General features: G+C 71.3%; 55 protein-coding genes, 4 tRNA genes and 1 pseudogene. 18 read left to right on the forward strand and 42 right to left on the reverse strand.

The annotated features are described in order from the left end of the window. Positions 1–156 precede the first annotated feature (156 nt). From IH54_RS0122610 to IH54_RS0122625, 4 genes are all read left to right on the forward strand, one after another. On the forward strand, positions 157–744 hold the full coding sequence (locus IH54_RS0122610; RefSeq protein WP_031519704.1) for a Uma2 family endonuclease: 588 nt from the start codon (positions 157–159) through the stop codon (positions 742–744). Positions 745–785: 41 nt separating this feature from the next. Then, entirely contained in the window at positions 786–1,253 is a 468-nt protein-coding gene (locus IH54_RS0122615) for an SAM-dependent methyltransferase (protein ID WP_031519706.1), read from the forward strand. 10 nt (positions 1,254–1,263) lie between these two features. Continuing rightward, a complete protein-coding gene (locus IH54_RS0122620; RefSeq protein ID WP_031519708.1) occupies positions 1,264–2,094 on the forward strand; it encodes a phosphotransferase enzyme family protein in 831 nt (276 codons plus the stop codon). Between the two features lie 122 nt (positions 2,095–2,216). Next, positions 2,217–4,268, forward strand: a complete 2,052-nt coding sequence (locus IH54_RS0122625) for a hypothetical protein (protein ID WP_031519710.1) — start codon at positions 2,217–2,219, stop codon at positions 4,266–4,268. Here the strand turns inward: IH54_RS0122625 and IH54_RS0122630 are convergent. The 5 genes from IH54_RS0122630 to IH54_RS0122650 all read right to left on the reverse strand — a co-directional run bounded on the left by IH54_RS0122630 (position 4,261) and on the right by IH54_RS0122650 (position 7,233). Then, on the reverse strand, positions 4,261–4,440 hold the full coding sequence (locus IH54_RS0122630; RefSeq protein WP_031519711.1) for a hypothetical protein: 180 nt from the start codon (positions 4,438–4,440) through the stop codon (positions 4,261–4,263). The two genes, IH54_RS0122625 and IH54_RS0122630, sit on opposite strands and share 8 nt — an antisense overlap. An 86-nt stretch (positions 4,441–4,526) precedes the next feature. Further along, positions 4,527–5,636 (reverse strand): tetratricopeptide repeat protein, encoded by a 1,110-nt coding sequence (locus IH54_RS0122635; protein ID WP_159011999.1) that lies wholly within the window; start codon positions 5,634–5,636, stop codon positions 4,527–4,529. A gap of 110 nt (positions 5,637–5,746) precedes the next feature. Continuing rightward, entirely contained in the window at positions 5,747–6,574 is an 828-nt protein-coding gene (locus IH54_RS0122640) for an alpha/beta fold hydrolase (protein ID WP_031519715.1), read from the reverse strand. 69 nt (positions 6,575–6,643) lie between these two features. Next, positions 6,644–6,880, reverse strand: a complete 237-nt coding sequence (locus IH54_RS0122645) for a hypothetical protein (RefSeq protein WP_199923445.1) — start codon at positions 6,878–6,880, stop codon at positions 6,644–6,646. Positions 6,881–6,885: 5 nt separating this feature from the next. Next, entirely contained in the window at positions 6,886–7,233 is a 348-nt protein-coding gene (locus tag IH54_RS0122650) for an ArsR/SmtB family transcription factor (RefSeq protein WP_031519719.1), read from the reverse strand. A gap of 127 nt (positions 7,234–7,360) precedes the next feature. Here IH54_RS0122650 and IH54_RS40100 point away from each other — a divergent pair, with 127 nt between their 5' ends. Next, on the forward strand, positions 7,361–7,597 hold the full coding sequence (locus tag IH54_RS40100; RefSeq protein ID WP_031519721.1) for a hypothetical protein: 237 nt from the start codon (positions 7,361–7,363) through the stop codon (positions 7,595–7,597). Between the two features lie 202 nt (positions 7,598–7,799). On the opposite strand, the gene IH54_RS0122660 is transcribed toward IH54_RS40100, so the two are convergent. Continuing rightward, positions 7,800–8,207: a hypothetical protein gene (locus IH54_RS0122660; protein ID WP_031519724.1), complete on the reverse strand. Its 408-nt coding sequence runs from the start codon at positions 8,205–8,207 to the stop codon at positions 7,800–7,802. Positions 8,208–8,420: 213 nt separating this feature from the next. Then, a complete protein-coding gene (locus IH54_RS0122665; RefSeq protein ID WP_063762350.1) occupies positions 8,421–9,668 on the reverse strand; it encodes a GDSL-type esterase/lipase family protein in 1,248 nt (415 codons plus the stop codon). Positions 9,669–9,926: 258 nt separating this feature from the next. Here IH54_RS0122665 and IH54_RS0122670 point away from each other — a divergent pair, with 258 nt between their 5' ends. Further along, positions 9,927–10,634: an ABC transporter ATP-binding protein gene (locus IH54_RS0122670; protein ID WP_031519729.1), complete on the forward strand. Its 708-nt coding sequence runs from the start codon at positions 9,927–9,929 to the stop codon at positions 10,632–10,634. Then, a complete protein-coding gene (locus IH54_RS0122675) occupies positions 10,631–12,661 on the forward strand; it encodes a hypothetical protein (protein ID WP_052397753.1) in 2,031 nt (676 codons plus the stop codon). The genes IH54_RS0122670 and IH54_RS0122675 overlap by 4 nt, the downstream gene beginning before the upstream one ends. 94 nt (positions 12,662–12,755) lie before the next feature. Here the strand turns inward: IH54_RS0122675 and tuf are convergent, their stop codons facing one another. From tuf to rplK, 11 genes are all read right to left on the reverse strand, one after another. Then, entirely contained in the window at positions 12,756–13,949 is a 1,194-nt protein-coding gene (gene tuf / locus IH54_RS0122680; RefSeq protein ID WP_031519734.1) for an elongation factor Tu, read from the reverse strand. Between the two features lie 82 nt (positions 13,950–14,031). Then, entirely contained in the window at positions 14,032–16,158 is a 2,127-nt protein-coding gene (gene fusA / locus IH54_RS0122685; protein ID WP_031519736.1) for an elongation factor G, read from the reverse strand. 38 nt (positions 16,159–16,196) lie between these two features. Further along, positions 16,197–16,667: a 30S ribosomal protein S7 gene (gene rpsG / locus IH54_RS0122690; RefSeq protein ID WP_031519738.1), complete on the reverse strand. Its 471-nt coding sequence runs from the start codon at positions 16,665–16,667 to the stop codon at positions 16,197–16,199. A gap of 2 nt (positions 16,668–16,669) precedes the next feature. Then, on the reverse strand, positions 16,670–17,041 hold the full coding sequence (gene rpsL, locus IH54_RS0122695) for a 30S ribosomal protein S12 (RefSeq protein ID WP_031519741.1): 372 nt from the start codon (positions 17,039–17,041) through the stop codon (positions 16,670–16,672). A 336-nt stretch (positions 17,042–17,377) separates the two neighbouring features. Then, complete coding sequence (locus tag IH54_RS0122700; RefSeq protein ID WP_031519743.1) at positions 17,378–21,277, reverse strand: DNA-directed RNA polymerase subunit beta'; 3,900 nt, start codon at positions 21,275–21,277, stop codon at positions 17,378–17,380. A 108-nt stretch (positions 21,278–21,385) separates the two neighbouring features. Then, positions 21,386–24,871, reverse strand: coding sequence for a DNA-directed RNA polymerase subunit beta (gene rpoB / locus IH54_RS0122705; protein ID WP_031519745.1), 3,486 nt, complete (start codon positions 24,869–24,871; stop codon positions 21,386–21,388). A 637-nt stretch (positions 24,872–25,508) separates the two neighbouring features. Further along, positions 25,509–25,895 (reverse strand): 50S ribosomal protein L7/L12, encoded by a 387-nt coding sequence (gene rplL, locus IH54_RS0122710; protein WP_031519747.1) that lies wholly within the window; start codon positions 25,893–25,895, stop codon positions 25,509–25,511. Between the two features lie 155 nt (positions 25,896–26,050). Then, complete coding sequence (rplJ, locus tag IH54_RS0122715; RefSeq protein ID WP_031519750.1) at positions 26,051–26,587, reverse strand: 50S ribosomal protein L10; 537 nt, start codon at positions 26,585–26,587, stop codon at positions 26,051–26,053. A gap of 328 nt (positions 26,588–26,915) precedes the next feature. Further along, on the reverse strand, positions 26,916–27,734 hold the full coding sequence (locus IH54_RS0122720; protein ID WP_031519753.1) for a hypothetical protein: 819 nt from the start codon (positions 27,732–27,734) through the stop codon (positions 26,916–26,918). Between the two features lie 115 nt (positions 27,735–27,849). After that, positions 27,850–28,575 (reverse strand): 50S ribosomal protein L1, encoded by a 726-nt coding sequence (gene rplA / locus IH54_RS0122725; RefSeq protein ID WP_031519755.1) that lies wholly within the window; start codon positions 28,573–28,575, stop codon positions 27,850–27,852. 91 nt (positions 28,576–28,666) lie between these two features. Next, positions 28,667–29,101, reverse strand: a complete 435-nt coding sequence (gene rplK / locus IH54_RS0122730) for a 50S ribosomal protein L11 (protein WP_031519757.1) — start codon at positions 29,099–29,101, stop codon at positions 28,667–28,669. A gap of 390 nt (positions 29,102–29,491) precedes the next feature. Between rplK and IH54_RS0122735 the strand changes: the two genes are divergently transcribed. After that, a complete protein-coding gene (locus IH54_RS0122735) occupies positions 29,492–30,289 on the forward strand; it encodes an SGNH/GDSL hydrolase family protein (RefSeq protein WP_031519759.1) in 798 nt (265 codons plus the stop codon). A 74-nt stretch (positions 30,290–30,363) separates the two neighbouring features. Here the strand turns inward: IH54_RS0122735 and nusG are convergent, their stop codons facing one another. From nusG to IH54_RS0122750, 3 genes are all read right to left on the reverse strand, one after another. Next, the gene (gene nusG, locus IH54_RS0122740; protein ID WP_031519761.1) at positions 30,364–31,227 is read right to left on the reverse strand and encodes a transcription termination/antitermination protein NusG; all 864 of its coding nucleotides are present in this window, start codon (positions 31,225–31,227) and stop codon (positions 30,364–30,366) included. 125 nt (positions 31,228–31,352) lie between these two features. Then, positions 31,353–31,637 carry a preprotein translocase subunit SecE gene (gene secE, locus IH54_RS0122745; protein WP_043181932.1) on the reverse strand — a complete coding sequence of 95 codons (285 nt, stop codon included), beginning with the start codon at positions 31,635–31,637 and terminating at the stop codon, positions 31,353–31,355. A gap of 117 nt (positions 31,638–31,754) precedes the next feature. After that, positions 31,755–31,827: transfer RNA gene (locus tag IH54_RS0122750), tRNA-Trp, on the reverse strand. Between the two features lie 218 nt (positions 31,828–32,045). Here IH54_RS0122750 and IH54_RS0122755 point away from each other — a divergent pair. Beyond that, positions 32,046–33,239, forward strand: coding sequence for a pyridoxal phosphate-dependent aminotransferase (locus IH54_RS0122755; protein ID WP_159012001.1), 1,194 nt, complete (start codon positions 32,046–32,048; stop codon positions 33,237–33,239). Positions 33,240–33,342: 103 nt separating this feature from the next. Then, on the forward strand, positions 33,343–34,404 hold the full coding sequence (locus tag IH54_RS0122760) for an adenosine deaminase (RefSeq protein WP_052397754.1): 1,062 nt from the start codon (positions 33,343–33,345) through the stop codon (positions 34,402–34,404). A 52-nt stretch (positions 34,405–34,456) separates the two neighbouring features. Here IH54_RS0122760 and IH54_RS0122765 read toward each other — a convergent pair whose 3' ends face one another. The 9 genes and pseudogenes from IH54_RS0122765 to IH54_RS0122805 all read right to left on the reverse strand — a co-directional run bounded on the left by IH54_RS0122765 (position 34,457) and on the right by IH54_RS0122805 (position 41,463). After that, positions 34,457–35,500 carry a UDP-N-acetylmuramate dehydrogenase gene (locus IH54_RS0122765; protein WP_031519770.1) on the reverse strand — a complete coding sequence of 348 codons (1,044 nt, stop codon included), beginning with the start codon at positions 35,498–35,500 and terminating at the stop codon, positions 34,457–34,459. 44 nt (positions 35,501–35,544) lie between these two features. Continuing rightward, the gene (locus IH54_RS0122770; protein WP_043181918.1) at positions 35,545–37,146 is read right to left on the reverse strand and encodes a M48 family metallopeptidase; all 1,602 of its coding nucleotides are present in this window, start codon (positions 37,144–37,146) and stop codon (positions 35,545–35,547) included. A 156-nt stretch (positions 37,147–37,302) separates the two neighbouring features. Beyond that, a complete protein-coding gene (locus IH54_RS0122775; protein ID WP_052397755.1) occupies positions 37,303–38,790 on the reverse strand; it encodes an MFS transporter in 1,488 nt (495 codons plus the stop codon). Positions 38,791–39,094: 304 nt separating this feature from the next. After that, positions 39,095–39,643: pseudogene (locus tag IH54_RS0122780) on the reverse strand (TetR/AcrR family transcriptional regulator); the annotation flags it as partial. A 191-nt stretch (positions 39,644–39,834) separates the two neighbouring features. Next, complete coding sequence (locus IH54_RS0122785) at positions 39,835–40,263, reverse strand: MaoC family dehydratase (protein WP_031519777.1); 429 nt, start codon at positions 40,261–40,263, stop codon at positions 39,835–39,837. Next, a complete protein-coding gene (locus IH54_RS0122790; RefSeq protein ID WP_031519778.1) occupies positions 40,263–40,742 on the reverse strand; it encodes a MaoC family dehydratase N-terminal domain-containing protein in 480 nt (159 codons plus the stop codon). Before IH54_RS0122790 ends, IH54_RS0122785 begins: the two co-directional genes overlap by 1 nt. Before the next feature lie 281 nt (positions 40,743–41,023). Next, entirely contained in the window at positions 41,024–41,188 is a 165-nt protein-coding gene (rpmG, locus tag IH54_RS0122795) for a 50S ribosomal protein L33 (RefSeq protein WP_004571794.1), read from the reverse strand. Between the two features lie 83 nt (positions 41,189–41,271). After that, a tRNA-Met gene (locus IH54_RS0122800) sits at positions 41,272–41,344 on the reverse strand. 46 nt (positions 41,345–41,390) lie between these two features. Beyond that, positions 41,391–41,463 (reverse strand) — tRNA-Thr (locus IH54_RS0122805). A 780-nt stretch (positions 41,464–42,243) separates the two neighbouring features. Between IH54_RS0122805 and IH54_RS0122810 the strand changes: the two genes are divergently transcribed. The 4 genes from IH54_RS0122810 to IH54_RS0122825 all read left to right on the forward strand — a co-directional run bounded on the left by IH54_RS0122810 (position 42,244) and on the right by IH54_RS0122825 (position 46,365). Continuing rightward, a complete protein-coding gene (locus tag IH54_RS0122810) occupies positions 42,244–43,515 on the forward strand; it encodes an amidohydrolase family protein (RefSeq protein WP_031519779.1) in 1,272 nt (423 codons plus the stop codon). A gap of 579 nt (positions 43,516–44,094) precedes the next feature. Continuing rightward, the gene (locus tag IH54_RS0122815) at positions 44,095–44,748 is read left to right on the forward strand and encodes an NAD(P)H-binding protein (RefSeq protein ID WP_031519780.1); all 654 of its coding nucleotides are present in this window, start codon (positions 44,095–44,097) and stop codon (positions 44,746–44,748) included. A 208-nt stretch (positions 44,749–44,956) separates the two neighbouring features. Further along, on the forward strand, positions 44,957–45,643 hold the full coding sequence (locus IH54_RS0122820) for an SDR family oxidoreductase (RefSeq protein ID WP_031519781.1): 687 nt from the start codon (positions 44,957–44,959) through the stop codon (positions 45,641–45,643). Positions 45,644–45,834: 191 nt separating this feature from the next. Continuing rightward, the gene (locus IH54_RS0122825; RefSeq protein WP_199923446.1) at positions 45,835–46,365 is read left to right on the forward strand and encodes a hypothetical protein; all 531 of its coding nucleotides are present in this window, start codon (positions 45,835–45,837) and stop codon (positions 46,363–46,365) included. Positions 46,366–46,372: 7 nt separating this feature from the next. On the opposite strand, the gene IH54_RS0122830 is transcribed toward IH54_RS0122825, so the two are convergent. After that, the gene (locus tag IH54_RS0122830; RefSeq protein WP_031519785.1) at positions 46,373–47,224 is read right to left on the reverse strand and encodes a helix-turn-helix transcriptional regulator; all 852 of its coding nucleotides are present in this window, start codon (positions 47,222–47,224) and stop codon (positions 46,373–46,375) included. 90 nt (positions 47,225–47,314) lie between these two features. Between IH54_RS0122830 and IH54_RS0122835 the strand changes: the two genes are divergently transcribed. Continuing rightward, positions 47,315–47,950 carry an HD domain-containing protein gene (locus IH54_RS0122835; protein ID WP_031519787.1) on the forward strand — a complete coding sequence of 212 codons (636 nt, stop codon included), beginning with the start codon at positions 47,315–47,317 and terminating at the stop codon, positions 47,948–47,950. A gap of 25 nt (positions 47,951–47,975) precedes the next feature. On the opposite strand, the gene IH54_RS0122840 is transcribed toward IH54_RS0122835, so the two are convergent. The 6 genes from IH54_RS0122840 to IH54_RS0122855 all read right to left on the reverse strand — a co-directional run bounded on the left by IH54_RS0122840 (position 47,976) and on the right by IH54_RS0122855 (position 51,678). Beyond that, positions 47,976–48,161, reverse strand: coding sequence for a hypothetical protein (locus tag IH54_RS0122840; RefSeq protein ID WP_031519789.1), 186 nt, complete (start codon positions 48,159–48,161; stop codon positions 47,976–47,978). A 52-nt stretch (positions 48,162–48,213) separates the two neighbouring features. Then, entirely contained in the window at positions 48,214–48,804 is a 591-nt protein-coding gene (locus tag IH54_RS45630) for a hypothetical protein (protein ID WP_159012003.1), read from the reverse strand. A 478-nt stretch (positions 48,805–49,282) separates the two neighbouring features. After that, positions 49,283–49,392: transfer RNA gene (locus IH54_RS45635), tRNA-Tyr, on the reverse strand. Between the two features lie 173 nt (positions 49,393–49,565). Next, positions 49,566–50,084 carry a hypothetical protein gene (locus IH54_RS0122850; RefSeq protein WP_031519795.1) on the reverse strand — a complete coding sequence of 173 codons (519 nt, stop codon included), beginning with the start codon at positions 50,082–50,084 and terminating at the stop codon, positions 49,566–49,568. 191 nt (positions 50,085–50,275) lie between these two features. Further along, on the reverse strand, positions 50,276–50,908 hold the full coding sequence (locus tag IH54_RS45640; RefSeq protein ID WP_159012005.1) for a hypothetical protein: 633 nt from the start codon (positions 50,906–50,908) through the stop codon (positions 50,276–50,278). Between the two features lie 200 nt (positions 50,909–51,108). Then, positions 51,109–51,678 carry a hypothetical protein gene (locus tag IH54_RS0122855; protein ID WP_031519797.1) on the reverse strand — a complete coding sequence of 190 codons (570 nt, stop codon included), beginning with the start codon at positions 51,676–51,678 and terminating at the stop codon, positions 51,109–51,111. Between the two features lie 105 nt (positions 51,679–51,783). On the opposite strand from IH54_RS0122855, the gene IH54_RS0122860 reads away from it, so the two are divergent. Then, on the forward strand, positions 51,784–52,707 hold the full coding sequence (locus tag IH54_RS0122860; protein WP_031519800.1) for an FkbM family methyltransferase: 924 nt from the start codon (positions 51,784–51,786) through the stop codon (positions 52,705–52,707). A 245-nt stretch (positions 52,708–52,952) separates the two neighbouring features. On the opposite strand, the gene IH54_RS40105 is transcribed toward IH54_RS0122860, so the two are convergent. The 5 genes from IH54_RS40105 to IH54_RS0122885 are packed head-to-tail and all read right to left on the reverse strand — an operon-like array spanning position 52,953 to position 54,877. Next, the gene (locus IH54_RS40105) at positions 52,953–53,276 is read right to left on the reverse strand and encodes an ATP-binding protein (protein WP_043181921.1); all 324 of its coding nucleotides are present in this window, start codon (positions 53,274–53,276) and stop codon (positions 52,953–52,955) included. Between the two features lie 3 nt (positions 53,277–53,279). Beyond that, a complete protein-coding gene (locus tag IH54_RS43515) occupies positions 53,280–53,693 on the reverse strand; it encodes a hypothetical protein (RefSeq protein WP_199923447.1) in 414 nt (137 codons plus the stop codon). Beyond that, the gene (locus IH54_RS0122875) at positions 53,690–54,376 is read right to left on the reverse strand and encodes a GntR family transcriptional regulator (protein WP_031519802.1); all 687 of its coding nucleotides are present in this window, start codon (positions 54,374–54,376) and stop codon (positions 53,690–53,692) included. Before IH54_RS0122875 ends, IH54_RS43515 begins: the two co-directional genes overlap by 4 nt. Beyond that, positions 54,373–54,624: a hypothetical protein gene (locus IH54_RS0122880; RefSeq protein ID WP_031519804.1), complete on the reverse strand. Its 252-nt coding sequence runs from the start codon at positions 54,622–54,624 to the stop codon at positions 54,373–54,375. Before IH54_RS0122880 ends, IH54_RS0122875 begins: the two co-directional genes overlap by 4 nt. 10 nt (positions 54,625–54,634) lie before the next feature. Beyond that, the gene (locus IH54_RS0122885; RefSeq protein WP_031519807.1) at positions 54,635–54,877 is read right to left on the reverse strand and encodes a hypothetical protein; all 243 of its coding nucleotides are present in this window, start codon (positions 54,875–54,877) and stop codon (positions 54,635–54,637) included. A gap of 79 nt (positions 54,878–54,956) precedes the next feature. Between IH54_RS0122885 and IH54_RS0122890 the strand changes: the two genes are divergently transcribed. After that, a complete protein-coding gene (locus tag IH54_RS0122890; protein ID WP_031519809.1) occupies positions 54,957–55,712 on the forward strand; it encodes a GntR family transcriptional regulator in 756 nt (251 codons plus the stop codon). Between the two features lie 115 nt (positions 55,713–55,827). Beyond that, entirely contained in the window at positions 55,828–56,133 is a 306-nt protein-coding gene (locus tag IH54_RS43520) for a hypothetical protein (protein WP_078862447.1), read from the forward strand. Positions 56,134–56,198: the final 65 nt, after the last annotated feature.

Raw genomic sequence — 56,198 nt, forward strand, 5'->3', positions numbered from 1 at the left:
CCGCCGCCCCGCCCATGCCCTCCACGCCGCCCCAGCCACCCGCCCCGCCGGAGGAGCCCGCGGCGGAGGAGTGAGGCAGCCGCGAACGCCAGGTCGGCCTCGGGAGTGCCCGTCAGCAGGAAAAGCACGAGCCCACGGAGCGGAAGGAGCGGGCACCTGACCACCGCCCCCGGCGACGCACAGCGTGCCGCGCTCCCCTACCTGGCCATGCGGGACATCGTCGAGCAGAAGCGGCACGCCGTACCCGGCAAGCTGGAGATCACCAGGGAGGGGATCGTCCACGACGCAGCCTCTCCCGGCGGCCCCCACGAGCTGACCGCCGCCCGGGTCAGCCGCAGGCTGGAGAAGGTCATGCCGGAGGGCCTGCTCGCGCACACCGGCACGCCGGACGTGGAGGACGTCCACGAGGGCGTCATGCGCCACCCGGACGTCATGGTGATCGCCGAGGCGGACATGGAGGTCGAGGGCTCCTTCGACCCCGGCACCCTGCTCGCGGCGATCGAGGTGGTCTCGCGGTCGAACCCGGACAACGACTGGGTCGGCAAGATGCGCGACTACCCGCTTCTCGGCATCCCCGTCTACGTCCTCTTCGACCCGCGCACCGGCGAGGGCGCCGTGCTGAGCGACATCCATCCGACGCCGAACGGCCCGCGCTACGCGACACGTACGGACTTCGTCTACGGCGAGGACGTGACGATCGGGGAGTGGACGATATCCACGGACAATCTCCCCCGCTACACGTGACGCATCCGCGCGGCACGTCGCCGAAGAGGTACAACGTTGCCATGACCAGCTTCGAGATCACACCGATCGGCACGGTCCGGAACGACCGGACGGACGTCCAGGACACGGACAACTGGGGGGCCGTCCGGAGCGTCATCACCGTCGACGAGCGGTTCGGGGAGGCGTGCCTGCAAGGGCTGGAGAGCTTCTCCCACGTCGAAGTCCTCTTCGTCTTCGACCAGTTCGCGGAGAAGGACGACTACCGCGAGCCGCACCCGTACCGCGGGCGCGCGGATCTGCCGCCGATGGGGGTCTTCGCCGGGCGCGGACCGCGCAGGCCGAACCGGATCGGGGTGACGTGCTGCGCCGTCGAGTCCGTCCAGGGGCGGGAGTTGACGGTCGTGGGGCTCGACGCGGTGTCCGGCACTCCGGTGATCGACCTCAAGCCGGTGATGGAGGAGTTCCGCGTCATGGACGTCACGCAGCCGGAGTGGGTGAGCCGCATGATGGCGGACTACTTCACGCCGTAGCCTGGCCGCCATGACGACGGAGCGCGCGGACGGCGGCGGGACGGCGGAAGTGCTGGCCGGAGGGCTGGCCAACGCGGGCGCGGTCTTCCGGCGGGGGGACGTCGTCGACCGCCCCGCGCCGCCGACCGCCCGCGCGCTGCACGCGCACCTGCGGGAGTTGGCCGAGCGCGGCTTCACGGGGGCGCCGGCTCCCGTACGGCTCGCGGGAGACGGCCGCGAGCAGCTCACCTTCGTTCCCGGCGAGGTCGCGCTGCCGCCCTTTCCCGCGTGGGTGATGACGGACGACGCGCTCGCGTCCGTGGGGCGGCTGCTGCGCCGACTCCACGACACGGCGGCCCTGATCCCCGTCGACCGCGCCGCCGACTGGCCGCGCGAACTCGCCGACCCCGAGGGCGGCACGCTCCTGTGCCACAACGACATCTGCCCGGAGAACGTCGTCTTCCGCTCCGGCCGCGCCGCCGCCTTCATCGACTTCGACCTCGCCGCCCCCGGCCGCCCCCTCTGGGACGTCGCCATGACCGCCCGCTACTGGGTCCCCGTGCTCGACCCCGCCACGGCCGCCGTCCACTACCCCACCGCTCCCGACCCGTTCCCCCGCCTCCGCGTCCTCGCCGACGCCTACGGCCTCTCCCCGGAAGACCGCGCCGCCCTCCCCGCCCTCGTCGAGCAGGCCACCGCCGCGGGCCGCGCCTTCGTCACCGCCCGCCTCGCCGCAGGCGACCCCGTCTACACCGCCGCCCACGCGAAACTGGGCGGCTGGCAGCGCTGGGACCGCCTCCAGTCCTGGCAGACCGCGAACCGCGAGCGCTTCGTCGCGGCGCTGCTGACGGAGATGCCGTGAGCGAAGTGCCCGCGTCCCGCGGCCGGTTGGGGCCGCCGGAGGCACGTTGCAGGAGGGGCGCGGGGCGTAGTCGCGGGCGCTAGGGTCGGTGGGGCCGGGGAGTCCACGAGAGGAGCCGTGCCATGCGCCCGCCGCACGAGTTGGACCGCGTCCGGTGGCGGAAGCTCACCCACGCGTACGGCTCCGCCGAGGATCTGCCGGGGATGCTCAGGGGGTTGTACGGGGACGAGGAGGCCGTGGGCGAGGCGCTGTTCGAGCTGAACGGGGCCTTCCAGGGAGACACCCCCGGATACGCGTCGTCCGCCGTCCAGGCCGTGCCCTTCCTCGCGCACGCCGCACTGCACTCGCCGAGCCGCCAGCGGGACGGCGCGCTGATGCTGCTGGCCCTCTTCGCCGAGCCCCACGAGGACGCCGCGGTGCGGGCGGCGGTCGCGCGCGAGGTCGAGGGGCTGCTCCCCTGCCTGCGCGACCCCGCCCCCGCCGTCCGCCGCGCGGCCCTGCGCCTGCCCGCGGCGGCGGCCGATCTACTGGCCCCGCAGGTACGGGAGTCGGCCCTCGCGGAGGCCGACGCGCTCTACGCCGCCGACCCGGTGGTGCCGATACGCGCCGACGCGCTCGCGCTGCGCGTGCTGCTGGGCCGCACCGGCGCCCTCCCCCTGGACAGCCCGCAGCCGCCGATACGCCTGGCGGCGGCCATCCTCACGGCCATGACCTCGGGCCCCCCGTACGCACCGGAGGTGGTGCGGATCTTCGCGGAGGCCGAGCCGGAGCAGGGGTACGAGGACGACGGGGAGTACGGGGAGTACGGGGAGGGCGACTCCGCCGCCGCCGACCTCGCGGACCTGTGGGCGGAGGCGACGGAGGGGCCGTACGACCCCTCGTACGCGGAAGAGGAGGCGGAGGAGCAGGCGGAGGACGCCGACGGCGCGCCCGGCTCGTACGAGGCCGACGACGCCCCCGGGGCCTCCCGCGGTGACCGGCTGGTGGCGGACTTCCCCTGGCCCGGCACCGACCTGCCCGGGACGCAGGTCAGCGCCCTCGGCGACGTCCTCGCGGCGGACCCGGACGCCACCTTCGAGGTCGCGGCCCGCTGGATCGCGGACGGCGACGAGGAGCGGCGCGGCAGCAACCTCGCCGAGAACGTCCTCCACGAGTGGCGGGACCGCGAGCCCGCCTTCCTCGCGCTCGCCCTCGACGCGCTGCCGCACGCGCGGCACCCCGGTGAGCTGGCGAACCGGATCGGCGCCGTCACCCGGTGGGTCGCCCTGGACCCCGCGCCCGGCGTACGGCTGCGCGACACGCTTCACGCGCACGCGTCCGGCGCGGAGGACCAGCCCGCGAGGGAGGCGCTGCTCGCCCTCGTCCGCGCCCGCGACCCGCGCGCCCTCGACCTGCTCCCGGAGCGGCCCGGCCCGGCGGCGCTGCGGGCGGCGGCCGTGCACTTCCCGGCGCAGTCCGCGCGGCTCGTGCCGGTGCTGCGCCGCGAGTTGGCGGCGCCGAAGCTCTGGGGCGGCGACGCCGTCATCCTCGTCGAGGCGCTGGCCGCGCTCGGCCCGGCGGCGGTGCGCGAGGCCCAGGAGGAGCTGACCGGGTGCCTGCGCGAGGACCGCGCCGGGCTCACGGCGGCGCGAACGCTGGGCGATGCGGGCGCGGGCTCGCCGGAGGTCCTGGGCCTGCTGCGGATGGCGCTGCACCACCGAGACACCCGCATGCGGGCAACCGCGGCCGTGGCCTACTCCCGGCTCACCGGCGAGCCGGCCGCCGCCGTGAACGTCCTCGCCCCGCTGCTGGCCTCCCCCGGCGAAGCCCCCCTGCACCTGCCCCTCATCGAAGCCCTGGGCCCGGCGGCCTCCCGACTCCTCCCCCGCGTCGAGTCGCTGCTGCGGGAGCCCTACGAGCCGACGCGTGTCGCCGCGGCCGCGGCCACGTTCTGGCTCACCGGCGACCCGGCCCGCGCGACCCCCGTCCTGACCGCGGCCGTGGCCCCCACCCCGACCGGCCTGAAGGCCCTCAAGGCCCTCGCCGCGATGGGCCCCGCCCCGGCCGAACTCCACCCCGCCCTCACGGAGTTCGCCACCTCCCCCCGCCGCCAACTGGGCCCGTCCACGGCGGAGGAACCGCACCCGGACGTCCAACTCCGCGACCTGGCCCGCCGGCTGCTCGCGGCTAGCTGACCGGAACGGTCTGCCGGATCTCGGCGCCGGCGAGGCCGTTCGGGGCGAACGTTGCTGCTGCGACGCGCAGTTCGGGCGTCAGGGCGGACCAGATGTCGTCGAGGAGTTCGGTGCGGTCCCCGGCGGTGGTGCGGATCTGGGTGAAGGGCCCGCCGGTCGCGACGACGGTCACCCGCGGGGTGAGGATCGGCGGGCCCGGCTCGTAGTCCAGCCCGTCCAGCGCCTCACCGGGTGCGGCACCCGAGCGGGCGGGCGCCGCTAGTGGTCCGCGGCGGCGCGGGTGCGGGGGTGGTCGGGGCCGTAGTGGGTGAGCCAGTCGGCGGTGACGGGGGCCCACTCCTCGGGGGTGTCGCGGATACGGGCCAGGACCGTGCGGATCTCCAGGACGGCGATGTGGGCGGGCGCCAGGGCGGCGCGGGCGGCCACGAGTGCCTCCTCGGCCGCGGCCTCGGCCTCCGTGCGGCGGCCGAGGCCGTGCAGGGCCGTTGCCCGCTGGAAACAGTGTCTGCCCGGGGCGTCCAGCGCCCTCGTCGGCGCGGCCTCGACGAGTGCCAGCGCCTCCTCGTAACGGCCCTGCCGCGACAGCGCGTTGGCCAGCTCGCGGCGCAGGGTCGTCGTGACGGGGCCGGTCGGGTGGTCGCGCTCGGACGGGGCCAGCAGGTCGCGCAGGACCGTTTCCGCCTCGGCGGCGCGGCCGGTCTCGACGAGGCAGTAGGCCAGGCCGCAGGCGCTTCCGGCGCGCTCCACCTCCGGGACCGAACCGGGCCGCACCGCCAGCAGGGCCCGGCATTCCGACTCCGCCTGCTCGTAGCGGCCGAGCACGGCCAGGACATCGGCACGGAGCAGCAGGGTGCGGTAGACCAGCTTGTGCTGGGCGCCCAGCACCATGACCAGCCTCGGTACGAGGTCGTCCACGAATGCGACGGCCTCGCCGAAGCGGGCCTGGGCGCTCAGCAGCCGGGAGTACACGATCCGGCTGGCGAAATACGCCTTCACGGTCGACGGGGTCGGCGCGGAGCACGCGCCGTAGAGCTTCGCCACGTCCGCCAGCTCGGCTTCGGCCAGGGCGAACCGGCCGCACAGCAGATGCGTGGTCGCGGCCATGCTGCGCAGGCCCAGCACCCTGTTGAGCGGCGGCCGCCGGTCCGACTCGACCAGGGACCGCGCCGCGTCGACAAGCCGCAGTGCCTCCTCGGGCCGGTCCAAGGCCATCTCGACCATCCAGAGCACCGTCTGGACCGCCACCACCCTGCCGGGATCCGGCTTCCGCGCGCTTTCCCGCACGGCCAGCAGATCACGCAACCGCTGCTCCGCGGCGACCAGATCCTTGCCGAACAGCGCCGTGGCGTCCTTCAACTCGGCGTCCACGCCCACCTGCTGCCGCGATCGTCGACCGCGCCACGACAGTGTTCCCACCCCGGCCCCCCAGCCCATTCCCCAGTGGCGGCCATCGTAGCGGCGCGGTCCGACAGCGCCCCCTAGAAACCCACGCCGCGCAGTGCCGCGACGACGGCGGCAGGGGCCTCCAGCGGGATGAGGTGACCCGCGGTCGGAAAGGGGACGAGGGTCGCGGTCGGGATCGCGGTGGCGTAGTGGTGGGCCATCGACACGAAGTCGGGGGTGTCGAGGGCTCCGGCGCCGATCAGGGTGGGGCTGGTCAGGGCCGTCGCGGGGAGGGCGGTGCCCGGCTGGGAGTGGGCCTCCACCGTGGGCTGGTTGGCCAGGGCCGTCCGCAGGGGGGCGCGGACGCGCGAGATCAGGGCGGGCGGGACCGCTGACCAGGGGCGGGCGGGGCCGCGCAGCCACATGTCGAGGTTGACCTCGACCGCAGCGTCCAGGTCGCCCGCCGCCAGCGCCGTCCCTTCCGCCGCGTCGTAGGCGCGCAGTTCGGGCGAGCGGTCGAAGCCGGGCCAGGGCGGCGAGAAGGCGGCGAGGGCGCTCACCCGCTCCGGGTGGGTCAGCGCGAACTCCACCGCGATCCGCCCGCCCCACGACAGACCCGCGAGGTTCACCCGGGCGAGCCCCAGGTGGTCGAGCAGCGCGGCGAGGTCGGCGACCTCCTCGAAGGGGCCGTCCGGCGGCGGCGACTGGCCGAAGCCGCGCAGGTCGTAGCGGACGACCGTACGGTCCGCGGCCAGCACGGGCGCGACCTCGTCCCACACGTGGTGATCGGTCAGGCCGTCGTGGACGAGGACGACGGGCGGGGCGGCGGACACGGAGGAGGAGGGAGCGGAGGAGGCGGCGGACAGCGGCCGGCCCTCGACGACGTAGCGGAGAGCACCCTTCCCGGGCGGCAGGCTGAGCATGCCGGGATGCTCGCAGCCGCCCGGCGCGCCCGCCACCGATAATCGGGCCGCCCGCTCCCCCCGCGCCGCCTACTCCACCTCCTGGAGGACGCGCTCGATCTTCGCCATCCGCACCGAGATCTCCGCGAGGCTGCGCTGCGTCGCCTCCTGCGACGCGACCGACCGCTCGCTGATCGTGCGGAACTCCGCCTCCCGCGTCAGCTGCGCCCGCGCGCGAAGGTGCGCGCCGACCTGCCGGATGACCGTGACCAGCACGGCGCCGAATATCGCGAGGACGACGACTTCTTCGATGAGCCAGTTGGGCATGTGCGTCACGACTCCTTCTGCGCGGCCTCGCCGCGCTCTGCGATCTCCGGGAGCGTCCGGGCCGCGGCGGTCAGCGTCCGCGGGGTGAGGTGCAGGTCGAACGGCGCGACCTCGTAGAACTTCATCGCCTTGCCGTCGTCGGACACCTCGATCCGCGCCGCGACCAGTCCGGCCGTCTCCAGACGCTTGAGGTGCACCTGCAGCAGCGCCCTGCTGATCCCCAGGTCGCGGGCCAGCTGGCTCACGTAGGTGGGACCGGACGACAGGGCCGCGAGGACGCGCATCCGGTGCGGGCTGGCGAGCGTCGCCAGCACCTTCACCAGACCCTCGCCCGTCAGATCCGTGGTTTCCATAAGCTCCTCCTGCACGTGCAAGGAATTATTTGCACGTGCCGACTGTCACTGTCAACCGCGCGTACGCCTTGCCGGAGCAGCGGGCCGTCCGCCACGCTCAGGCGTCATGGACAGCTACTCGGGGGAAATGCCGGCCGCAGGCCGGTCCGCGAAGTGCAGCAGCTGCGGCGGGACCGCGCTGGAACCCGGCTTCATCGAGGACTCCGGCGAAGGCTCGAAGGGCTACGCCCGCTGGATCGCCGGGCCGCTGCAGCGCGGCATATTCGGCGGGGCGCGGCGGATGGGCAAGCAGCGCTGGCAGATCGAGGCCTTCCGCTGCACGTCGTGCGGCCATCTGGACCTGTTCGCCCACAAGCCGGTCTGAGCGCGGGGCGGCAGGGCGGCAGGGGCGCCAGGGGCGGTACGGCCCGGATTTCGTACGGCCCAGGTCCGTACGAGGCACGCGTCCGTACCCGGCCGAGCACGGCAATGGGCCGCGGCGAATGGTCAGTTCGCCGCGGCCCGTCACGCATTCCACCGCCGCACCACCGCGACGGGCAGTCCGCGCCGCCCCGGTGGTGGTCCGGCTACCACCAGGACGAGCAGCGCGCCGTCCCGTCGTTGTTCGCCTGGATGCACACCCGCGTCAGGGCGGGGCTGTTGTCGGGCACGTAGCCGCTCTCCAGGGACCGGCCGGGGCCGACCCAGATGCGGTTCTGGAGGCCGTAGAAGTGGCTGGTGTTGCCCTCGGGCGCCCAGTCCATCCAGCCGGAGCAGTCCACGCTGCCGTAGTTGTCGACCAGGTTGCGGACCTGCCAGCCGGTGAGGGAGTTGTTCTCGGTCATCATCGTCGCGTGGCAGTTGCCGCTCCAGACGGTGTACCGCGCCGTCTCCGCGGACGCGACCCCGCTGGTGCCCAGCACCAGCGCGCCCGCACCGGCCATCGCACCCGCCACCACGGCGGCTCTGCGCACTACGCTCATCTTCTTCGTCATGTCTCCCCGCTTTCCGAATCCGGCCGCCGGTCCGTGACCGGCGTCGGACCCGATCCTGTGCGAGGCCGCCAACGCGCCGCCAACAGCCCGCCAACGCGCGCACGGAGCCCTGCCGTTGGCCCGCCTCCGGCACCTGGCGCCCGGCGGTGGGCAGAGGCGGACGCGGAGGCGGGTCCGTAACGCTGACGGCGTGCTGACGGCGCGCTGACCGCGTCAGGGCGTGGAGCAGGTGACGGTCGGTGCCGGGCTCGGGCTGCTCGTCGCGAGGAAGCCGAAGGTGGTGGACGCCCCCGCGCCGAGGGTGCCGTTCCACGGCTCGCTGTGGACGGTCACCGAGCCGTCGGGGTTGGTCGTGAAGACCCCGCCCCAGCCCTGGCTGACGGTGACGCCGGTGAGCGTGACCGTCCAACTGGTGATCGCGTGCAGCGCGGTGACGGTGACGGACGCCTGGTAGCCGCCCTGCCAGGAATTGCTGACGGTGAGCACGGCAGAGCAGTCCCTGCCACCGGTGCCCCCGGTGGAGCCGGTGGAGCCGGTGGAGCCGGTGGAGGTTCCGCTCGACGTGCCCGTGGACGTACCCGCCGAGGTGCCGGTCGACGTACCGGTGGACGTACCCGTGGACGTACCCGCCGAGGTGCCGGTCGACGTACCCGCCGACGTCCCGCCCGACGTCCCCCCGTCCTTCGCCAGCAGCGCCGCCAGCGGCGGGTACCAGCGTGCGGCCATCTTCGCGATGCCCGCGTCGTTCGGGTGGACGCCGTCCCCCGTGTCCGTCGCGTCGTCGAAGCCGGTCCACTGGTCGACGACCGTCACCGGCGACTGCGCAGTGCTGATGGACTGCGCCCAAGCCGGGATCGCCGCGTCGAAGGCGATGACGCGCTGCGCGCACTCCGCGCAGTTGCCGGGGTTCATCGGCAGGATCTGCGCGACGAGCACCTGCATCGCGGGGTTGCTCTGGCGCATCTGGCCGACCATCGTCGTGAAGGCGGCGAGGATCTTTGCGGGCGGGATGTTGCTCCAGACGTCGTTGGTGCCGAGGTGCATGAGGACGACGTCCGGGGTGGTGGCGGCGAGCCACGCCGGGAGCTGGTTCTGGCTGGCGATGTTGGTGGCGAGGATGCCGCCGCGGCCCTCGTTGTCGCCGTCGTACGCGACCCCGCAGCCCTGCGGCGGGAGGGTGCCGACGAAGTCGATGTCGGTGTAGCCCGCGGCCTGGAGCTGGTTCCAGAGCAGGGCCCGCCAGCAGCCGGGCGAGCCGGTGATCGAGTCGCCGAGCGGCATGACCTTGACGGGGGCCGCCGCGGCGGCCGGGACGGCGGCGCGCGCGGCGGTGGGCGCGGAGGCCGACGCCGAGCGGGCGCCGCCCACCGCGGCGACCGCGCCGAGGGCGAGCAGGAGCAGCGCGAGCAGTAATCTCGGCGCCCGCCGGGCGGGCCTGGTGAGGAGGAGTTCGCGGGACATGTCCGGTGTCCTTCCGGGAGGGGGGATCGCGCGCACCCATAGATATGGGAGCGCTCCCATTGACGAAACGACGCCGCTGCCCACACGTCAAGACACGTGCGTGAACAGGCACGCCGCCGGTGACGGGCCCGCTCCGGAGGGGAAGGTGTCGAGCCGCGTCGAACGGCCGGCGTGCGCACGGGGTGCGGGCCGCGGCCGCTCGGCGGACCCGTATTAAGGTCGGGCGGACACGAATCACTTCACCCGTACGGAGGCGTCATGCGCGCGACGGGCGGTGGCGGCGGAGCGCTGCTGCGGCTGCGGAAGGTCGGCCGGACGTACGGGGAGCGGCGGGCGCTGGAGCCGCTGGACCTGGACGTCGGGCGCGGGGAGTGCGTGGCGCTCTACGGGCGCAACGGCTCCGGCAAGTCGACGCTGCTGCGGATCGCGGCCGGGCGGGACACCCCCACCGCCGGTGACGCGCTCTTCGCGGGGCGGACGGTACGGGAGGACGACCCGGAGGTACGGGCCAGGGTCGCGGTCGTCGGGGACGCCGCCGCGTGCTACCCGGACCTCACCGTGCGCGAGCACCTGGAGCTGGTCACGATCGCGCACGCCGTGGACGACGCCGACGCCTGGATCGACCAGGTGCTGGCCGACCGCCGCCTCGCCGACCACGCCCGCGCGCTGCCCGGCTCCCTCTCCTCCGGGCAGCTCCAGTCCCTCATGCTGGCCGCCGCCCTCGTACGGCCGCGGGAGCTGCTCATCCTGGACGAACCCGAGCAGCGGCTCGACCCCACCGCGCGCACCCGGCTCGCGGAGCTGCTGGTCGCGGAGAAGGAGGACGGGACCGCCGTCCTGCTCGCGACGCACCAGCCCGACCTCGCCGAGGCCGTCGCCGACCGGCTCGTCGCCCTGGAGGACGGCCGCGTCATCGCCGACGGCCCGCCCGCGGACGTACTGCGCGAGCTGGGCGTACGGGCATGACCGAGGAAGCGCCCCCCGGCGCGGAAGAGGCCCGGCCCCCGTCGCCGGGCACCCCGGCGGGCGCGACCCCGGCTGCCGCCGGAACGCCGCGGGCACCGACGAAGGCCGACCCGGCCGCCGCAGGCCCGGCCACCCGGCCGGACGCGCCGCACTCTGGCACGGACGAAGCCCGGCCTCCCACGCCCGGCACCCCGGCGGGCGCGACCCCGGCGAACGGCGAGAACCCGCGCCCGGCCACCCCGCCGGGCGAGCCCGACCACCACCCCCGCACCACCCCACCGGACGAGACCCGCACCACCCCACCGGGCGAGCCCGACCACCACCCCCGCGCCGACCCGCCGGACGAGACCCGCACCACCCCACCGGGCGAGCCCGACGACTCCGACGACGGCCTCGACGACGCCCCCTGGTCCGAGGACGAGGACGACCGGACCGACGAGGTCATGACGTGGCTGCGGGGCAAGCGGCGGGCGCGGCGGCGGGCCAAGGGGCGGGAGATGGCGGTCGCCGCGTACACCGTGGTCATCGCGCTCGCCGGATACGGCAGCAGCTTCGTCGTGAGCTTCCTGCGCGGGCTCGACGACGGGAGTGCGCACGGGGCGCTCGCCCGGGAGCTGCGGGCGGCGATGCCCGCAGCTGCCGCCTTCGGGGCCGTCGCGCTCGGGGTGCTCGCCGCGCGGGACGCGCTGTGGCGCGGGCCCGTCGTCGTGCCGGGGCCGACCGCCGGGTGGCTGCTGGCGCAGCCGGTCCGGCGCGAACGCGTACTGCGCCCGTGGTTCTGGCTCACCGCGGGGCTCGCCCCGCTCGCGGGGCTGCTCGCCGGGCTCGGGTGCGCGGCCGTCCTGGACGTCACGCGGCTCGCCTCGCTCGGCGGCGCGCTGCTCGCCGTCCTGCCCGGCGCCGTGTGCCTGCCGCTGCTCGCGGTCGCGCTGGGGATGGCGGTGGAGCGGAGGCCCGTGTGGGGCCGGGCCGTACGGCGCTGGACCGCGCCCGCGGTGCTGGTGCTCGCCGCGCTCGCCGGGCAGGCCGCACTCGCCGCCAAGGGGCACCGCTCCCCCGCGGTCGAGCAGGCCGAGCTGTGGAGCGGGCCTTGGGGCTGGGCCGGGCAGCCGGTCGTGCACGCGGTCGGGGGGCGGGCGCCGGGCTGGCCCGCCGCCGTCGCGCTGCTCGCGGCCGCGACCGCCGCGGCGCTGCTCGCCGCCCACCGGGACGCCGGGCGCGTGCCCACCGCCCGGCTCCGGGAGCGGGCCGCGACCGCTGCGGCCGTCTCCGCGGTGGCCTGGTCCCTCGAACTGCGCGCCGCCAAGCTCGCGATCATGGCCGCGGACGGGGGCGGCCCAGCCGTCCGCACGCTGCGCTTCCGCCCGCCGCGCGGTCGGCTCGGGCGGCACCTCCTGGTGCCCTGGCGCGACCTGCTGACGCTGCTCCGCACGCCGGGACGGCTCGGCAAGGCCGCCGTCTGGACGGCGGGCGGGGCGCTCGCCGCGGGCGCCGGTGCGGACCTGGGCGGCGAGCGGCGCTGGGTCGGGCTCGTGCTCGGGCTGCTCGCCGGGTATCTGGCCGTCGGGACGCTCGCGGAGCCCGCACGGCTGGAGACCGACGACGTACGGCGGGCCGCCTGGGCGCCCTACCGCTTCCGCCGGCTGATGCTGCTGCACGGCGTGGTGCCGGCGGTCCTCGGGGCGGCGCTGGGGCTGCTCGCGGCCGTACCGTACGCCGCCGCCGGGCACCCTTCCGCCCTGGTGCTGCTGCCCGCGTGCGCGCCTGCCCTGGCCGCGGGGGCGCTCGTTTCGGCGGCTCGCGGTCCGGCCCGCACGCAGCTGCTCTTCCTGGGGCTCGCGACGCCCGCGGGCGATCCGGGCCCGCTCGTCTATCTGGCCTGGTACGCCGCGGGGCCCCTCCTGGCGTGCGGCGGCCTTGCCCTGGCCCTCGCCGGGCCGCCGGCCCAGATGGTGGTCGTCGCCCTGGCCCTCGCGGCGGGCCTCGCGCTCCTCGCCGGGCGGGCGGCGGACCGCCTCTTCCGCTGAGGCCCCGCCCCGCACATGCGGAAGGTCCCGCACCCCCGAGGGGGTGCGGGACCTTCACGGTGTGAGCGGGCAGCTCACGAAGTCACGTCGGAGACTACTTGACGATCTTCGTGACCTGGCCGGCGCCGACCGTCCGGCCACCCTCGCGGATGGCGAACTTCAGGCCCTCCTCCATGGCGATCGGCTGGATCAGCTGAACGCTCATGGAGGTGTTGTCGCCCGGCATGACCATCTCGGTGCCCTCGGGGAGGGTCACGACGCCGGTCACGTCGGTCGTCCGGAAGTAGAACTGCGGACGGTAGTTGTTGAAGAACGGGGTGTGACGACCACCCTCGTCCTTCGACAGGATGTAGGCCTGGGCCTCGAAGTCGGTGTGCGGCGTGACCGAACCCGGCTTGATGATGACCTGGCCGCGCTCGACGTCCTCGCGCTTGATGCCGCGGAGCAGCAGACCGACGTTCTCACCGGCCTGGCCCTCGTCGAGCAGCTTGCGGAACATCTCGATGCCGGTGACCGTGGTGGTGGTCTTCTCGGTCTTGATACCGATGATGTCCACGGTCTCGTTGACCTTGAGGATACCGCGCTCGATACGACCGGTGACGACGGTGCCACGACCGGTGATCGTGAAGACGTCCTCGATCGGCATCAGGAACGGCTTGTCGACGTCACGCTCGGGGGTCGGGATCGCCTCGTCGACGGCCGCCATCAGGCCGAGAAGCTTCTCGCCCCACTCCTTGTCGCCCTCGAGGGCCTTGAGCGCGGAGACGCGGACGACCGGCAGGTCGTCGCCCGGGAACTCGTACTCGGAGAGCAGCTCACGGACCTCGAGCTCGACGAGCTCGAGGATCTCCTCGTCGTCCACCATGTCGGCCTTGTTCAGGGCGACGACGATGTACGGAACGCCGACCTGGCGGGCCAGGAGCACGTGCTCCTTGGTCTGCGGCATCGGGCCGTCGGTCGCGGCGACCACCAGGATCGCGCCGTCCATCTGGGCGGCACCGGTGATCATGTTCTTGATGTAGTCCGCGTGACCCGGGCAGTCGACGTGGGCGTAGTGGCGCGACTCGGTCTGGTACTCGACGTGCGCGATGGAGATGGTGATACCGCGCTGGCGCTCCTCGGGAGCCTTGTCGATCTGGTCGAACGCCGAGGCCTCGTTCAGGTTCGGGTACGCGTCGTGCAGCACCTTGGTGATCGCCGCGGTAAGGGTCGTCTTACCGTGGTCGATGTGACCGATGGTGCCGATGTTGACGTGCGGCTTAGTCCGCTCGAACTTCGCCTTCGCCACTGGGTTCCTCCTGGGGATGGATCTGTACGCCTTGCTTCATCGGCGCCAGGTGATCTTTGCTGGATTTCAAGCCTAAGGCGAGTTATTCGCCCTTGGCCTTCGCGATGATCTCCTCGGCGACGTTCCGCGGAACCTCGGCGTAGGAGTCGAACTGCATGGAGTAGCTGGCCCGGCCCGAGGTCTTCGACCGCAGGTCACCGACGTAGCCGAACATCTCCGACAGCGGAACCAGGCCCTTGACGACCCGGGCGCCGCTGCGCTCCTCCATGGCCTGGATCTGGCCACGGCGGGAGTTGAGGTCGCCGATCACGTCGCCCATGTAGTCCTCGGGGGTGGTGACCTCGACGGCCATCATCGGTTCGAGGAGAACAGGGCTCGCCTTGCGCGCGGCCTCCTTGAAGGCCTGCGAACCGGCGATCTTGAACGCGAGCTCGGAGGAGTCGACCTCGTGGTAGCCGCCGTCGATCAGGATGACGCGGACGCCCACCATCTCGTAGCCGGCGAGGATGCCGAACTTCATGGCCTCCTGCGCACCCGCGTCCACCGACGGGATGTACTCCCGGGGGATGCGGCCACCGGTGACCTTGTTGACGAACTCGTACGACGCGTCGCCGCCCTCGATCGGCTCGATGCCGATCTGCACCTTCGCGAACTGACCGGTACCACCGGTCTGCTTCTTGTGGGTGTAGTCGACCCGCTCGACCGCCTTGCGGATGGTCTCGCGGTAGGCGACCTGCGGCTTGCCGACGTTGGCCTCGACGCGGAACTCGCGCCGCATACGGTCGACCAGCACCTCGAGGTGCAGCTCGCCCATACCGCCGATGATCGTCTGGCCGGTCTCCTCGTCCGAGTGGACCTGGAAGGAGGGGTCCTCCTCCGCGAGACGCTGGATGGCGACACCCAGCTTCTCCTGGTCGCCCTTGGACTTGGGCTCGATCGCGACCTGGATGACCGGCGCGGGGAAGTCCATGGACTCCAGGATCACCGGCGACTTGTCGTCGCACAGCGTCTCACCGGTGGTGGTCTGCTTCAGACCCATGACGGCGACGATGTCGCCGGCGCCCACCGACTCGATCTCCTCACGCTTGTTCGCGTGCATCCGGTAGATCTTGCCGATCCGCTCCTTCTTGCCCTTCACCGGGTTCAGCACTGCCGAACCGGACTCCAGGCGGCCCGAGTAGACCCGGACGAAGGTGAGCTTGCCCAGGTGCGGGTCGCTCATGATCTTGAACGCCAGGGCGGCCAGCGGCTCGTCGTCGGACGGCTTGCGCTTGACGACGACCTCGGCGTCCTTGACGTCGTGGCCCTCGATGGCCTCGACGTCCAGCGGGGAGGGCAGGTAGCGCACGACGGCGTCGAGCAGCGGCTGCACACCCTTGTTCTTGAACGCGGTACCGCAGAACACCGGGGTGACGGTGGTGTCGCCGCCCTTGCCGGAGTTGATGGTGATACGGCGGATCGCCGCGTACAGCTGCTCCACGGTGGGCTCGTTGCCCTCCAGGTACAGCTCCATCATCTCTTCGTCGTTCTCGGCGACGGTCTCCAGCAGCTTGCCGTGCCACTCGTCGGCGGCCTCGGTGTGCGTGGCCGGGATGTCGACGACGTCGTACATCTCGCCCTTGGTCGCCTCGGCGGACCACACCAGGGCCTTCATCTGGACGAGGTCGATCACGCCCTTGAAGTCGGCCTCGGCGCCGATCGGCAGCTGCATCACGATCGGGGTCGCACCGAGGCGGTCCACGATCATGTCGACGCAGCGGTGGAACTCCGCGCCGGTGCGGTCGAGCTTGTTGACGAAGCAGATGCGGGGAACGCCGTAGCGGTCGGCCTGCCGCCACACCGTCTCGGACTGGGGCTCCACACCGGCGACACCGTCGAACACGGTGACGGCACCGTCGAGGACGCGGAGCGAACGCTCCACCTCGACCGTGAAGTCGACGTGCCCGGGGGTGTCGATGATGTTGATGGTGTGGTCGACGTCCTCGAGCGGCCAGTGACAGGTCGTCGCGGCGGACGTGATGGTGATGCCGCGCTCCTGCTCCTGCTCCATCCAGTCCATCGTGGCAGCGCCGTCGTGGACCTCACCGATCTTGTAGGAGACACCGGTGTAGAACAGGATCCGCTCGGTGGTGGTCGTCTTGCCCGCGTCGATGTGGGCCATGATCCCAATGTTGCGGACCCTGGCCAGGTCAAGTGAAGTGGTGGCCATGTGGCTCAGTCTTCTCTCGGTCTCGATGGGGGTAGCGACTACCAGCGGTAGTGCGCGAAGGCCTTGTTGGACTCGGCCATCTTGTGCGTGTCCTCACGGCGCTTCACGGAAGCCCCGAGGCCGTTGCTGGCGTCGAGGATCTCGTTCATGAGCCGCTCGGTCATGGTCTTCTCGCGGCGGGCGCGGGAGTACCCGACCAGCCAGCGCAGCGCCAGGGTGTTCTGCCGGCCCGGGCGGACCTCGACCGGGACCTGGTAGGTCGCGCCACCGACACGGCGGGACTTGACCTCCAGGGTCGGCTTGATGTTCTCCAGAGCGCGCTTGAGCGTGATGACCGGGTCGACCCCGGCCTTCTCGCGCAGGCCCTCCAGAGCGCCGTACACGATGCGCTCGGCGGTGGAGCGCTTGCCGTGCAGGAGGATCTTGTTGACGAGGGACGTCACCAGAGGGGAGCCGTAAACCGGGTCGATGATGACCGGGCGCTTCGGGGCGGGGCCCTTACGAGGCATTCTTACTTCTCCTTCTTGGCGCCGTAGCGGCTGCGGGCCTGCTTACGGTTCTTGACGCCCTGCGTGTCGAGGGAGCCGCGGATGATCTTGTAGCGAACACCCGGCAGGTCCTTCACACGACCGCCGCGCACGAGCACGATCGAGTGCTCCTGCAGGTTGTGGCCCTCACCCGGGATGTAAGCGGTGACCTCGATGCCACTGGTAAGGCGCACACGGGCGACCTTACGGAGGGCCGAGTTCGGCTTCTTCGGGGTGGTCGTGTACACACGCGTGCAGACGCCGCGACGCTGCGGGGAACCCTTCAGCGCGGGCGTCTTGTTCTTGTCGACCTTGTCCTGCCGGCCCTTCCGGACCAGCTGCTGGATCGTAGGCACCGTATCTCCGGTTTCTCTGTGCCGATCTCGATAAAACTAACCTGGGCTCCGACCCACGCGGTCGGGTGTGTCGCGGACCCCGCACATCCCCCGGAAGGGCGGGAAGTGCGTATCGTCGGATGCCGCGGCCTCGGGCTTCCCGCGCGGTCGCATGGCACGCGCAAGAACCCGGGCACACCCCAGGCACAAGGTCAGAGCGTACCTACCGCATCGGCCGCGGTCAAAACACATGCATACCGGCCGGATTCCGCCAGCTCAGCGACCCTGTCCCAGGATGCCGCAGAGCGGCCGTCCCCGCGCGGGGACGGCCGCTCTGCGATGTGCGCGGGCTACGCGTCAGCCGTTGTACGGGCCGTAGTCGTAGTCCTCCAGCGGGACGGCCTGGCCGGAGCCGGAGCCGAAGGGGCTGTAGTCGATGTCGTCGTAGCCGACGGCCGAGTACATCGCGGCCTTGGCCTCCTCGGTCGGCTCCACCCGGATGTTGCGGTAGCGGGACAGGCCCGTACCGGCCGGGATGAGCTTGCCGATGATGACGTTCTCCTTCAGACCCAGCAGCGAGTCCGACTTCGCGTGGATCGCCGCGTCCGTCAGCACCCGGGTCGTCTCCTGGAAGGACGCCGCCGACAGCCACGACTCGGTGGCCAGCGACGCCTTGGTGATACCCATGAGCTGCGGACGACCCGAGGCCGGGTGACCGCCCTCGGACACGACCCGCCGGTTCTCGGTCTCGAACCGGCCGCGCTCGACCAGCTCGCCGGGCAGCAGCTCGGCGTCGCCGGACTCGATGATCGTCACCCGGCGCAGCATCTGCCGGATGATGATCTCGATGTGCTTGTCGTGGATCGACACGCCCTGCGAGTTGTAGACCTTCTGGACCTCGGCCACCAGGTGGATCTGCACCTGGCGCTGGCCCAGGATGCGCAGCACGTCGTGCGGGTTGGTGGCACCGTAGGTGAGCTTCTGGCCGACCTCGACGTGGTCGCCCTCGCCCACCATGAGCTTGACGCGCTTGGAGATCGGGTACGCCAGCTCGTCGGAGCCGTCGTCCGGCGTGACGACCAGCTTCTTGGTCTTCTCGGTCTCCTCGACCCGCACCCGGCCGGCCGCCTCGGAGATCGGGGCGACACCCTTGGGCACGCGGGCCTCGAACAGCTCGACGACACGCGGCAGACCCTGGGTGATGTCGTCACCGGCCACACCACCGGTGTGGAAGGTACGCATCGTCAGCTGGGTGCCGGGCTCACCGATCGACTGGGCGGCGATGATGCCGACCGCCTCGCCGATGTCCACCAGCTTGCCGGTGGCCAGCGAGCGCCCGTAGCAGTAGGCGCAGGTGCCGACGGCCGACTCGCAGGTCAGGATCGAGCGGACCTTGACCTCCTCGACGCCGAGCCGCACCAGCTGGTCGATGAGCACGTCGCCGAGGTCGACGTTGGCGGGCGCGACGACCTTGCCGTCCACCACCACGTCCTCGGAGAGCATGCGCGCGTACACGCTGGTCTCGACGTCCTCCGCCTTGCGCAGTACGCCGTCGGCGCCGCGCTCGGCGATCCGCAGCTTCAGACCGCGCTCGGTGCCGCAGTCCTCCTCGCGGATGATGACGTCCTGCGAGACGTCCACCAGACGACGGGTCAGGTAACCCGAGTCGGCGGTACGCAGCGCGGTGTCGGCCAGGCCCTTACGGGCACCGTGGGTGGAGATGAAGTACTCCAGCACGGACAGGCCCTCACGGAAGGACGCCTTGATCGGCCGCGGGATGGTCTCGTTCTTGGCGTTGGAGACCAGGCCTCGCATACCCGCGATCTGACGCATCTGCATCATGTTTCCGCGGGCGCCGGAGTCGACCATCATGAAGATCGGGTTGGTCTTCGGGAAGTTGGCGTTCATCGCCACGGCGACCTCGTTGGTCGCCTTGTTCCAGATCCCGATCAGCTCGTCCGACCGCTCCTGCTTGGTGATCAGACCGCGCTCGTACTGCTTCTGGACCTTCTCGTCCTGCGCCTCGTAAGCGGCGATGATCGCCTTCTTCGCCTCCGGCACGACGATGTCGGTGACCGAGACGGTGACGCCGGAACGGGTGGCCCAGTGGAAGCCGGCCGCCTTCAGGTTGTCGAGCGTCGCCGCCACGATGACCTTCGGGTAGCGCTCGGCGAGGTCGTTGACGATCTCCGAGAGCTGCTTCTTGCCGACCGCGTAGTCCACGAACGGGTAGTCCTCGGGCAGCAGCTCGTTGAAGAGCGCCCGGCCCAGCGTGGTGCGCAGCCGGAAGCTGTCACCGACCTGGTACGGCTGCTCGCCCTCGACGGGCTCCGGCGGCGTCCAGCCGCGCGGCGGGACGGTGCCCACCGGGAAGCGGATGTCGACCGGCGCCTGCATCGACAGCTCACGGTTGTCGAACGCCATGATCGCCTCGGCGGTCGAGCCGAAGGCCCGGCCCTCACCGATGATCGTGCGCTCTTCGGAGTCCGTGGTCAGGAAGAACAGACCGAGCACCATGTCCTGGGTCGGCATGGTGACCGGGCGGCCGTCGGCGGGCTTGAGGATGTTGTTCGAGGACAGCATCAGGATGCGGGCCTCGGCCTGCGCCTCCGCGGACAGCGGCAGGTGCACGGCCATCTGGTCGCCGTCGAAGTCCGCGTTGAAGGCGGTGCAGACCAGCGGGTGGATCTGGATCGCCTTGCCCTCGACCAGCTGCGGCTCGAAGGCCTGGATGCCCAGGCGGTGCAGCGTCGGCGCGCGGTTGAGCAGCACCGGGTGCTCGGCGATGACCTCTTCCAGCACGTCGTACACGACCGTACGGCCGCGCTCGACCATGCGCTTGGCCGACTTGATGTTCTGCGCGTGGTTGAGGTCCACCAGGCGCTTCATCACGAACGGCTTGAAGAGCTCCAGCGCCATGGCCTTCGGCAGGCCGCACTGGTGCAGCTTGAGCTGCGGGCCGACGACGATCACCGAACGGGCGGAGTAGTCGACGCGCTTGCCGAGCAGGTTCTGCCGGAAGCGGCCCTGCTTGCCCTTGAGCATGTCGGACAGCGACTTCAGCGGGCGGTTGCCGGGGCCCGTGACCGGGCGGCCGCGGCGGCCGTTGTCGAAGAGCGCGTCCACGGCCTCCTGGAGCATGCGCTTCTCGTTGTTCACGATGATCTCGGGCGCGCCGAGGTCGAGAAGCCGCTTCAGGCGGTTGTTGCGGTTGATGACGCGGCGGTACAGGTCGTTCAGGTCGGAGGTCGCGAAGCGGCCACCGTCCAGCTGCACCATCGGACGCAGGTCCGGCGGGATCACCGGGACGCAGTCCAGCACCATGCCGTTGGGCTTGTTGGTGGTCTGCAGGAAGGCGGAGACGACCTTGAGGCGCTTGAGCGCGCGGGTCTTCTTCTGGCCCTTGCCGGTGCGGATGATCTCGCGGAGGCGCTCGGCCTCCTCGTCCAGGTCGAAGGACTCCAGGCGCTTCTGCAGCGCCGCGGCACCCATCGAGCCCTGGAAGTACGTGCCGAAGCGGTCGCGCAGCTCGCGGTAGAGCAGCTCGTCGCCCTCCAGGTCCTGGACCTTGAGGTTCTTGAAGCGGGCCCACACCTCGTCGAGGCGGTCGATCTCGCGCTGCGCGCGGTCGCGCAGCTGCTTCATCTCGCGCTCGGCACCCTCGCGGACCTTGCGGCGGACGTCGGCCTTGGCGCCCTCGTTCTCCAGCTCGCCGAGGTCGGCTTCCAGCTTCTTCTGCCGGGCCTCGACATCGGCGTCACGGCGCTGCTCGACCTGCTGCCGCTCGACGGAGACCTGGGCCTCCAGCGACGGCAGGTCGCGGGTGCGGCGCTCGTCGTCGACCCAGGTGATCATGTACGCCGCGAAGTAGATGACCTTCTCCAGGTCCTTCGGGGCGAGGTCGAGCAGGTAGCCCAGGCGCGACGGGACACCCTTGAAGTACCAGATGTGCGTGACGGGCGCGGCCAGCTCGATGTGGCCCATCCGCTCACGGCGCACCTTGGCGCGCGTGACCTCCACGCCGCAGCGCTCACAGATGATGCCCTTGAAGCGCACGCGCTTGTACTTGCCGCAGTAGCACTCCCAGTCCCGGGTGGGGCCGAAGATCTTCTCGCAGAAGAGCCCGTCCTTTTCCGGCTTGAGGGTGCGGTAGTTGATGGTCTCGGGCTTCTTGACCTCGCCGTGCGACCAGGTCCGGATGTCGTCCGCGGTGGCCAGGCCGATCCGCAGCTCGTCGAAGAAGTTGACGTCGAGCACTGTGTCGTCAATCCCTCTCAGGGTTGATTCTCAAATGGTCTGAACGGGTCGTGGGGGCCGCCGGGCCCGGCCGTACGAGGTGTACGGCCGGGTGGCCGGCGGAACCCGTCAGACCTCTTCGACGCTGCTCGGCTCGCGCCGGGACAGGTCGATACCGAGCTCCTCCGCGGCGCGGAACACGTCCTCGTCGGTGTCGCGCATCTCGATGGACATGCCGTCCGAGGACAGCACCTCCACGTTGAGGCACAGCGACTGCATTTCCTTGATGAGCACCTTGAAGGACTCGGGAATGCCGGGCTCGGGGATGTTCTCGCCCTTGACGATGGCCTCGTAGACCTTCACGCGGCCGAGCACGTCGTCGGACTTGATGGTCAGCAGCTCCTGGAGTGCGTACGCGGCGCCGTACGCCTCCAGCGCCCACACCTCCATCTCGCCGAATCGCTGCCCGCCGAACTGCGCCTTACCACCCAGCGGCTGCTGGGTGATCATCGAGTACGGGCCGGTGGAGCGGGCGTGCAGCTTGTCGTCCACCAGGTGGTGCAGCTTGAGGATGTACATGTAGCCGATCGAGATCGGGTCCGGGAACGGCTCGCCGGAGCGGCCGTCGAAGAGCCGGGCCTTGCCGGACGGCAGGACCAGCCGGTCGCCGTCGCGGTTGGGGATCGTGGACTCGAAGAGCCCGCGGATCTCGTCCTCGCGCGCGCCGTCGAAGACCGGGGTGGCGACGTTGGTGCCGGGCTCGACGCGGTGCGCGTCGATCGCCTCCAGCCGGCGCGCCCACTCGTCGGCGATGCCCGAGACGTCCCAGCCCTGCTTGGCGAGCCACCCGAGGTGGATCTCCAGCACCTGGCCGGGGTTCATCCGGGACGGCACGCCGAGCGGGTTGAGGATGATGTCGACCGGGGTGCCGTCCTCCAGGAACGGCATGTCCTCGACCGGCAGGATCTTCGAGATGACGCCCTTGTTGCCGTGCCGGCCGGCGAGCTTGTCGCCGTCGGTGATCTTGCGCTTCTGCGCGACGTAGACGCGGACCAGCTGGTTCACGCCGGGCGGCAGCTCGTCGCCCTCCTCGCGGTCGAAGACCCGGACGCCGATGATCTTGCCGACCTCGCCGTGCGGGACCTTCAGCGAGGTGTCGCGGACCTCGCGGGCCTTCTCACCGAAGATCGCGCGCAGCAGCCGCTCCTCCGGCGTCAGCTCGGTCTCACCCTTCGGGGTGACCTTGCCGACCAGGATGTCGCCGGCGACCACGTCGGCGCCGATCCGGATGATGCCGCGCTCGTCGAGGTCGGCGAGCACCTCCTCGGAGACGTTCGGGATGTCCCGGGTGATCTCCTCGGGGCCCAGCTTGGTGTCGCGGGCGTCGACCTCGTGCTCCTCGATGTGGATCGAGGACAGGACGTCGTCCTGCACGAGGCGCTGCGACAGGATGATCGCGTCCTCGTAGTTGTGGCCCTCCCACGGCATGAACGCCACCAGCAGGTTCTTGCCGAGCGCCATCTCCCCTTCCTGGGTCGACGGACCGTCGGCGAGCACCTGGCCGACCACGACGCGGTCGCCCTCGTTGACGACGACCTTCTGGTTGAAGGACGTGCCCTGGTTGGAGCGGGAGAACTTCGCGATGCGGTAGGTGTTGTACGTGCCGTCGTCGTTGGTGACCGTGACGTAGTCGGCGGAGACCTCCTGGACCACACCGTCCTTCTCGGCCTTGATGACGTCGCCGGCGTCGACCGCGCAGCGGTACTCCATGCCGGTGCCGACCAGCGGGGCCTCCGCCTTGATGAGCGGCACGGCCTGGCGCATCATGTTCGACCCCATGAGCGCGCGGTTGGCGTCGTCGTGCTCCAGGAACGGGATCATCGCGGTCGCGACCGACACCATCTGGCGCGGCGAGACGTCCATGTAGTCGACGTCGTCGCCGGGGATGTAGTCGATCTCGCCGCCGCGGCGGCGGACCAGCACGCGGGACTCGGCGAACCGCAGGTCGTCGGTCAGCGGCGCGTTGGCCTGCGCGATGACGAAGCGGTCCTCCTCGTCGGCGGTCAGGTAGTCGACGTCGTCGGTCACGACACCGCCGACGACCTTGCGGTACGGCGTCTCGACGAAGCCGAACGCGTTGACCCGGCCGTAGGAGGCCAGCGAGCCGATCAGACCGATGTTCGGGCCTTCCGGCGTCTCGATCGGGCACATCCGGCCGTAGTGCGACGGGTGCACGTCACGGACCTCGAAGCCGGCCCGCTCACGGGACAGACCGCCGGGGCCCAGCGCCGACAGGCGGCGCTTGTGGGTCAGACCGGACAGCGGGTTGGTCTGGTCCATGAACTGCGACAGCTGGCTGGTGCCGAAGAACTCCTTGATGGAGGCGACGACCGGCCGGATGTTGATCAGGGTCTGCGGCGTGATCGCCTCGACGTCCTGGGTGGTCATGCGCTCGCGGACCACGCGCTCCATACGCGCGAGGCCGGTGCGGACCTGGTTCTGGATCAGCTCGCCGACGTTGCGCAGGCGGCGGTTGCCGAAGTGGTCGATGTCGTCGACCTCGACCACGATGGTGGAGCCGTTCTCACCGGTGGTCTCGGTCTCACCGGCGTGCAGCTTCACCAGGTACTTGATGGTCGCGATGATGTCCTCGGTGGTGAGCACACCGGCGTCCAGCGGCGCGTCGCTGCCGAGCTTCTTGTTGACCTTGTAGCGGCCGACCTTCGCGAGGTCGTAGCGCTTGGGGTTGAAGTAGAGGTTCTCCAGCAGCGTCTGGGCGGCCTCCTTGGTCGGCGGCTCGCCCGGGCGCAGCTTGCGGTAGATGTCGAGCAGTGCGTCGTCCTGGCCCTGGGTGTGGTCCTTCTCCAGGGTGGCGCGCATCGACTCGTAGTCGCCGAACTCCTCAAGGATCTGCTCGGTGCTCCAGCCGAGCGCCTTGAGCAGCACCGTGACCGACTGCTTGCGCTTGCGGTCGATGCGGACACCGACCATGTCGCGCTTGTCGATCTCCATCTCCAGCCAGGCACCCCGGGACGGGATGATCTTGGCCGAGAAGATGTCCTTGTCGGACGTCTTGTCGATGCTGGAGTCGAAGTACACACCCGGCGAGCGGACCAGCTGCGAGACGACGACACGCTCGGTGCCGTTGATGCAGAAGGTGCCCTTCGAGGTCATCAGCGGGAAGTCGCCCATGAAGACCGTCTGGGACTTGATCTCGCCGGTCTCGTTGTTGGTGAACTCGGCGGTGACGAAGAGCGGGGCGCCGTACGTGAAGTCGCGCTCCTTGCACTCGTCCAGCGAGTTCTTCGGGGGCTCGAACCGGTGGTCACGGAACGTGAGCGACATCGACCCGGAGAAGTCCTCGATCGGGGAGATCTCCTCGAAGATCTCCTCCAGACCGGACTTCCTGGGGACGTCCTGCCCACTGTCCAGCGCCGCCTCGACCCGGGCCTTCCACGCCGCATTGCCGAGCAGCCAGTCAAAGCTCTCGGTCTGGAGCGCGAGGAGGTTCGGAACTTCGAGCGGTTCACGGATCTTCGCGAAAGAGATGCGCAGCGGGGCAGTGCTGGCGCCGTTGTTCGAATTGGCAGTCGAGGCGTTGCGCGAGGCGGCCAAGAGGGGGTCCTTCCGAGGGCTCGGACTCACTACGCGCGTACCGGTCCGCCCCTGAGGACCAGAGGGAAAGCCCTGATGGAAGGGCCTTCTCAGCAGCTCTCAGACGTGGGCATGCTCCTGGTGACGGGCCAGGCAGCAGCTAACAGGCAGCGCAAAGGGTCAGTGTAGCCACTTGGCACACTGATGTCCAGGCTGAGATTCGGAGTACCGAATCGTCGCCCCCTCTGCCCGTCTCGCGACCCCAAGCCTCGGAACCTGGAACCGCCTCCGTCAACCCTGCCGTCGTCCTGCGTCCTGCTGCATAGCCATGCATTCCCGCATCGCCGACGATCCATGCATCGGATCATGCATGGGATCGGCGCTGGGCCGCGGCCGGCCCCGCCGGGATCGCGTCCAACGTCGTGGCGCGTCCTGAGAATTGCGCGCCGCGTGCCAAACGTCAAGGCCCCGGCCCCGCACACATGCGCGAGCACCCGTTCCCAGCAGGAGGGATCACCTTATCCGCCGGGTACGACAGCCCCCGGCGCGGCCCGCCGAAGGGCGTACGAACGACCGAGGGCGGCCACCCTTCCGGGTGACCGCCCTGCGGTAGGTGGAGCAGCGAGTGCTCCTACGTCACGGTGTGTGACGGGGGGTGTTACTTGACCTCGACCGAGGCGCCGGCGGCCTTGAGGGACTCGGCGGCCTTGTCCGCGGCCTCCTTGGCGACCTTCTCCAGGACGGGCTTCGGGGCGCCGTCCACGAGGTCCTTGGCCTCCTTCAGACCCAGCGAGGTCAGCTCGCGCACGACCTTGATGACCTGGATCTTCTTGTCGCCCGCGGCGGTGAGGACGACGTCGAACTCGTCCTGCTCCTCGGCGGCCTCGGCCGGAGCGGCGACACCCGCGCCACCGGCGGCGACGGCGACGGGGGCGGCGGCGGTGACGTCGAACTTCGCCTCGAACGCCTTCACGAAGTCGGCGAGTTCGATGAGGGTGAGCTCCTCGAACTGGGCGAGCAGGTCTTCCTGGCTGAGCTTCGCCATGATGGCGGTCCTTCCACTAAATCGGCGGGTGCCGGAATGTCGTACAAGTCGGCGGGCGTACGGTCGGCCCGCGTAAGCCGGTGCGCTGGTGCGTGGTGCGGTCGCGCGCCGGCCCCGACCGGAGCCGTCAGGCCCCGGTCATCGTGCGAGCCGAATTACTCGGCACCGCCCTGCTCGGCCTCTGCCTTCTTGGCACGAAGCGCCTCCGCGGTGCGGACGAACTTCGCGGGGAGCGCCTGGAAGAGCGCGGCAGTCTGCGACTGCTTGGCCTTCATGGCACCCGCCAGCTTGGCGAGCAGAACCTCGCGGGACTCGAGGTCCGCAAGCTTCTTGATCTCGTCGGCGGACAGCGCCTTGCCGTCAAGGACACCGCCCTTGATGACGAGAGCGGGGTTGTCCTTGGCGAAGTCGCGCAGACCCTTCGCCGCCTCCACCGGGTCACCGGTGACGAAGGCGACAGCCGACGGACCCGCGAACAGGTCGTCGAGCTGGGTGATCCCGGCCTCGTTGGCCGCGATCTTGGTCAGCGTGTTCTTCACCACGGCGTACTGGGCGTTCTCACCGAGCGAGCGGCGCAGCGTCTTGAGCTGCGCGACGGTGAGACCGCGGTACTCGGTCAGCACAGCGGCGTTCGAGGCGCGGAACTGGTCCGTCAACTCGGCCACCGCGGCAGCCTTGTCAGGCCTCGCCATGAGTCTCGGCCTCCTTCCGGGGTGATGGACCGCGCGGAACGAAGGACGAGGCGGTGTGCCCCGGGCAAAACAAACGCCCCGGCGCAAGCGCACGGGGCGTGACTCGACGCTGCCTTCCGGATCTCCCTGACGGGATACCCTGCGGGCCTCGGAGTCCATCCACGGTCACCTGCGCGGGCCGTCCGCATCAGCGGATCCTTCGGCCGTCCCGCCCGGAATTCCGGACACGACGGCAACCAGCGGTCTTTGGCTTCACCGGAAGCGTACGGGACCGCGCCCCCGCGGGGCAAATCGCCCGCGGGGCCCGCGGCGGGACCGGGCGCACCGGTCAGGCCGTGGCACTCGTGGGCGGCGGAGGGACGATGGTCTGCGCGGCCGGCGGCTGCTGGATGCGGACGACGCCGCCGAAGTCGCTGAAGACGTCGGTGATGCGCTCCTTCCCGTCGTCGCTGACCATCCGCACCGGCAGCCCGTCCGCGCCCACCCACACGTCGACGCCAGCCGATTCCGGTACTTTGCGCGCCGCCACGATCCGGGCGTCCGCGGGGACGGTGCCCCGGTAGTGCACCGTCGGACGACCCTCCACCGTCTCGCGCCCGATCAGCGTGACCGGCCCGCTGGACGGCATCAGGAGCAGCCGGTGGACCGGGCTGTAGTCCATCTGCTCCGACATCGCCGCCGCGACCTCCTCGCCCATGGTGGCGGCCAGGGTGAAGCGCAGCCAGCCCTTCCCCTTGTTCGGGCCGGCGGCCGGCGGATCGACCTGGACGTATTCGAACCCGTCCAGCGTGCGCATCTCCATGCGGTCGTGGTGGTTCATCCCCTGCATGCCCAGCGCCGCGGGCGCCGCGGTGACGACCGCCCCCGCGTCCGGGCCGCCCCACGAGTTGATCCCCGCCAGCGTGGCCGTCTTGCCCCCGCGCTGCTGCACGGAGACGACGTGCACGGAGCGCATCGCCTCGGCCCGGTCGACCATGGCGACGATCGCCTTGGCCGCGGCGCTGTCCGGGTCGGGGGCCGCGCCGGACGCAGGCGCCTTCGCGTTCGTACCGGGCGCCGCGCCCTGGTGGTACGAGCCGCCGCCATCGCAGGCCGCGGCGGTGAGCGCGAGAACGATGACCGCCACGGCCGCCGTCGCCGTACGCATGGTGTGCCCCCCTGTCGGGCGCGTTCCCCAGCGCCACAGAGCATCGTAGACGCGGAACGCCCCGCACCCCCCGGGGAACGGGGGATGCGGGGCGTCCGCAGGACTTCGGCCGGGGTCAGACCGCGGCCGGGTCCTCCTCGGTGAGGAGGTTGCGCGTGCGGTTGGGGTCGACCAGGATGCCGGGGCCCATCGTCGTGGAGACGGCCGCCTTCTTCAGGTAGCGCCCCTTCGCCGCGGACGGCTTCAGACGCAGGATCTCGTCCAGCGCCGCCGCGTAGTTCTCCACCAGCTGGGCGTCGTCGAACGACACCTTGCCGATGATGAAGTGCAGGTTGGAGTGCTTGTCGACGCGGAACTCGATCTTGCCGCCCTTGATGTCCGTCACGGCCTTGGCCACGTCGGGCGTCACGGTGCCGGTCTTCGGGTTCGGCATCAGACCACGCGGGCCGAGGACGCGGCCGAGGCGGCCGACCTTGCCCATGAGGTCCGGGGTGGCGACGACGGCGTCGAAGTCCAGCCGGCCCTTCGCGACCTCGTCGATCAGTTCGTCGGAGCCGACGATGTCGGCGCCCGCGGCTTCCGCGGCCGCAGCACGGTCACCGGTCGCGAAGACCAGGACCCGGGCGGTCTTGCCGGTGCCGTGCGGAAGGTTCACGGTGCCACGGACCATCTGGTCGGCCTTGCGCGGGTCCACACCCAGGCGGAAGGCGACCTCGACGGTCGAGTCGAACTTGGTGGACGAGGTCTCCTTGGCGAGACGCACCGCTTCCAGGGGCGCGTACAGCCGCTCCCGGTCGATCTTGGCGTCCGCAGCGCGGAGAGACTTGCTGCGCTTGCTCATGGAACTACTCCTGTAGCTGTTTCGATGGAGTTCGTGGTGCGGGCCGAGCAGGCCCTCCCACATGTGCTGCTGCTGCCCTACGAGGCGGCTGTCAGCCCTCGACGGTGATGCCCATGGAACGGGCCGTACCGGCGATGATCTTCTCCGCCGCGTCCAGGTCGTTCGCGTTCAGGTCGGGCATCTTGGTCGTGGCGATCTCGCGCACCTGGTCGCGGGTGAGCTTGGCGACCTTCTTGGTGTGCGGGGTGCCGGATCCCTTGTCGACGCCCGCGGCCTTGAGGATCAGCTTGGCGGCCGGCGGGGTCTTGGTGACGAAGGTGAAGGAGCGGTCCTCGTAGACCGTGATCTCCACCGGGATCACCATGCCGCGCTGCGACTCGGTGGCCGCGTTGTAGGCCTTGCAGAACTCCATGATGTTGACGCCGTGCTGGCCCAGCGCGGGGCCGACCGGCGGCGCAGGGTTGGCCGCACCGGCGTTGATCTGGAGCTTGATCAGCCCCGTGATCTTCTTCTTCTTGGGAGGCATTGCTCTCTCCGGGTCCTGTTGAGAGTTTTTTCCATGCCTGCGAGCAGGCATACCGCACCACGATAGCGGGTACCGCCCCCGGCCCCGAAATCCGTTCCGCGCCGCCCCCGCGGCCGACCCCGGCGGGCGGGCTCCGCACGGCACGGAGCCGCTCGTTCTGCTGCCTCTCGGCAGACACTCCGAGTAGCGGTACGATCACAGCACGCCATGCACTTTCACCCCCTCAGATGCCTCTACCAGCAGACGAGTTGCACCCGCACCTCCGTCAACTCCCGTAGCGGAACCTGAAGTTCTGGTCTACGCGGGAAGAATTCTTGGCATGGACACTTCCCGTGGCTACCTACTGGCTGGTACCACAGTGCTGCAGGAAGCCCTCACCCAGGAGGTTCCGTGAAGCTGAGCAGGCCCCTCACCGCTCTCACCGCGCTGGCGTCCGCCCTGGCGGCGGCGCTGGTCTTCTCCGGCCCGGCCCAGGCGGCAGGGCCCGCCTACGTCGCGCTCGGTGACTCGTACTCCGCCGGCAACGGCGCCGGCAACTACATCAGTTCCAGCGGCGACTGCCACCGCAGCAACAGCGCGTACCCCGCACTGTGGGCCGCCGCCCACAGCCCGTCCTCGTTCACCTTCGCCGCATGTTCCGGCGCGGTCACCACCGATGTGACGAACAGCCAGCTCGGCGGGCTGAACTCCTCCACCGGCCTGGTCTCCCTCACCATCGGCGGCAACGACGCCGGCTTCGCCGACGCCATGACCACCTGCGTGACCGGCTCCGACAGCACGTGTGTCAGCCGCATCAACACGGCCGAGACGTACATCCGCAACACCCTGCCCGGCCGCCTGAACACCACCTACAACGCGATCCGCGCCAAGGCGCCCAACGCGAAGGTCGTCGTCCTCGGCTACCCGGACATGTACGACCTGTCGGCGTGGATCTGCATCGGCCTCAGCGACACCAAGCACCAGAAGATAAACGAGGCCGCGGACGTCCTGGACACCACGATCGCCTCGGTCGCGGCCTCCCACGGCTTCGCCTTCGGCGACGTGCGCAGCACCTTCAAGGGCCACGAGCTCTGCTCGGGTGACGACTACCTGCACTCCCTCGTCATCTCCCCGAGCTGGGAGTCCTACCACCCGACCGCCACCGGCCACTCCGCCGGCTACCTCCCCCTCCTGAACGCCAACGACTGACCGGCGGCGGCCGCGCACACGACCGAGCCCCTGCCCTCCGGAAGCGAAGGGCAGGGGCTCGGTCGTACGAGGAGCTAGTTCTTCTGGATCTGGTCGAAGCTCAGCTCGACCGGGGTCTCGCGGCCGAAGATCTCGACGAGGCCCTTGACCTTCTTCGAGTCGGGGTTGATCTCGTTGATCGTGGCCTGGAGAGTGGCGAAGGGGCCGTCCGTGACGGTGACGGAGTCGCCGACCTCGAAGTCCAGGACCTGGACCTCGACCTTGCGGGGGACCGCGGTGCCCTCGGCGATGGCCGCGGCCTCGGCGGCCGCCTCGACCTCGGGGGCGAGCATCTTGACGATCTCGTCCAGGGTCAGCGGGTAGGGGTCGTAGGCGTTGCCGACGAAGCCCGTGACGCCGGGGGTGTTGCGGACGACGCCCCAGGACTCGTTCGTCAGGTCCATGCGGACCAGGACGTAGCCGGGGAGCTTGTTCTGCCGGATGGTCTTGCGGTCGCCGTTCTTGATCTGAACGACTTCCTCCTGCGGGACCTCCGCCTGGTAGATGTACTCCTCGACGTTCAGCGAGACGGCACGCTGCTCCAGGTTGGACTTCACCCGGTTCTCGTACCCGGCGTAGGTGTGGATCACGTACCACTCGCCGGGGAGCGTGCGGAGCTCCTCGCGGAAGGCGGCCACGGGGTCGACCGGAGCGGCCGGCTCCTCGGTGTCGCCGGTCTCGTCGGTGTCCTCAGCCGCGTCAGCCGCCTCGGATGCGGTCTCGTCGGCGTCCGACTCCTCCGACTCCTCCGCGTCCTCCGCCTCGTCGGCGTCCGCGTCCTCCGCCGACTCGGCCGGGTCCTGCGCGTCAGCGGGCTCCTCGGCGGCCTCGACGACGTCGAGCGCGGCTTCCTCGCCCTCGACGGACTCGTCGGCGTCGTACACGTTCGGGTCAGACACGGTGACTGCTTCTTCCTGACTTCAAGGGTGGCACTGCGGGCGGGGCGACCAGCGCCCGGCGCCCTCCGCGCGGACAGGCGGGACGCGGAACCCGGCCCGAAACCGGCCCGGCAAGAGCGGACGGCTCAGCCGAAAACGGCGGAAACGAGCTTGCTGAAACCCCAGTCAACCACGCTCACGAACGCGATGACGACCACAACGAACACAATCACCACAGTGGTGTACGTGGTCAGATCGTTGCGCGTGGGCCAGACGACCTTGCGGAGCTCCGCGACGATCTGGCGGTAGAAGAGCGCGAGACGGCCGAGCGGCCCCTTCTTCGCGCGCTTGCCGCCGCGGCGGGGCTTCTTCTCGGCGTCGCTGTCGTCCTGAGACGCGTCAGGCTCAGGGACCTCGATGGAGTCCGTGATCTCAGTCACTCGTCCTCACCTGACTCCGGGTCGTGGCCGTGCCGCGCCCGTCGCGCGGTACGGCGAGTGCCTTCTTGCCTGCATCTGCCTGCCCACGTCCGGGGAGGACGTGTGGAGCAGGGCCGGAGGGACTTGAACCCCCAACCGCTGGTTTTGGAGACCAGTGCTCTACCAATTGAGCTACGACCCTTCGACAGACACTCCCAACGTACCGCAGGCGACATCGCCGGGAGGCCATCGAGCGTTGAGTGTACGTGCTCGGAGGCATCTCGTCGAACGCCTTGCCTCGGATTGCCTCCGAACGCGTTCTCCGGGGCCCAAACCCCGGTGCCGGGGGCGGTCGGTGTCTGGGACGATGCAGGTATGAGCGCAGCCACTCCCCCAGTACCACCGGCGACCGATCGGCGCGTGTCGGTCCGTGTCGGTGCGATCTCCGAGTCCGCCACCCTCGCCGTCGACGCCAAGGCCAAGGCCCTCAAGGCCGCCGGGCGCCCGGTGATCGGCTTCGGTGCAGGAGAGCCGGACTTCCCGACGCCCGGCTACATCGTCGACGCCGCCGTCGAGGCCTGCCGCAATCCGAAGTTCCACCGCTACACGCCTGCCGGCGGGCTGCCCGAGCTCAAGGCCGCCATCGCCGCCAAGACGCTGCGCGACTCCGGCTACGAGGTCGACGCCTCGCAGGTGCTGGTCACCAACGGCGGCAAGCAGGCCATCTACGAGGCCTTCGCCGCGGTGCTCGACCCGGGCGACGAGGTCATCGTGCCCGCTCCGTACTGGACCACCTACCCCGAGTCGATCCGGCTCGCGGGCGGCGTGCCGGTCGAGGTCGTCGCGGACGAGACGACCGGCTACCGGGTCACGGTGGAGCAGCTGGAGGCGGCCCGCACCGAGCGCACCAAGGTCGTGCTCTTCGTGTCGCCGTCCAACCCGACCGGCGCGGTCTACAGCCCGGCCGAGACCGAGGCGATCGGCCGCTGGGCCGTCGAGCACGGCCTGTGGGTGCTCACCGACGAGATCTACGAGCACCTGGTCTACGGCGACGCGGTCTTCACCTCGATGCCGCAGGTCGTGCCGCAGCTGCGGGAGAAGTGCATCGTCGTCAACGGCGTGGCCAAGACGTACGCCATGACCGGCTGGCGGGTGGGGTGGATCATCGGCCCCAAGGACATCGTCAAGGCCGCGACGAACCTCCAGTCGCACGCCACCTCGAACGTCAACAACGTGGCGCAGGCGGCCGCCCTGACCGCCGTCAGCGGCGACCTGGACGCCGTCGCCGAGATGCGCACCGCCTTCGACCGGCGCCGCCGGACGATCGTGCGGATGCTCAACGAGATCGACGGCGTCGTGTGCCCGACGCCCGAGGGTGCGTTCTACGTCTACCCCTCGGTCAAGGGCCTGCTCGGCAAGGAGATCCGCGGCAAGCGGCCCGCGGACAGCGTGGAGCTGGCCGCCCTGATCCTGGACGAGGCCGAGGTCGCCGTCGTCCCGGGCGAGGCCTTCGGCACACCGGGCTACCTGCGGCTCAGCTACGCGCTGGGCGACGACGACCTGGCCGAGGGCGTCTCGCGGCTGCAGAAGCTGCTGGGCGAAGCCCAGGACTGAGCGCCCGCCCGTCCCCGGAATTCGGCCCGATGATGCATTCGGGCAAGCCCCCGTTCGGAGAATCCGGTTCCGAGCGGGGGCTCGCGTTTGGCAGGATCTTGGGATGGCACGCGATGTACGTACGTCGGGGGGCGGTCCCGGCCGCCGGGATGTCCGGAAGCTCCCCAAAGCACACCTCCACCTGCATTTCACCGGCTCCATGCGCCCCGCGACCCTGCTGGAGCTGGCCGACAGGGACGGCGTCCGGCTGCCCGACGCGCTGACCTCGGACGAGCCGCCCAAGCTGCGGGCCACCGACGAGCGCGGCTGGTTCCGCTTCCAGCGGCTCTACGACGCCGCCCGCAGCTGCCTGCGCACCCCCGACGACATCCACCGGCTGGTGCGCGAGGCGGCCCAGGAGGACGCCGCGGACGGCTCCGGCTGGCTGGAGATCCAGGTCGACCCGACCTCGTACGCGCCCCGGCTCGGCGGGCTCATCCCCACCCTGGAGCTGATCCTGGACGCGGTGCACACCGCGTCGCGGGACACCGGCGTGGGCATGGCGGTGATCGTCGCCGCCAACCGCATGAAGCACCCGCTGGACGCCCGTACGCTGGCCCGGCTCGCCGTCCGCTACACCGACCAGGGGGTCGTCGGCTTCGGGCTGTCCAACGACGAACGCCGCGGTCTGGCCCGCGACTTCGACCGCGCCTTCGCCATCGCCCGGGACGGCGGCCTGCTCGCCGCCCCGCACGGCGGCGAGCTCGCCGGGCCCGCGAGCGTCCGCGACTGCCTGGACGACCTGCACGCGCAGCGCGTCGGCCACGGCGTGCGCGCCGCCGAGGACCCGCACCTGGTGCGCCGGCTCGCCGACACAGGCGTCACGTGCGAGGTCTGCCCGGCCTCCAACGTCGCCCTGGGCGTCTACGACAAGCCCGAGGACGTCCCGCTGCGCACGCTGTACGACGCGGGCGTCCCGCTCGCCCTCGGCGCCGACGACCCGCTGCTCTTCGGCTCGCGGCTCGCGGCCCAGTACGAGATCGCGCGCGACGTGCACGCCTTCACGGACGCGGAACTGGCCGAACTGGCCCGCCAGTCCGTCCGCGCCTCGCGCGCCCCGCAGGAGGTCCGTGAGCGGCTCCTGGAGGGCATCGACGCGTGGGCGGCGGAGCCCCCGGAGGGCTAGGGCCGGGGCTCGGGGGGGCCGGGGCTCGGAGGGCTGGAGCCGGGCGCGGGGGTTAGAGCGCCACCCCGACCATGACCGGCTCGTTGACGAGCGTCACGCCGAAGGCGGCGTGCACACCGTCGCGCACCTCGCGGGCCAGCGCCAGCAGGTCCGCGGTGGTGGCCGCGCCCCGGTTGGTCAGGGCCAGGGTGTGCTTGCCGGAGATGCGGGCCGGGCCGGTGCCGTAGCCCTTGGTGAAGCCCGCCTTGTCGATGAGCCAGGCCGCGCTGGTCTTGGTGCGGTCGCCCGCCGGGTACGCGGGCGGGGCGGCGTCGGGGCCGAGGCGGTCGTGGACGCGGTCCGCGAAGGCGGCGAATTCGGCGGCGGTGAGCACCGGGTTGGTGAAGAACGAGCCCGCCGACCAGGTGTCGTGGTCGGCGGCGTCCAGCACCATGCCCTTGCCGGCCCGCTGCGCCAGCACCGTCGCACTGGCCTTCTCCAGCGGCACCCGCTCCCCGACGGACACGCCCAGCGCGCGGGCGGTCTCGGCGTATTTCAGCGGCGCGGACATTCCCGCGGCTTCCTCGAGGCCGAAGCGCACCCGCAGGACGACGTAGCGCTCCGGCTCCTCCTTGAAGCGGCTGCTGCGGTAGGAGAACCCGCACTCCCGGTTGTCGAGCGTGACCGTCTCCCCGGCCCGCCGGTCGTAGGCCACGACCTCCGTGATCGTGCTGGAGACCTCCTGCCCGTACGCCCCGACGTTCTGGATCGGCGTGGCGCCCGCGGACCCCGGGATCCCGGCCAGGCACTCCACCCCGGCCAGCCCCGCCCGCACGGTCGCGGCCACCGCGTCGCTCCACACCTCGCCCGCGGCCAGCTCCAGCGCGCTGCCCCGCAGGTCGACACCCTGCGTGGCGATCCGCACGGCGGTCCCGGGAAACCCGTCGTCCGAGATGACCAGGTTGCTCCCGCCGCCCAGCAGCAGCACCGGCTCCCCCCGCGCATCCGCCTCCCGCACGGCACCGACCAGCTCGTCGTCCGTCGTGGCGGTGACCAGCCGGCGAGCGGGCCCTCCGAGCCGGAAGGTCGTGTACGGGGCGAGAACGTCAGAATCCACGCCCCCAGCTTATGGCCGCCCCCCGCACCTTCCGCGCGAGGCCGTCAGAGCCCGCCGACCGCGCCGCCCCCGCCCACCGGGTCCGGCGCCGGCTCCGGGTCCGGGTCCGGCTCCGCGAGCAGGGCGCGCAGGGGCTTCGTGTCGGGGGTGTCGGAGGTCGCGGCGTCGAGGGCCGCGTCCATGCCCTTCTCCCATGCTTCGGGGAGGCCTATGCCGGGAGTGCCGGCCCAGGCGATCCGCGGGACGGCCCGGGACGCGGCCAGGAGGCGGAGGTGGACCAGGCCGGCGAGGGCGTCGAAGACCGCGGGGCGCAGGTAGTTGCGGGCGGACTCACCGGTGAGCCGGGCCGCCGACTGCGGGCGCGGCATGCGGTCGGAGATCCCCGCCCACAGCAGGCCCTCGTCGAAGGCGTCCAGCACATCCTCCAGGTCCGGCAGCTCCGCGCCCGCCCCCGTGCGCCGCACGCGGGCGACGGCCTGGCGCAGCGGGCGCGAGAACTCCTCGGCGTCGTACGCGGCCCGGACCAGGACGAGGTGGTCCCAGCTCAGGCGGCGCACCTCGGCGGGCGTGGCCGGTTCGGGGGCGGCGTCGGGGGCGGCTTCGAGGGCCGTGAGGACACGTTCGGGGGCGCGCAGCAGGGCGAACGCGGGCCCGGCGGTGACGGGGTCGGCGTCCTGCGCGGGAAGCGCTTCGAGCCGGGCGAGGCGCTCGGCGAGGGAGGGGTGCGTGTCGTACTTGTGCGGCGGTTTCGGTCGCCGCCCCTCGGCGAGTGCGGCCAGCCGCTCGCCGGGCCGGGCGTCGACCATCCGCCGGAAGCCGCCGTGGAATTCCCCGGCGGGAGGCAGCGCGCGGAAGGGCCGGCCCATGGTCGCGTACGTCTCCAGGTAGTGCGCGTGCGCGGCGTCGACGACGGGCAGTGTGCGCAGCGCCGCGGTCATGGCGGCGGCTCCGGCGTACCCGGCGGCGACGCGGTCGGCGGCGAATTCCTTCTCGCGGGAGAGAGCGAAGGACCGGCGCAGGTACATCCGCGCATAGCCGAGGTAGATCGCCCCGACGACGCGGTCGAACCACACCAGGTCCCGGCTGAAGATCCGCACGGTGTGCGCCATCGCCGCGCGTCCGCGCAGCGCCGCCGCGCCGAGCCGGGTGTCGCCGTTGCCGTAGTGGCCGAACTCGTGCGCGAGCACGGCCCGCAGTTCCGCCCGCTCCATGCCGACGAGCAGCGGCACGCCCACGTTCAGCCGGCGCCGTCCGGGCAGCAGCCCGAGCAGCCGGCTCTGCTCGGCCGCGGACGCGTTGACGTCGGAGGTCAGACACAGCTCCTGCGGCGGCCGCTCGCCGAGCCCGTCGGCCACGGCCCGGACCTCCGCCCACAGCTCGGGCTCGTCCTGCTCGGTGACGGCGACGCCCTCCGGGGTTCCGAGCCGCCCGGCGCGCAGGAAGGCGTACATGCCGCGCAGGATCCCGGCGGCCGCGACCGCGGTCATGGCCATGAACACGCCCGTGAAGCCCGCGCGGCTGCCGTCCCCCCGGTGGGTCGCCAGCAGCCAGTCGAACACCGCCATCGCGGCCAGGAGCACGAAGCCCGTCACGAAGAAACCGACCAGCAACGCGAAGACGCCGGCGGCACGGAGCCGTTGGTTCAAGGGTCCCCCCACAGGACACGAGCCGGCCAACGTGCGGACCAGCGGGGAGCGGATCGTATCCGGTAGGGCTGACCTGCGTAAACGGCAATCCGTGCGGGCCGGGCGGGTGCGCGGGCGGCCGGGGGGAGTCCCGGCCGCCCGCGTGAGGGGTGGGGGTCAGCCGACCTTCTGGAGGGAGGCGGGTGCGGGTGCGCCCTCCGCGACGGTCGTCCCGTCGGTGGGGCGGCGGCGCGGGAGGGCGAGGGCGGCGAGGAAGGCGACGCCCAGGATCGCGGCGCCGACCCACAGCGCGGGGACGAGGCCGTCGACAAAGGCCGAGCCGGACGCGTAACCGCCGTGCGCGGCGAAGATCGAGCCCAGCAGGGCCACGCCGAGGGCGCCGCCGACCTCGCGGAGGGCGTTGCTGGCGCCGGAGGCGACGCCCTGCTCGTGCGGCTCGACGCTGGACATGCCCAGGCTGGTGGAGGCCGGGAAGTAGAGGGCCATGCCGGTGCCGGAGATGATCAGCGAGGGCAGCTGTGCGGCGTACGAGACGTCCGGCGAGGCGATGACCGCGAACCAGCCCAGGCCGATCGCCTGGAGCGCCAGTCCCGCGGCGACGACCGGGCGGCCGCCGATGCGGTCGGAGAGGTAGCCGGCGATGGGCGCGACGATCATCGGCATGCCCGTCCAGGGCAGCATGCGCAGCCCCGCCTCGGTGGGCGAGTAGCCGAGCACCGTCTGCAGGAACTGGCTGAGCAGGAAGATCGAGCCGAACATCCCGACGAACATGAGCATGGTCGCGGCGTTGATCGCGCTGAAGGCGCGGCGGCGGAAGAACCGCATCGGCAGCATCGGCTGGCGCGCCGTCATGCCGTGCCGCACGAAGGCCAGGACGAGGGCGCCGCCGACGATCAGGCCGGTGAGCACGCGGGCGCTGGTCCAGCCGTGCTCGGTCGCGTTGACCAGGGCGAAGACGATGCCGAAGAGGCCGAGACTGATGAGCGCGGTGCCGCGGCCGTCCAGCCGGGCGCCGGGCGCGGTGGACTCGGCCAGACGCAGCCGGGCCAGCGGGAGCAGCAGTATGCCGAGCGGGACGTTCAGCCAGAAGATCCACTGCCACGAGATGTGCTCGGTGAGGCTGCCGCCGATGAGCGGCCCGGACGCCACGGCCATGCCGTTGACCGCACCCCATATGCCGTAGGCGGCGCCCCGGCGCTCGGGGGGTATTGCCGCGGTCAGCAGCGTGAGCGTCAGCGGCATCATGATGGCCGCGCCCACGCCCTGGATCGCGCGGGCCGCGATCAGCTCGTTGATGCCGGGCGCCATGGCCGCGGCGGCGGACGCGGCGGTGAAGATCGTCAGACCGGTGACGAAGAGCTTGCGGCGGCCGAAGCGGTCGCCGAGCGCCGCGCCGAACATGAGCAGGACGGCGAAGGTGAGCGTGTACGCGTTCACCGTCCACTCGAGGTCGGACAGCGCGCCGCCCAGGTCCTTGCGGATGGACGGCAGCGCGGTGGTGACGACGAGGTTGTCGAGGGACGCCATGAAGCCCGCGATGCTGGTGATCAGCAGGGCCCAGCCTGCCGTGGCCTTGCCGCGGGGCGGCGTGCTGTCCGTGGTGGGTGCGCTGTCCGCGGGACGCGCGCTGTCTGCGGTGGTCATTGCCCTGATCTCCTTGGTCCCCTGTCGAGATGTGCTGCGGGCTGAGCTGGTGGTGCGGTGGAGCGGGTGGCGGTGCCGCGGGGGTGGCCGCGCGCACTGCCGGGTTAGTAATTGATGACTAACTTTTTGGGCCGAAAAAATCCCGCCGGGGGCGGCCCCGGCCGGGGCGCTGCTAGTCCGAGGCCGTCGGGCGCTTGGCGGGCCCCGCGCACCACGGGGCTTCCGAGCGCAGGGGGCCGTCAGAGCCGTCCTGGCCTTGCGGGTCCTGCACCGTCTCCGGGTCCTCGGCGCCCGCCGGATTCTCCGGGCGGACGGATTCGTAGAAGCCCTCCCAGATCGGCTCCTCAGCCGAAAAACCCAGCGACACCAGGGTGTTGACGAGCATCCCGTAGGCGAAGAACTGCGTGGTCTCCTCGACGTCGGTGCCGAGCGCGTCGCGCACGGTCTCCCACAGCCGCATCCAGACCGCGCGGATCTCCACACCGAAGGCGCGGTCCCCCGCTGCCTCCGCCGCGGCGACGGCCACGTACGTCTGCATCTGCATCAGCAGCCGCTCGGGATCGGCGTGGATCATGGCCTGGTAGGCCTTGCCCATCTCGTCCAGCCGCCGTTCGACCGGCACCCCGACCGCCGCGTTCGCGAAGACCTTTGCGGTCGTCTCGATGCAGTGGCGGGAGGCGGCCAGGAAGATGGCCTGCTTGTTCGGGAAGAGCCGGAAGAGGTACGGCTGCGACACGCCCACCCGGCGGGCGATCGCCTCGGTCGACGTGCCGTGATAACCGCCGTGGGCGAACTCGCTCATCGCCGCACGGATGACGCTCTCGCGCCGCTCCTCTGCGCTCATCCTGACCATGGGACTTAAGTTAGTGGCCAATCACTACCTTGTCAACGCGTAGGTGTGAGCGGGGCACTCGAGCCGAAACACGTAAGGACCGCCTGCCATGGGCAGGCGGTCCTTACAGGTGCTCCCGGCGCGGCAATATGCGCAGCCGTTCCGCGGGGCCAGGCGTCAGGCGTCAGGCGTCAGGCGTCAGGCGTCAGGCGTCAGGCGAGGCGAACGACCGCGCGGGCCATGCCCAGCACCTTCTGGCCCGCCGACATCGCGGTCAGGTCCACGCGCACCCGGTTGTCGTCCAGCTTGGCGGCGACCTTGGCCGTGACCTCGATCAGCGCGCCCTCGTCGTCGTTGGGAACCACGACCGGCTTGGTGAAGCGCACCCCGTACTCGACGACCGCTGCCGGGTCGCCCGCCCAGTCGGTGACCACGCGGGCCGCCGAGGCCATCGTGAACATGCCGTGCGCGATGACGTCCGGCAGCCCGACCTCCCGGGCGAACTTCTCGTTCCAGTGGATCGGGTTGAAGTCGCCGGAAGCCCCCGCGTACCGCACGAGCGTCGCCCGGGTGACCGGGAAGCTCTGCGCGGGCAGCTCGGTGCCGACCTCGACCTCGTCGTACGCCACGCTCGCCGCCATCACGCGCCTCCGTCCCGGGGGGTGCCCTGCTCGGGGTCCGCCGCGCGGGCGACCAGCTTCGTCCAGGCGGTGACGATGTGCTCGCCCGACTCGTCGTGGACCTCGCCGCGGACGTCCAGGATGTCGTTGCCGGCCATCGACTTCACGGCCTCGATCGTGGACGTGACCGTCAGCCGGTCACCGGCCCGCAGCGGGCGGGTGTAGGCGAACTTCTGGTCGCCGTGCACGACCCGGCTGTAGTCCAGGCCCAGCTCCGGGTCGGAGATCACGACGCCCGCCGCCTTGTAGGTGATCGCGAAGGCGAAGGTGGGCGGCGCGATGACGTCCGGGTGGCCGAGGGCCTTGGCGGCCTCCGGGTCCACGTAGGCCGGATTGGGGTCACCGATCGCCTCGGCGAACTCGCGGATCTTCTCCCGGCCGACCTCGTAGGCGGGGGTGGGCGGGTAGGTCCGCCCGACGTAGGACTGGTCGAGAGCCATCGTCACCTCGGAGTGTGCGGCAGATCACGGGTGTTCGGGAGGAGCGCGCGGTTGTGCGGGGCGCGCGGGGTGCGCGGGCGGGGGCGCGGTTGTGCCGGGGCACGAGCAGGTGTGCGGGTGTGCGCCACCGCGTACGCGGGCCGGGTGCGCGCCGCCCGCCCTACGGGCACGGGCCGGGGCCGGACGTGCCGCGAGGCCGTCCCCTGTCCTGCGACGGGGGACGGCCTCGCGGTGTTACGGCCTGGTGATGCTGCTGGTGGTGCGGCGCAGGGGCGGCGAAGTCAGCGCGTTTCGCGGTGCGCGGTGTGCGCGTTGCAACGCGGGCAGTGCTTCTTCATCTCAAGACGGTCCGGGTCGTTACGCCGGTTCTTCTTGGTGATGTAGTTCCGCTCCTTGCACTCCACGCAGGCCAGCGTGATCTTCGGGCGGACGTCGGTGGCGGCCACGTGAGTGCTCCTTGACGAACGGGTATTTGAACACAGGAAGAGTAGCCGATTGAGGGACCGATCCCGCAATCGGCTACGCAGAGTAGCGGCGACCGGACTTGAACCGGTGACACAGCGATTATGAGCCGCTTGCTCTACCGACTGAGCTACGCCGCTTCGACGAACCGACCCCCGCCACGAGGACGGGGAACCGATCCATCAGAGCCCCAATACGGAATCGAACCGTAGACCTTCTCCTTACCATGGAGACGCTCTACCGACTGAGCTATTGGGGCGAGCGAGGAAGACATTACACGGTCCGCTGCCATACGTGAAATCCGTATCCGCCGGGGCACATCGGGCTCAGCGGACACCGCCCGCGCGGCCTGCCCGCGACCCCTCCCGGGCGCGTCGGGGGGGTGCCGCACGGGCCTTCCCCCTCCGCCGCGCGGGCGGGCCCGGCGCGGCGGAGGAAGTCGGCTGGAGCGCTGAGGTGCCCGCCCCCTCGCGTGCGCGGCCCCGTACGCCGGCTACCTCCGCGGCGCGGCGTACGGCGGCGCGGAACGCCTCAGCGCTGCGGCGGCGCAGCGTTCCGGCGGCGGCGCGGCGTTCCGGCGGGGCATACGGCTCCGCGCCCGAAGCCCGGAAGGCACGCCCCCGAGACCGGTGGGGTGCCGCGCGTACGAGCGCTCCCGCCTGCCGTACGGCCCCGCCCCCGGTCGGCGCGTCCGGACCCGGAGCCGGCCCCGAACCTGCCCTCCGGGTTGCGGCGGCTCCACGGCAGGGCACCGCGGCCCGTCGGCGAGGGTGACCCAAGATGCGTACGACAGTACGAGTAATGCACTCGTGCCGGGTGTCCTGACGCCGCTTACCGGACGTGCGCGCGGCCTGGCCCTAGGCTCGACCATGCGTGATCGTCCCGGCGGCTCGGGCGTCCCGACCGGCCGTTTCCGACCGGCCCTTCCCGGTCGTCCCGACGCCCCGGCGGTCCGCGCCCGCTCCACTGCTTCCCCCGCTCATCCGTCCCCGGCGGCACCGGCGGGCCCGCGGGAGGCACCAGGCACCGGAGGAGCCCGATGAGCGACAGCCCGCGCGGCACCGCCGCCGAGACCGCCACCCTGCTGCTGTGCGGCGCCCGCCTCACCGACGGCCGGACCGTGGACGTACGGCTGAGCGGCCCGCGGATCGAGGCGGTCGGCACCGCGGGCAGCCTCGCCGGACCACTCGGCGCCGCCGCCCGGCAGGGCTCCGGCGCGGGTACGGGCACGCGCATCGACCTGCGCGGCTACCTGCTGCTGCCCGCGCCCGCCGATCCGCACGCCCATCTGGACCTCGCCCTCACCGCGGGCTGCGCGGGCCCGCCCGCCGACGACGTCGCCGACGTCCAGCGCCGCGCCACCGAAGCCGCGCTGCTCCAGCTCGGGCACGGCGCGACCGCCGTCCGCAGCCATGTGCGGGTGGGTGACGTGCACGGGCTGCGCGCCCTCGAAGCGGTGCTCCAGGCCCGGCGCGCGCTGCGCGGCCTGATCGACGTCCAGGTGGTGGCCGTCCCCCGGCTGCTGACCGGGGCGGCGGGCGCCGACGGGCTCGACGTGCTGCGGGACGCGCTGAAGATGGGCGCCTCCGCGGTCGGCGGCTGCCCCGACCTCGACCCGGACCCGAGCGGGCACGCCGAGGCGGTCGTCGCTCTCGCGGCGGAGTTCGGAGTGCCTGTCGACCTGCACACCGCCGCCGACGACCCCGCCCGCCTCGCCCGGCTCGCCGCGATGGCCGGCGGCCTGCGCCCGGGCGTCGCGCTCGGCCCTTGCCACGGGCTCGGTACATTGCCGCGTGACGCGGCAATGCGCGCCGCCGAACGCCTCGCCGCCGCGGGCGTCTCCGTCGTGGCCCTCCCTCAGGGGGGTTGCAGCGGCGTGGAGACGGTACGCCGCGGCGCCGCGGGCCTCCACACGCCCGTACGGCTGCTGCGCCGCGCGGGAGTGCCGGTCGCCGCAGGCAGCGGCGCCCTCGCCGACCTGGCCAACCCGGTGGGCCGCGGCGACCCGCTGGAGGCGGCGTTCCTGCTCGCGTCTTACGGCGAGTGCGAGCCGCTGCACGCGTACGAGCTGATCAGCACGCGGGCCCGCGCCGTACTCGCCCTCCCCGAGGTCCGCGTCGAAGCGGGCTTCCCGGCGGAACTCCTCGCAGTACGCGGCGAATCCGTCGAGGGCGTGCTCGCCCTCGCCTACAGCCGCGTCGTCATCCACCACGGCCGCGTCGTCTCCCGCACCAGCGCGGTCCGCGAGTTCTGCGACACCTCCACCGACCCCGCCCTCGACCTCCCCCGCCAATCCCACCGCGAGCCCTGAGCAGTCCCTCCCCCGGAGGCCGGCCCCGGCGAGGACTCGGCGCGCACGCGCAATCCGTCACACGGGGCCGGGCGCCGGGCCGCTCCGAGGGGCGCGTGGGGGCACATCGCGGGCGAGGGCCGGGGAGAACCGCGCGCCCAGCCTGCGCGGCGCAAAGGTGGCGACGCGCACCACACGACCCTCCCAGAGGCGCAGGGGCGCGTGGGGGCACATCGCGGGCGGAGCCTGGGGGAGAACTGCGCGCCCGATCCCCACCACGAGAAGATCGCGCAACCACCGCACAACCCGTCCTGCGGCGCGGCGTCACGACGGCCGCGCGCGAGCAATCCCCCCCCACCGCGAAAGGCGCCCCACAGCGCAGCGTCGCAAAAGCCGCGCGAGCACCCCCTGCCCCCACCGTCCACGGCCCGCCGTGGAAGGCACCCCGCAGCGCGAGGGAGCGCGAGGGAGCGCGAGCACTGCGCGGGCCCGCCGCGAGCGACCACCCCGCCCGCCGGGCGAGCCCCCGCGGCAAGCCGCCCGCCAGGGCCCGGCGCGCCCGGCGGCGCAACCCGCACCCCACCCCGTACCGTCGGAGACATGCGTATCGTCATCGCCGGAGGCCACGGCCAGATCGCCCGCCGCATGGAACGCCTGCTCGCCGCCCGGGGTGACCACGCGGTCGGCCTGATCCGCAATCCCGACCAGGCCGACGACCTGCGCGAGGCCGGCGCCCAGCCCGTCGTGCTGGACCTTGAGGCCACGCCCGCCGAATCGGTGGCGACAGCCCTCGCGGGCGCGGACGCCGCCGTCTTCGCCGCGGGCGCGGGCCCGGGCAGCGGGGTGGACCGCAAGCAGACGGTCGACCGCGACGCCGCCGTCCTGCTCGCCGACGCCGCCGAACGCGCCGGCGTACGCCGCTTCCTCGTGGTCTCCTCGATGGGCGCTGACGCGCAGTCCACCTACGAGGAGCCGGGCTTCCAGGCATATCTGCGGGCCAAGGGCGCCGCGGACGACGCGATCCGGTCGCGTGCGTCCCTGGACTGGACGATCCTGCGCCCCGGTTCGCTCACCGACGACCCGGGTACGGGCCGGGTCACCCTCGCCGCGAGCACCGGGCGCGGCTCGGTGCCGCGCGACGACGTGGCCGCCGTGCTCGTCGAGCTGCTGGACGCGCCGCAGGCCGTCGGCAAGACGCTGGAGCTGGTCGGCGGCTCCACGGAGATCCCGGCGGCGGTCGCCGGCCTGCGCTGACGTACGGCCCCCGGCGCGCGGGAGCGGGGGCGGCGCGCAAGGTCGGCCGAAACCCCCGCCTCCCACCCCGGCACGCCTCCTGTCCGGGCGGCCCGCGCCCGCCTTCCTTCCTGGTGTCAGGACCACCAGCAGAACTCCCAACTGGTTGCCCGCCACCGCGCCTTCGATGATCGAGAGGCAAGCGAAGGAACGGCGGAAGGCGCGGAACATGCGTGTGGTGATCATGGGCGGAACGTCCGGCATAGGGCTGGCGACAGCCGAGAAGCTGACGGCGGCGGGCGCGGAGGTGATCGTCACCGGGCGCGACGAGGAGCGCCTCGCGGCGGTGAAGGACCGGGTGGCCGCCGCAGAGCAGGTGGACGGCACGGACGCGGGGGCGGTGACCGCCTTCTTCGATCGGGTGGGCGCCTTCGACCACCTGGTGCTGGCGTTCAGCCCGGGCGCCCTGGGCCTCGGGCCGCTGGCGGAGGTGGATCTCGCCGACGTCAGGGGCGCGTTCGAGGGCAAGCTCTTCGGCTACCTGCACGCCGTGCAGAAGGCGCGGGTGACCGGCTCGGTCACGATGGTGTCCGCGGCCTCCGCGCGCGCCGCGCTCCCCGGCACCGTGGCGCTCGCGGCGGTCAACGGGGCGATCGAGCGGATCGTCTCCCCGCTCGCGGCCGAGATGTCGCCGGTGCGGGTGAACGCGGTCGCGCCCGGCGCGGTGGACACGCCCTGGTGGTCGTTCCTGCCCGACGGGACGCGGGAGGCGGCCCTCGCCGAGTTCGTGAAGGACATGCCCGTCAAGCGGGTGGGTACGGCGGCGGACGTGGCGGACGCGATCGCGTACGTCATCGCGGCGTCGTACGTGACCGGCACGGTGCTGCCGGTGGACGGCGGCGCCACGGTCGCCTGAGCGGCGGAGGCGGGGGCCCGGCGGGAACGGGGGCCGGGTCCGCGCCCCGCGGGAACGGGGGCCGGGGCGCCGGGTTCGCCCCCGGCGGGAACGGGGGCCGGGGCGCCGGGTTCGCCCCCGGCCCCCCGGCGTGCCGTCGCCCGATCCCGGCGCCCCCGCCGTTGTCCGACCCCCGTGGCACGATGACGTACGTGAGCCGACCGCTGCTCTACCTCGACGTCGACGGCCCCCTCAACCCGTACGCCGCGCAGCCCGAGCGCCGCCCGCCCGGCTACACCACCCTCCGGGTCACGCTCGGCCCGGACCGTTCCGCTCTGTCCGGGCGCACCCTGCGCGTCTGGCTCGCCCCCTGGCACGGCCCCGCCCTGCTCGACCTCGGCTACGAGCTGTACTGGGCCACCACGTGGATGGCCGACGCCAACCGGTGGATCGCCCCGGTTCTCGGCCTGCCCGAACTGCCGTACGTCGACTTCGGCGACGCGCTGCTCAGCGAGCGCCCGGACGGCGTCCACTGGAAGACGGCCGCGCTCGTCGACCACGCCGCCGGCCGCCCGTTCGCGTGGGTCGACGACGAGCAGAGCGCCCTGGACGGGGAGTACGTCGCCGGCCACCACCCGGCTCCCGCGCTGCTCCACCACGTCAGCCCGCGGCTCGGGCTGCGCCCCGCGGATTTCGAGACGCTCGCCGAGTGGTCGACCGACGCCCGGGACGCCGCCACCTGACACCCCCTCAGCCGCTCTGCTCCCGCGCCGCGAGGGCCTCCCGCAGCCGCCGGTCCAGGTCGGAGCCCGGCGGGGTCAGGTAGGACACCACTGTCTTGTCGTCGTTCGCGATGTGCATCTTGGCGTACTCGAACGTGGCCTCGCCGAGGAGTGGATGAGCGATCGTGCGCGGCTTCGGGACGTACGGTGTCAGGTCCTTGCGGCCCCACAGCCGGCCGAAGTCGGGGCTGGCACGCTCCAGGCCGCGCAGCAGGGCGACGACGTCGGGGTCCAGGATGTGCTCGCCCACCTGGGCGCGGAAGAGGGCGAGGGTGTGGGCCGCCTCCTCCTCCCAGTCCAGGGAGACCGCCCGTGCCTCGGGCGAGGTGAAGGTGAGCCACAGGATGTTGCGGCGCTCGGCGGGCAGGGCGGCGAGGTCGCCGAGGATCAGCTCGCAGCCGGCGTTCCAGGCGAGGACGTCGAAGCGCCGGTTGACGACGAAGGACGGGTTCGGGTCCAGGTGCGCGAGCAGCAGCTCGTACGGCCGGGGTATCCCGGAAGGGGCGGGTGGACCGGCGGGCGGGTCGGCGGGCGGCACCTCGCCGGCGAGCCGGTAGAGGTGGTCGCGCTCCACGGTGTCGAGCCCGAGGGCGGGAACGAGGCTGCCCAGCACCTGCCGCGAGACCTTGATCTCGCGCCCCTGCTCCAGCCACGTGTACCAGGTGATGCTGAGTCCCGCGAGGGTCGCGACCTCCTCGCGCCGCAACCCCGGGGTCCGCCGCTGCCCGACCACCCGCAGCCCCGCGTCCTCGGGGCTGCGCCGCTCCCGCCGGCTCCTGATGAACTCCGCCAGCTCGCGCCGCCGCTCGACATCCGCCACCGCTCCCCCTCACGCCCCTCTGCCTGCCCGCCTGCCGTCAGCTCAGCCTAGGCAGTCGCGGCCCACCGTCTGCGGGAGAATCGACGGACGATGACCGACCTCACGCCCCTCCCCACCCCCGAGGACATCCGCCGCCTGCACGAGCGGTACGCCCCCTCGCCCCAGGCCTTCGAGTCCGTCCACGGCCACTGCGTCATCGTCTGGCGCATCGCCGAGCAGCTCCTCGACGCCCTGGCCGCCCGCGGCACCCCCGCCGCCGTCGACCGCGACCTCGTCCGCGCGGGCTGCCTCGTCCACGACATCGGCGTCTACCGCCTCTACGACGCCGACGGCGGCGGCTTCGACCGCGCCAACTACATCCGCCACGGCCTCCTCGGCCACGAGATCCTCGCCGCCGAGGGCCTCCCCGAAGTCCTCTGCCGATTCTGCTCGCACCACACCGGCGTGGGCCTCACGAAGAACGACGTCACCCGCCAGAACCTCCCCCTCCCACCCGCCGACTACCTGGCGGAGACCCCGGAGGAGCAGCTCGTGATGTACGCCGACAAATTCCACAGCAAGAGCACGCCCCCCAGGTTCCTGACCCCCGCCGCCTACACCACCGCCGTCCGCCGCTTCGGCGACGCCAAGGCCGAGGCCTTCACCCACCTCCGCCACACCTTCGGCGACCCCGACGTCCACACCCTCTCCACCACCCACGCCCACCGCCTCGTGGACGCCCCCTGACGGGACCGCGCGCGCCCCGCCCGTCTCAGCGCCGCCAGCGACGTCTTCCCGAGGTGGCCCGGACGCCGCCGAACCCGGCCAGATGCAGGGCGACGAAGAACGCCCCGGCGATCAGCAGGCTGAACGGCGTGAACGCCGCATCGGTGTGTGTGCTGGTGGCATTGATGAGATAAGCGATGGCGAGAATGACGGCGCCCACGGCTGCCAGCATCGGATGCCCTCCTTGACGACGAACAGTCCTGCGCCGGCGGGAAGCCGAGCCTTCACTCAGCCGTACCGGACGCCCTTGCCGATCCGGTGCCCCCAAACGGCTGTTTGAATCCGCGGCGGCGTCCGTGGCCCTTCCCCCGCGGCCTACCGCGCGTCCTCGTAGTCCGCGACGTTCGCGGAGACCGCTCTGAGCAGCGGCTGCAGGGTGTCCCAAGCGTCTGGTAGTCGCCGACCCGGCCGTCCGACCACTGGGCCAGCCCGACCACCATGGTCCGGCCTTGCCCGGTGAAGGACTGCACCAGGCCGCTGTCCGCGGGAAGGATGCGCAGACCGGAACCCGGCGGCGGGGCCTGGACGGCCACCTCGTAGTCGTCGAAGGCCATGGTCAGCTCGGTCACCAGCTTCACCGTGTCCACCGGGTCCTTCATCGTGAAGGCGGCCAGGCTGAACTGGTTGTTGTGCGCGTCCTTGTAGAGGGCGGTCTCCTCGCCGACACACCCCGCACTCGCGCCGATCATGCCGATGAGCCGCGGCCCGACCAGGTCGGGTTCGGTGCAGGACGTCATCGTGGCCGCGGCCACCTTGGTGTACGCGCCGCTGCCACTCCCGACCTGCTCAGGGAACGCCTCCGCCAACGGCACCATCGCCCGCTCCGCGCCGGGAGCCGCCGAACTCGAAGCGACAGCGGGCGCGGCGGGCGCCCCGGTCGCAGCGACGTCCCCCGGCGAAGGACTCGCCTGCCTCAGCACGACAGAGGCCACCACCGCTGCCACCACCACCGACGCCCCGACAGCCCACGGCCACCTCCGCTTCCGCCTCCGCGCTGCCCCAGAATCAGCAACGGGTGCGGTGGCGGTCTCCCTGGCGGAGCGCTCAACGAAGTCGTTCCACTCGTCGTCACTCACACGGCCCTGACCTGCGGGCATATCGTCATTCGTCGGCACGGACGCAACGTAGTGGGCCCCGAACGCCGAGCGCTCCAGCCGCGAGATCACAGCATGATCACTATCCGTCAACACCGGTGTGCACAAGCACCAACGCCCCCACCACCCACCACCCAGCCCGCATACGACGAAGGGCCCCTGAGCAGCAAAAAAGCTGCTCAGGGGCCCTTCAACCATGTGGCGGCACGTGGATTCGAACCACGGTAGGCTAAGCCGACGGATTTACAGTCCGCATACGTGTTCTGAGCGCCCATCAATTGACCAGGCCCTCCACGTCACTCCCCCGACTGCACCAGAGCGACCGTCCATGCCTCGTCCTGATCAAGGAAGGTGGTCAGGGCTCGTCTCGCCGGCATCGCTCAACACTTTCGGCGTACTCCTCTGAGTGCTCCAGTAATTACAGATGCGTGTGCTCCGGTCAGCGATCGGCTGCCTGCTGGTTGTGGCCAACCGCATTGCGATCAAGTACCGAAGCCGTCGTCTGGGGCGCTGGCCTCCAGCGGCGTGCACTCGTGTGCGGTAATCCAGTGGCCGACGCTGTCCAGAAGGGCCTCGGAGCCGGACTCGGTCCGGAAGGTGAAGGTGGCCCCAGTCGACTCCACCTGTAGGGCCAGCTGTCGGGGCGGCTGGTGGAGTGTCACTGGACTGAAGCGGCAGCCGATCGAGTTGAGCTCGGCTGTGACCTGTGCGTGAGTGAGGGGTCCTGCGGACACGGCGAGTGACTTCGACCCTGGGACGGGAAGCTCGATGGTGTTCCGCCAGGTCTGCACGCTGATCATCGTGACGCGGCGGCAGCGACACACACAGAGCTCAGCATCTCCATAGGAGAACAGGTGAGGCCAGCGCCGCCGCTTGCTCACTCGGCCAATGTCCCACGGCGGCCCGAGCGTCGCCGCGATGTCGTTGAGTTTCGCGCCGCAGTGCACTGGGCCGATGGCTGCGGTGGAGCCGAACTCGGCCAGGGTTCGAAGCACGTTCACGCAGCGGAGCGTGCCACCTGGCCTGCTCCGACGTCCACCGGGGCCGATCCGCCTGTCCGTCCCACTGCGGTGAGATGAATTCAGCAGGTCTGCTCGCCGAGGCGTGAAAGCCTGCTCCCGGCCCCCGCCTCGTCACCCCAGAAAAAGTCTATAAAACGGCACCCCGTCGGCTCTCGCCACGCACCCTACCTTCAATCTCCCGACGGGAAGGAATCGAATAGTGAGGGCTGTTCATACGAGAGAACATTGCCGTATTTGACCGCATTTATGGCCGCCCTGAGTTCGGCTCGCACGGCTTCAACAGAATTCGGGCCAGCCCCGTTGCGCAGCCATACTGGCCAATTTGAGAAGAATAGGGTGCGGGCGGGTCTAGTCATGGACCGGAGATACTGAATTTTTGCCTGCTGCGGCAAGTCTGACACGGCGACCCACCGCGCAGTGAGAGCATAATCGGCCAGCAGCTCGCCGAAAAACAGCTTCACTAGAGAATGACCACTCGATTCATAGCTGTCCACGATAACTTTCGTAGCCTCATCAAGCTGATCCTGCCAACGCCGCTTCTCAATGTAGATCTTACTCACAATGCTTCCGAAGTGCGTACTTGTTACAGCGCGCCCATCGCGCTCTTCACGCGTTGTCGTAGTCGCACGCTCCGAGGTTTGCTGCCCTGCTTCTAGTCGATCACAGGCCGCCAAAATCGTGGTTGCCTGTTGCGCTAAGCGGTAGCGCACACGAAGGCTCTCTCTTACTCTCTCACTGCGAGCTTCGAGCCATGGCTTAACGGTCAACTCCAATACCACCGTAGTTCCGAGTGCCGTCAGCACAGCCGCGATTATCGCCGCACCCACACCAGACATTTCTCACACCAACACCAATCTTTGCAGCAGTGTCATGCAACGCAGACGCAAGTAGATGAGTCACGCACGAATTCCCAAAAATATCCGACGCGATTCAATCGATCGATCGCTGATTGTAATTTTTGAAACTCGGCAAGAGGATTGCGAAAACGTGATTCGCACTCTCATCAGGCCTCGTGATTGTTTTCCGAGAGACGGGGGCCGGGGAGTAGCAGATCTCTGCCTGGGTGGCCATCGCCCGTCACAGAACCCGAAACACCGAGGTCCACGCGGGCGGACTCGTGGAAGGCGTTGATCGCCGCGAAGACCTCGCGGTTGCGGTCGCGCCAGTCCGCGAGGGTGCCGGGCTGCTTGCCGGTGGCCTGCCAGTCGACCGCGCGGGAGGCCGCGTTGAGGGTGTGGGCGGCCTCGATGACCTCGTCGCCGGCCAGGAGCATGATGCGTTCGAACGCGCGGCCTTGTAAGCGGATGGCGTCGGCGAGTTGGGCGCGGAGCTGGGGCTCGGGGTCGTCGCTCTCGCGGATGCCCTCGCGGTGCTCGTACAGCTCGACCGCGAGGAAGACGGCGGCGCGGACGCGGTCGACGTAGTTCTCGTAGGCGTCGAGCTTGCGGTCGTCCCAGCGGGTCAGCAGCTCGCGGCGGATCTTCTGGCGCTCGGACCAGTAGTTGGTGACGTACGTCGTCATGGCGCCGAGGAGGACAGCCGCGATCGTTAAGAGCTGTTCGGACGTGCCCATGGCGTTCCCCCGCCCCCGAGTCATCAAGACGTCTTGAGGATTTTAGGGGGCCTGGCAGGGCACGGTGTTACGGTCTGGCCAGGACGGCGTTGGAGAGGCGATCGGATGAGCAGCCCCATCTCAGAGGCACTGGTCACGATCGGGCGGTACTACGTCCGCACCGGGTCGGACGCGTTCGGTGCGGCAGTGTTGGCCGGTCGCTACCTCAACCCGCACCTGCGGGACGAGCCACGGAAGCGGGTGACCGACACAACGTTCGGTGCACGTTTCGCCGTTGACACCCAGGACCTCATCCAGCGCTACATATACCTGTTCGGGGTGTGGGAGCCGCGGATGACGCGGTGGCTCCAGCGCAGGCTCAAGCCCGGGGACACCTTCGTGGATGTCGGCGCCAACATCGGCTACTTCAGCGTGCTGGCCTCCGGGCTCGTCGGCCCGCGCGGGCGGGTCGTCGCGATCGAGGCGTCGCAGGACTTCACGCGCCGCCTGGCGCAGAATGCTGCCCTCAACGGCTGCGACAACATCCGCGTCGCCCAGACCGCAGTCTCCGACAGGCAGCAGACGCTGACCTTCGTCCTCTCCAGCTCCGCGAACATGGGCGCGAACAGCATCGTGCCGTGGGACGGACCGGTGGAGTCGACGTTCGAGATCGAGGCCTTCCCGCTTCCGGACGTCCTCGAAGCCGAGGAGATCGCCACCGCCCGCGTCATCAAGATCGATGTCGAGGGCGCGGAGGGCAGTGTCGTACGCGGTATGGCTCCGCTGCTGAACCGGCTGCGCCCCGACGCCGAAATCACCGTCGAGGTGACGCCCGACCGCATGGAGCAACTCGGCGACTCCGTCGACGAACTCCTCGGAACCATGCGCGAACACGGCTTCCACGTCTACCGGTTGGCGAACGAGTACGCGGCATCCTCGTACCCGAGAGCCCTGCGCGGGCGCGCCGCAGTACCGATCCGATGGAACGGCCCGATCGACGGCGAGAGCGACCTCATCTTCTCCCGCGTCGACGCCAAGAGGCTGCCGTAAGCCCGTCCGTCTGAACGCACTGCACCCTCCGTCGCCGCGACGGGCCTGCGGCGGGCGGAGGGAGCGGTGCGTTCAGACGTGCCGGCGGGTGGGCGTGGCGGCGCCGGGGCTGCGAGGTATCGCCAGGTCGGCGCGGGTGTCCGAAGACGTCGTTGAGGCTACGGACCGACGTGATTCCGGGGCCTCGGCGGACGGAGAGCCAAACGCGTGCCAGAGCGGCCTTACGTCCGGCGGGACGTGGGGCCTCATGCGGTCGCCTTCCACGCCGGGTCGTCCAGCGTCACGACAGCCCATACCCGCTTGCCCACGCCCTCGCGCGGCCCGACGCCCCACTCCCCGCCGGTCAGTGCGTGGACGAGGGCGAGGCCACGGCCCGACTCGGCCTCCGTCGAGAGGGGCTGCACGCGCGGCTTCGCGTCGTCCGCGTCGTGGACCTCGATACGGATCCCCTTCGGCAGCCGCTCGTACCGCGTCTCGACCTCGCCGTCCGGCGGGGCGTCAGCGTGCTGGAGAGCGTTAGCCAGCAACTCCGAGAGGACGAGCTCGGCGCGGTCGGCGAGGTCGTCCAACTCTCAGGCCGCCAGCACTAGGCGGAGGTCGTGCCGCGCCGTACCGACGCAACGGAGGTCGTACAGCCAGCGCTTGACGTACGGGGACGTCGCCGTGCCGGAGGCCGTGTACAGGCCGCGGTTGAGGGCCAGTTGGAGGACGTCGCCGAGCGATTCGCGAAGCCGTACAGCGGCGAAGCGGACGGCGTCGCGGTCCGCGCGCGGGTCGTCGAGGACGGACGCGGCGACGTCCCAGACGGAGCGGGCCGAGTCGAACTGCTGGCGCTCGATGTCGTCCGCCAGGCGGGAAAGGTAGCCGTCGCCAGCGACGAGGTGAGCGGGGCGTCCCTCGGGGCCCTGCCACGGCAGGCGGCGGAGGATGCGGTCCGGCGGGGGCTCGGGCGGCTCGTAGACGGTGGTCTGGGGGATCTCGGTCATGGGTGTGCTTTCTGGTCAGGGGCGACGGGGGTGGTGAGGGCGACCGCCGCGCGGTCGCCGGGGAGTACGAGGAGCGCGTAGCCGAGGATGTGGCCGTCTGCACTGGTGAAGGTGCGCTCGATCGCTAGGACGGGCGTACGGATGCCGACTCGCAGCGACTGCACTTCCGCCGTGGTGGGGTATCTGGCGGTGGCTTGGTCGGTGCTGGTCGTGACGGGTACGCCGACGGCGGTGAGGAGGTCGGCGCCCCAGGGCGTGGCGGCCGTGCTTTGCGGCTCGGGTGTGCGGGGGACGTAGACGTGGGCGAGGACGTACGGGGTCTCGCCGCGGTGGGTGAGGCAGACGTACTCGGTCAGCGGGGCGCCCGGCGACGTACCAAGTCGGCTGGCCAGGTGTGGCGTTGCGACGGTGACCGCGGAGCTGAGCCTCGTGTGGGCGCCGTTGAGGTCCGCGAGGTACGTGATCCGCTCGGGCGGAGCGCTGACGAAGTTGCCGCGGCCCTGGAACTTGGCCACCAGGCCCTCCGCCCGGAGGACTTCGAGTGCGTCGCGCAGAGTCGGCGTGCTCACCCCGTACTGGGCGGAGAGCCGACTCTCGGGCGGGAGTCGGGTGCCGACTTGATAGGTGCCGTTCGCGATGAGGCAGCGGAGATCGTCGGCCACTTGCTCGTAGCGCGCGGTCATGGGGCCGCGCCCACTGTGCCGGGCGCCAACTCGCCACGTCGACGGGCCCACTCCTCGGCGTTCAGAACGTACGGGCGGAGCAGCGGCCCGTCGTCGTCCCAGGCGTACGGGTGCGGGCGGCGGACGGGTAACGCCCGCTCGGTGCCGGCCGGGGCGGCGGTGATCCGGTGGGTGCCCTGGGCCGGGAGGCGGGCCGGGAGGAGCTGCCGGGTGAGCCAGACGGCAGCTATGCGGATGAGCTGGAACAACGGTTGTCTCCTACGGCAGTTGCGTGCGTCGGATGACGGCCCAGATGCGCCGACCGGTCCCGCCGTCGGACGAGCCGAACTCGTCGGCGTCCTCCAGGGCGGCGAGCACGTCCGGCCATGCCTCCTCGGAGAGCGGGCCGGGAAGGTGGGCCTCGACGACCGTCCGATCGGCGTACTCCGTCACCTCGGGCGCCAGACCTGCGGCGACGAGACGGGCAATGAGGTCCGCGGTACAGGCGTCGCGTGGCGGCACAAGGCGTCCTCCGTTGCCGACTGGGCACTCTCAGTGAAGCTAGTTAACTAGATTAGAGCTAGTGGACTAGATTGTCCACATGCCTGACCAGCCGCCGTATCTCCGCGTCGCCGACCTGCTCCGCGCCCGGATCGCGAGCAACGAGTGGACGCCCGGCGACCGCCTGCCCTCGCGCGCCGAGCTGGGGCAGGAGTACGGGGTCGGCGAGAACGTCATACGGCGCGCGCAGGAGATGCTGATCTCCGTGGGCGTCCTGGAGGGCCGCGCCGGCTCGGGAACGTACGTGGCCGAGCCACGCGAACGGCTGCGCATCGTGCGCTCCCTCTACCGCGAGCAGGCGGGCGGCTCGCCCTTCGCCGCGGACATGGCGGCGCTCGGGCGCCGCGGGACGTGGGAGAGCCGCACCGAAGCGAAGGTGCCGGCCCCGGCCGACATCGCCACCCGACTCGGCATCGCCGAGGGTGAGTTGTGCGTGCGCACGGCGTACGAGTTCCTGGCGGATGGCAAGCCGGTGCAGTTGTCGACGAGTTGGGAGCCGTACGCCCTGACGGCGGGCACGCTCGTCGTCCTCCCGGAGGCCGGTCCGCACGCGGGCGTCGGCGTCGTCCGCCGCATGGCGGAGATCGGCGTCACCGTGACCCGTGCGGTGGAGCGGCCGGAGCCGCGGGCGGTGACGCCGGAGGAGGCCACGCTCCTGGGCGTCCAGCGCGGCACACTGGCCACGCACATCCAGCGGACGTACTACGCCGAGGACGGGCGGGCGGTGGAGACGGCGGACGTGGTGGTGCCCTCATCCGTGTGCGAGATCGTCTACGAGGTGCCGGTCTCTCCGTGAACCGTCGCCCATTGGGCGCGCCAGGGTTGGCACGTCACGAATTGGGTGGTTGGCCCCGTCGCTGAGCACCACAATGGTGGGGTTCCGACTGGGCTAGGCAGGGCCGGGGGGCAAGGTGCAGTGGCAGCTTTGGCGGGAAGCCGTCCTCGTTGGTGAGCTCAGTGAGTACGGCTGCGATCAGCCTTTCTTCCTCGCGCGCTTCACCCCTGGCCCTGGCTGGGAAAACGAGAGGGAACTGTTCGAGGCGTTGGCGGCCGCCAGATCCCCGGACCCGGACGGATCTCAGTTCGTCGCCGCGATCAAGCCGCTTCAGGGCCTGGAACTCAGGCCGGCTGAGGCTGACAGCCAGGCCCCACCGTTGCGAGTGTTCAGAAACTGTGTACTGCACATCAACGGGTCACAGGCGCGGCTTCGTTACTGACCATCGGCTATGAAGCCTCACCCGGTCCGGACTTCACGCCTTCCGACACTCGTCCGAAGTCCGGC

The sequence above is a fragment of the Streptomyces sp. NRRL F-5123 genome (genome assembly GCF_000721495.1).
Lineage (GTDB): Bacteria > Actinomycetota > Actinomycetes > Streptomycetales > Streptomycetaceae > Actinacidiphila.

What these genes read in the sequence shown, in the direction of transcription:
- IH54_RS0122615 (WP_031519706.1), top strand. Translation starts at nt 786, where the DNA reads ATGACCAGCTTCGAGATCACACCGATCGGCACGGTCCGGAACGACCGG.
- IH54_RS0122620 (WP_031519708.1), top strand. Translation starts at nt 1,264, where the DNA reads ATGACGACGGAGCGCGCGGACGGCGGCGGGACGGCGGAAGTGCTGGCC.
- IH54_RS0122625 (WP_031519710.1), top strand. Translation starts at nt 2,217, where the DNA reads ATGCGCCCGCCGCACGAGTTGGACCGCGTCCGGTGGCGGAAGCTCACC.
- IH54_RS0122640 (WP_031519715.1), bottom strand. Translation starts at nt 6,574, where the DNA reads ATGCTCAGCCTGCCGCCCGGGAAGGGTGCTCTCCGCTACGTCGTCGAG.
- IH54_RS0122645 (WP_199923445.1), bottom strand. Translation starts at nt 6,880, where the DNA reads ATGCCCAACTGGCTCATCGAAGAAGTCGTCGTCCTCGCGATATTCGGC.
- IH54_RS0122650 (WP_031519719.1), bottom strand. Translation starts at nt 7,233, where the DNA reads ATGGAAACCACGGATCTGACGGGCGAGGGTCTGGTGAAGGTGCTGGCG.
- IH54_RS40100 (WP_031519721.1), top strand. Translation starts at nt 7,361, where the DNA reads ATGCCGGCCGCAGGCCGGTCCGCGAAGTGCAGCAGCTGCGGCGGGACC.
- IH54_RS0122660 (WP_031519724.1), bottom strand. Translation starts at nt 8,207, where the DNA reads ATGACGAAGAAGATGAGCGTAGTGCGCAGAGCCGCCGTGGTGGCGGGT.
- IH54_RS0122665 (WP_063762350.1), bottom strand. Translation starts at nt 9,668, where the DNA reads ATGTCCCGCGAACTCCTCCTCACCAGGCCCGCCCGGCGGGCGCCGAGA.
- IH54_RS0122670 (WP_031519729.1), top strand. Translation starts at nt 9,927, where the DNA reads ATGCGCGCGACGGGCGGTGGCGGCGGAGCGCTGCTGCGGCTGCGGAAG.
- IH54_RS0122675 (WP_052397753.1), top strand. Translation starts at nt 10,631, where the DNA reads ATGACCGAGGAAGCGCCCCCCGGCGCGGAAGAGGCCCGGCCCCCGTCG.
- fusA (WP_031519736.1), bottom strand. Translation starts at nt 16,158, where the DNA reads ATGGCCACCACTTCACTTGACCTGGCCAGGGTCCGCAACATTGGGATC.
- rpsG (WP_031519738.1), bottom strand. Translation starts at nt 16,667, where the DNA reads ATGCCTCGTAAGGGCCCCGCCCCGAAGCGCCCGGTCATCATCGACCCG.
- rplL (WP_031519747.1), bottom strand. Translation starts at nt 25,895, where the DNA reads ATGGCGAAGCTCAGCCAGGAAGACCTGCTCGCCCAGTTCGAGGAGCTC.
- rplJ (WP_031519750.1), bottom strand. Translation starts at nt 26,587, where the DNA reads ATGGCGAGGCCTGACAAGGCTGCCGCGGTGGCCGAGTTGACGGACCAG.
- IH54_RS0122720 (WP_031519753.1), bottom strand. Translation starts at nt 27,734, where the DNA reads ATGCGTACGGCGACGGCGGCCGTGGCGGTCATCGTTCTCGCGCTCACC.
- rplA (WP_031519755.1), bottom strand. Translation starts at nt 28,575, where the DNA reads ATGAGCAAGCGCAGCAAGTCTCTCCGCGCTGCGGACGCCAAGATCGAC.
- rplK (WP_031519757.1), bottom strand. Translation starts at nt 29,101, where the DNA reads ATGCCTCCCAAGAAGAAGAAGATCACGGGGCTGATCAAGCTCCAGATC.
- IH54_RS0122760 (WP_052397754.1), top strand. Translation starts at nt 33,343, where the DNA reads ATGGCACGCGATGTACGTACGTCGGGGGGCGGTCCCGGCCGCCGGGAT.
- IH54_RS0122775 (WP_052397755.1), bottom strand. Translation starts at nt 38,790, where the DNA reads ATGACCACCGCAGACAGCGCGCGTCCCGCGGACAGCGCACCCACCACG.
- IH54_RS0122785 (WP_031519777.1), bottom strand. Translation starts at nt 40,263, where the DNA reads ATGGCGGCGAGCGTGGCGTACGACGAGGTCGAGGTCGGCACCGAGCTG.
- IH54_RS0122790 (WP_031519778.1), bottom strand. Translation starts at nt 40,742, where the DNA reads ATGGCTCTCGACCAGTCCTACGTCGGGCGGACCTACCCGCCCACCCCC.
- IH54_RS0122810 (WP_031519779.1), top strand. Translation starts at nt 42,244, where the DNA reads ATGAGCGACAGCCCGCGCGGCACCGCCGCCGAGACCGCCACCCTGCTG.
- IH54_RS0122815 (WP_031519780.1), top strand. Translation starts at nt 44,095, where the DNA reads ATGCGTATCGTCATCGCCGGAGGCCACGGCCAGATCGCCCGCCGCATG.
- IH54_RS0122820 (WP_031519781.1), top strand. Translation starts at nt 44,957, where the DNA reads ATGCGTGTGGTGATCATGGGCGGAACGTCCGGCATAGGGCTGGCGACA.
- IH54_RS0122835 (WP_031519787.1), top strand. Translation starts at nt 47,315, where the DNA reads ATGACCGACCTCACGCCCCTCCCCACCCCCGAGGACATCCGCCGCCTG.
- IH54_RS0122840 (WP_031519789.1), bottom strand. Translation starts at nt 48,161, where the DNA reads ATGCTGGCAGCCGTGGGCGCCGTCATTCTCGCCATCGCTTATCTCATC.
- IH54_RS45630 (WP_159012003.1), bottom strand. Translation starts at nt 48,804, where the DNA reads ATGGTGCCGTTGGCGGAGGCGTTCCCTGAGCAGGTCGGGAGTGGCAGC.
- IH54_RS0122855 (WP_031519797.1), bottom strand. Translation starts at nt 51,678, where the DNA reads ATGGGCACGTCCGAACAGCTCTTAACGATCGCGGCTGTCCTCCTCGGC.
- IH54_RS0122860 (WP_031519800.1), top strand. Translation starts at nt 51,784, where the DNA reads ATGAGCAGCCCCATCTCAGAGGCACTGGTCACGATCGGGCGGTACTAC.
- IH54_RS43515 (WP_199923447.1), bottom strand. Translation starts at nt 53,693, where the DNA reads ATGACCGAGATCCCCCAGACCACCGTCTACGAGCCGCCCGAGCCCCCG.
- IH54_RS0122875 (WP_031519802.1), bottom strand. Translation starts at nt 54,376, where the DNA reads ATGACCGCGCGCTACGAGCAAGTGGCCGACGATCTCCGCTGCCTCATC.
- IH54_RS0122890 (WP_031519809.1), top strand. Translation starts at nt 54,957, where the DNA reads ATGCCTGACCAGCCGCCGTATCTCCGCGTCGCCGACCTGCTCCGCGCC.